The following is a 56,911-nucleotide window of genomic DNA, read 5'->3' as shown; positions in this document are numbered from 1 at the left end:
TGACTTGCCCCATGAAATCATCTGACCAACAACCCACAGGCGAACAATACGCCCAAAATGCCCCATCTCCCTCGCCCCTCGGAGGGGAGAGGGCCGGGGTGAGGGGTGCTCGGATTCCAGCTTGGCTGTGTTGGTCTTCAAAGGCCGCCCTCGCCGAACTCATGGGCACCTTTGCCCTCGTCTTCGCCGGTTGCGGCGCGATCATGATCAATCAAGTTTCCGGCGGCACCATCACCCACCCCGGCATCGCCCTCTCCTTCGGATTCATCGTCCTTGCCCTCATCTACACCTTGGGCGATATCTCCGGCGCACATCTCAATCCCGCTGTCACCCTAAACTTCTGGCTCGCCGGTCGTTTCGAAAAATCCGCCGTGCTGCCCTATATCACCGCCCAAGTTGCCGGCGCTTTGCTCGCGAGTCTGACTTTAAAATTCCTCTTCCCATCGCATCCGACTCTCGGCGCCACTTTGCCCACCGGCTCACCGCTCCAATCCTTCGTGCTCGAATTCATCATGACATGGCTTCTCATGCTGGTGATCCTCAGCGTCTCCACCGGCGCGAAAGAAAAAGGAGTCACCGCCGGAATCGCCATCGGCTCCGTCGTCGCCTTGGAAGCCATGTTCGGCGGCCCCGTCTCCGGCGCATCGATGAATCCAGCCCGTTCTCTCGCCCCCGCATTGATCAGCGGGAATTTACAGCACCTCTGGGTTTACCTCTTGGCACCCTCATTAGGAGCCGCATTGGCCATATTAAGCTGCCGCCTCATCCGCGAACCGGGCTGCTGCGCAGGTTGTTGCGCGACTCCCGCATCCACACTCCCTAAGAACTGAATCATTATGCACCTTTCAGAATTCAAAAAAACTTTGAGCCAGCATCCGGACAAGGCGCTCCAATTCGCCCTGCCCACCGGCACCAAGATTCCGCCTCACGCGCACATCACGGAAGTCGCTCGCATCGACAAACACTTCATCGATTGCGGCGGCACCGTGCGAAAGGAATCCACCTGCCGCATGCAGATCTGGTTCGCCGATGACACCGAGCACCGTATCAGCGCTGGAACGTTGCTTAAAGTCTTGGATAAAGCCGCATCAGTTATGGGAGCAGATGATCTGTCCGTTGATTTTGAATATGAGGCCCCCTTCATCGCGCAATTCCCCATCTCTTCCATTGCTACAGATGAAAACGCTCTCTTGGTGCAACTGGGCATTCGCCACACCGATTGTCTAGCCAAAGAATACTGCACGCCTTCTCCCAAGACTTCGAAAAACTTTGTTCTCCCTCAGCTTCCCAAGCTGGAGAAAACCAAATGCTGCTAATTGGATAAAATTATGTCCGCTACCAAACCCACCGTCCTCATCCTTTGCACCGGCAACTCCTGCCGCAGCCACATGGCCGAAGGCATCCTGCGCCATGTCGCCGGTGATATCCTCAATGTGGAAAGCGCTGGCTCCAAACCCGCAGGCTACGTCCACCCGCTCGCCATCAAAGCCCTCGCCGAAATCGGCATCGACATCTCCCACCACTGCTCCAAAAGCATGAACGAGTTTCTGCATCAACCCGTGGAAACCGTTATCACCGTCTGCGGCAAAGCCGACCAAGTCTGCCCGCATTATCCCGGACAGGTGAATCGCTACCACTGGCCCTTCGACGATCCTGCCCACGCCACCGGCACCGAAGAAGAGCAGATGCAGGTTTTCCGCCGCGTCCGCGATGAAATCAAAGCAAAGTTTGAAGCCTACGCCCAAGAACGCTCTAAACCGTAATCCCCCGGAGCGCGACTCTCTGAGTCGCAGCAAGCCGCGATAGTCAGTTGTCCCTAAAAAAGACGACAGCAATTGTAATTCGTATCTTGGCTCGGAGAGCCGCGCTCCACTAAAAGCGGACTACTTCCCCTTGTACCCCTCCCACAACCACTCCAGCGCCCCCGGTAACGTCTGCCGCGTCACCCGTCCATCCGTATGGCCGGCTGCTTCCGCGAACACATAGCGGTATTGATACCCCTTCGCCTTCAGCACCGCCGCCATGCGCTGGTTTGCCATCACCCAGTTATGCAAGGACGCCTCATCGCGATTCCACCCGTTATCCTTTTCACTGATCTCCAGCCAGATGCGGAGCGGCTTGCGCTCGCTGTTCGGGATAAGCGTGGCGTGATACTCCCAGGCACCGCGTGGTGTCACTACACTCTTCGGCGATTGCTGGTCCACATACGTGCCGGAGTACGTCAGCACACGATGATACAGATCCGGCCGATACCATGCCATGGAGAGTGCCGCTGAACCACCGGAGCTGCCACCTATCGTCGCCCTGCCTTCCGGGTCTTTCGTGAACTTCAGATTGTAATCCTTCTCGATCCGCGGCAGCACTTCTTTCTCCACAAACTCAGCATAAAGGCCGGACATCGTATCGTATTCCAGACCGCGCTGGCTGCCCTTGGAATCACCACCGCCGGAATTGATCATAATGGCAATCATCACCGGCACACGCTTTTCATGGATCAGATTATCCAACGCCTTCGGCAACGTGTTCATATACCCCAAGCCATCCTGCGCCACGATGAACGGGGCGGCTGTCCCCGGCTTGTATTGAGCGGGCACATACACCGCCACCTTGCGTTTGTAAGGGACCGGCGGCGGCTGGTTCTTCGCAATGCCCGTATAGATCTTGCTCTCGGTGGAATCCATCGTGAACTCATGGATCTTCCCCTTCGGCACGCCTTCTTTCACCGTTAACTCCGGCGCATTCGCGTAATTGGGCCCGATGATGAACTCCACATTATCCTTCGTGCGCGTCGGCGATGCCGGTACATTCGTGCTGGTATTGGCAGGAGTGGCAGCAGCGGGGCCTTTGGCATCCGCCGCGAAAACAGATTGCAGACTGAGACTTAGCAGCAATGTGCAGGACAGAGCGATGGATTTCATGGGCTGGTTCACAGCATGGCAAAACCCGGCCCCAAGGTAAAGCTGACGCTCTCAGGAAACGATCCACCATGCCTAAATCGAGCATCTGAAATCAGACGCAACCCTCACTCTCTCCTCGCCCAATAATCTATGATGGACTTCAACAAGGCCGCCATGTCCCCCCCTGAAGAGGGTTTGCGCAGCACCGAATTGGCACCCAAATTATACGCTTGGGTCGTATCTGCGGGAAAATCAGAACAAGTCAGCACCACGATGATCAATCCCGCAAGCGCCGGAGTGGAACGTATCCACCGCAAGACTTCCAGCCCGGAAATACCAGGTAACTTGAGGTCCAATAACACAAGCTGGGGAAAAGGATACTTTTCCCGATCCGTAAACTTACCCAGGCCAGACAGGTAATCCATCGCCTGCTGGCCGTCCCTGACTACATGAAGTTGCACATCCGAATAAACCTTATTTAAGGAAGATTTTATCAGAATAGCATCAGTTTCACTGTCTTCTACCAATAGAATTTTTCCCAGCATCAAGCTCCCTGTTTATTCTGGATTACTGTTCCAGACAACCCGCAATTTCAAAAAAAGCCGGAATTAACCTCTTTGTTGCACAGCCTATTTCACGCCGGCCATAAGGTTCACGCATTTTCGTAAAATGCAAACCGGAGAGAACTTTTCTCCCTGTATTCCGTTATCTGGCCGGAGAAATTTTGAGCTTGTCCGTCAAAAAGCTGAACAGATCGGGATACTTCAATCCCGTTGCACCCGTGTAGTTGAATTCGTGACTGACCCCCACTTGCTTGAGTTTCACTGCAAGACCCGCGCCGAAATTTGCTGAATGAGGCGGATCTTTGTGCGGTTGCCCCAGTGCTGGAACTGAATCGTAGAAGAGCAAGACCGGGGGATCATCCGCCGTGGCCAGTTCATAAGGGGATAACCTTTTGATCCAAGGCATCAGCTTTTCCCGTTGCTTCATAAACTCCGCCATGCTCGGCAAGGCAAACGCATGATGCCCATAATCATTGTTCGGGATCCAGTCCCTCATCTGTTGTGGATCGAGAGATGTCTGCGGCACAAAAGTCAGCACACACGTCAGTCGTGTGGATTCGCGAGCGATCAGGTCATCACTTTTCGGATCCGCCAGCTCCGGATGAAACGCGAGCCACAGAGCAGTAAAGCCGCCAGCGGAACCGCCACATCCGGCGATGCGCGTTTTGTCGATGTTCCATTCCGTCGCTTTGCTGCGGACGAATTGCAACGCGCGGGCGGCATCGTCCAAGCAGGCCTTCACAGGAGGATCGATCTTATCTGCGATGGCATCAGGGATGAAGCGATAGTTGATCGACACCACCGAGATGCCAGACTCCAGGCACTTCGCGAGAAAATCAGGGTTCGCCTTGTCACCGTTCATCCAACCGCCGCCATGGATGAAGAATAGCAATGGCTGCGGCTGCTTCCCCTCCGCCTGATAAAAATCCAATACCTGACGCGCGTGCTTGCCGTAAGAAACATTTGCACGCGTGGGTTTGGAAACAGCCATTACCTGCCCAGACACTGGCAACGAAACCAATGAAATCAGAATGGCGACCGCCCCGGCCAACCGCCCCTTAAGATGATGTAATCCAATAGTTTGCATGAGTGGCAGGAGATTGGCCTGGTCGGCAGAACGTATCATAACACGTGCGGACAAACCTGCGCGTTTTATCAGCCCATTGGAAAGTGAATTCTCCCCGTAGTAGTTGTCCGCATCAATTAACCGTATTTAAATCAGTTTTTCTAATTAACCACAAATGAACAATGCCAAGCAAAAATAGATAAGCCCCTAAATCCATTTTGTCCGATAGCTAGTTTTGTCTTCCCAGTGAAGACCAAAGAATGCCGAACGACTTAGCCAAGACGACTGCACCAGAAGCGACAGCACTGACGCTTTTGAACGACACGACATGCACTCACTGCGGCACAACTTGCGGCGCTGATCCTCTGACAAGAGAAAACCATGTTTTCTGCTGCCAAGGCTGTCAGTTGGTGTTCGAACTGCTCACCGAGAACGGTCTCGGTAACTTCTACGAGTTGAGCGAGAATGCGGGCGTACGCATCGGCGGACCGGCCAAGGTGGAGCAATACCAGTATCTGGATGAACCGGCGGTGCGCGAGCGCCTGGTGGATTTCAGCAATGAACGTATCACGCGTATCACCTTCCGCATCCCGGCCATCCATTGCATCGCCTGCGTGTGGTTGCTGGAAAATCTTTACCGGCTGAATCCGCAGATCGGCGAAGCGCGCGTCCATTTCCCGCGTAAGGAGATCGCGCTCTCGTTCGCGACGGATCAGGTGAAGCTGAGCGAAGTGGTGACATTGCTGGCGTCACTCGGCTATGAGCCGGAACTGAAACTGGCGGACCTCGAAGCGCGGCCCAAGGGCATCGTGAGCCGCAAGCTGTGGTTGCAAGTCGGCATCGCGGGTTTTGCGTTCGGCAACACGATGCTGTTCAGTCTGGCCTCCTATCTCGGTCTCGACAGCGCGAGCGAACCTTACTTTCACAGAATATTCGGATGGTTCAGCCTGGCACTCTCGCTGCCCGTGGTGATCTACAGTGCGCAAGATTACTGGCGCGCGGCATGGGTGAGCCTGCGCCAGAAGCTGCTGACCATCGAGGTGCCAATCGCGGCGGGCATCGTCGCTATCTTCCTGCAGAGCACATATGAGGTCGTGAGTGGGACGGGTGAAGGCTACTTCGATTCGCTCGCGGGCCTGCTGTTCTTCCTCTTGAGCGGTCGTGTGTTTCAACAGAAGACGTATGACCGGCTGGCGTTTGACCGGGATTACAAGTCGTTCTTTCCGCTCTCAGTGGTGCGGAAAGGCAAGATGGAAGAACGCATCGCGCTCTCGCAGATCCAGACGGGTGATCATCTCATCCTGCGCAATGGCGAACTGATCCCTGCTGATGCGCGGCTGGTCGCGGGACCGGCGGTGATCGATTACAGCTTCGTCACCGGCGAATCGGAACCGGTGGAGAAGCAGACCGGCGACTATATCTACGCCGGCGGGCGCCAGATCGGCGGGGCCATCGAAGTGGAGACAGTAAAAGCGGTCTCGCAAAGCTACCTGACCTCGCTCTGGAACCAGGAGGCCTTCCGCAAAGAAGACCGCGACAGCCTCGACAATCTCACGAACGAATACAGCCAGCGTTTCACGAAGCTGGTGCTGGCCATTGCGCTCGGGGCGGCGGCGTATTGGGCGGTCTTCAATCCGTCGCTCGCTTTGAAGTCGTTCACAGCGGTCCTTATCGTCGCTTGCCCCTGTGCTTTGGCGCTGGCCGCGCCGTTCACGCTTGGCACGGCACATCGCTGGCTGGCGAAGTGGAACGCTTTCCTGAAGAGCGCGGGCATCATCGAGCGGCTCGCTCGCGTGGACACAATCGTGTTCGACAAGACGGGCACTTTGACGGCTGTCGGTGGTGGTCTGGTGAAGTTTCACGGCACTCCCTTGAGCGAAGCCGAGGAGCGGGCGTTGTTCTCCATGACGCGGCACAGCACGCATCCGTTGGCGGTGCGCCTGGGGCATGCCATCGCGGGCAATCATTTCCCAGATACCGTGCGGTCCTTCTTGGAGACAGCCGGATGCGGCATGGAAGGCCAGGTCAACCGGCAGGAGATCTGGATGGGCTCGGCCACATGGTTGCAATCACGCGGACTAAGGGTGGCGAGTGCGGCGGCGGAAAGCGGCAGCGTCATCCATGTGGCCATCAACGGCCAGTATCGTGGCTGCTATGTGTTGCAGAACGCGTTGCGCCCGGAGACGGACCGGCTTATCCAAAATCTCTCGAGCCATTATGAATTGGCGCTGCTCAGTGGTGATAATGAACGCGAGCGGGCCCGTTTCGCGGAGATCTTCGGTGCGCAGGCGCATCTGCATTTCAACCAAAGCCCGTTGAACAAGCTCGGTTTCATCCGTGACCTGCAGCAGCGCGGCAAGACGGTGATGATGGTGGGTGATGGATTGAATGACGCCGGGGCACTGAAGCAGAGCGATGTGGGCGTGGCGGTAGTGGAAGACATGAGCGCCTTCTCACCGGCCAGCGACATGATTCTCTCCGCGCGATTGGTGCCACGCATCGATGCCATCTTGCGCTTCGCGAAGAGCGCGGTGCGGGTCATCAAAGCCAGTTTTCTCGTATCTGCTGCTTACAACGTCATCGGCCTGGCCTTGGCCGTGCAAGGTCTGCTCTCGCCCGTCGTGTGCGCGATCTTGATGCCGGTAAGTTCTATCACCGTAGTGGGCTTTGCGTGCCTGATGACCGGCTGGATGGCGAAGCGCGAAGGTATCGGCGCAACCATGGAGGAAATCCGATGAGCGTCATCTTTCTATTGATCCCGCTGAGCATCATCGCCGCCACCGGCTTTCTCCTCGCCTTCGTGTGGGCGGTGCGTAGCGGTCAGTACGAGGATACGGCCACGCCTTCCATGCGTGTGCTGCTGGATGAGCCGGGCAAACCGGTGAAGAAAAACGATTTAGCGACCAAACCTGAAAAGACTGAACATGAACCTGGAAACGTTTAAATACGATAACCGGATCGTCCGCGCCTTTGCGATCGCCACCGTGATATGGGGCATCGTGGGCATGAGCGCCGGCTTGCTGGCGGCCGTGCAACTCTTCTGGCCGGAAGCCAACCTGCAACTGCAGTTCGTGAGCTTCGGCCGCCTGCGGCCACTGCATACGAATGCCGTGGTCTTTGCCTTCGTGGGCAATGGCATGTTCATGGGCATCTACTACTCGCTCCAGCGGCTGTGCAAGGCGCGCATGTTCAATGACACGTTGAGCTGGATCAATTTCTGGGGCTGGAACGCGATCATCGTGGCCGCCGCCGTCACACTCCCGCTTGGTCTTACCACGAGCAAGGAATACGCGGAGCTGGAATGGCCGATCGACATCGCCATCGCGCTGGTGTGGGTCGTGTTCACGGTGAACTTGATGGGCACCATCTTGCGTCGGCGCGAGAAGCACATGTATGTCGCCATCTGGTTCTTTATCGCCACGGCGCTGACTGTCGCGATGCTGCATATCGTAAACTCGCTGGCTGTTCCTGCCAGCGCCTTCAAGAGCTATCCGATCTATGCGGGTGTGCAGGATGCGCTGGTGCAATGGTGGTATGGGCACAACGCCGTGGCGTTCTTCCTCACCACGCCTTACCTCGGCCTGATGTATTACTTCCTGCCGAAGGCGGCCGAGCGCCCAGTGTTCTCGTATCGTCTCTCCATCATCCATTTCTGGGCGCTCATCTTTATCTACATCTGGGCGGGACCGCATCACTTGCTGTTCACGGCGTTGCCGGACTGGGCGCAATCCCTCGGCATGGTGTTCTCCGTGATGCTCGTGGCGCCGAGCTGGGGCGGCATGTTGAATGGTCTGCTCACCCTGCGCGGTGCGTGGGACAAGGTGCGTCAGGAACCCATGTTGAAGTTCATGGTCGTGGCGCTCACGGCTTACGGCATGGCCACGCTCGAAGGCCCGCTGCTCTCCATCAAGAGCGTGAACTCCCTCTCGCATTACACAGACTGGACCGTGGCGCACGTGCATACGGGCGCGCTGGGCTGGAACGGCTTCCTTACGTTCTCCATGCTCTACTGGCTGTTCCCGCGCCTGTATAATACGCCGCTGTGGTCCAAGAAGCTGGCGAACTGGCACTTCTGGATCTCGCTCACGGGCATGATGTTCTACGTCATCCCGATGTATTGGAGCGGCATCACACAGGGTTTGATGTGGAAGCAGTTCACGCCGGAAGGCTTCCTGAAGTATGCGAACTTCCTGGAGACGGTCATCCAGCTCATCCCCATGTTCGTACTGCGTGCCGTGGGTGGTCTGCTCTACATCTTGGGCGCTTTCTTGATGGCCTACAATCTGTGGAAGACGGCCAAGTCCGGTGTGTTCGTGCCGGAAGTGGAAGCGCAAGCGGCTCCGCGCAATGCCGGTCACGAGTTGCATGCGGAGCAAGATCCGTGGAAGCATCGCTGGCTGGAAGCCAAACCCATCACACTCACCGTGCTGTCACTCGTCGCGGTGGCCATCGGTGGACTGGTGGAGATCGTGCCGATGTATCTCATCAAGGAGAACGTGCCGACGATCTCCAGTGTGAAACCTTACACCCCGCTCGAAGTGCTGGGGCGTGACATCTACATCCGCGAGGGTTGCGTAGGTTGCCATTCACAGATGATCCGGCCTTTCCGCTCGGAAACGGAGCGTTACGGCGAGTATTCGAAGGCAGGTGAATTCGTTTATGATCATCCGTTCCTGTGGGGCTCCAAGCGTACGGGTCCGGACCTGCATCGCGTCGGTGCGAAGTATCCAGATGCGTGGCACTACAATCACATGGATGATCCGCGCCTCACGTCACCCGGCTCCATCATGCCGCGTTATCCGTGGCTGCTGGAGCAGAAGATGGACAAGAAGGCGTTGCCCGCCCGCATCGCCGCCTTGCGCAAGGTGGGCGTGCCGTATCCGGAAGGCTATGAGAACGGCGAGGCTTTGAAGGACTTGGAGAAACAGGCGGATACCATCGTGACGAACCTGAAGGTCGGTTCCGTCGAGGCACAACCGGACAAGGAGATCATCGCGATGATCGCGTATCTGCAACGGCTCGGCACGGACATCAAGGTGCAAGCCGCCACCACTCCGGCACCTAACCCCTCCAACTAATAAGGCCAACTATGATCAAGAATGTTCTGACCCATATCGGTGGTGTCGAGAATTTCGGCATCATCTCGATTCTGCTGTTCTTCGCGGTCTTCGCCGGTGCGCTGATCTATGCGGCGTGCCTGAAGAAACCTTTCCTGAAACAGATGAGCCAGATTCCGCTGGAAGACGGCACCAAGAACACGGAGGCACGCCATGAGTAACGACCCAAAACAGCCCATCCTGCTGGAGCACGAAGCAGATGGCATTAAAGAACTCGACAACCTGCTGCCGCGCTGGTGGGTGTGGCTCTTCTACATCTGCGTGGCGTTCTCCATCGGCTACATGCTTTACTATCATGTGTTCAACATGGGCGACTTGCAGGCGGCCGCTTATGTGAAGGAACAAAAGGCGGGTGATGAGATCAAGACCGCATCGCTCGCCAAGTTCGAAGCTAACATCGCATCGCTCGTTCCCACCAAAGAGCCAGCCGTGATGAGCCAAGGCTCGCAGGTTTACACCACCTATTGCGCGCCCTGCCATCGTGGCGATGGCGGCGGCATCGTGGGGCCGAACTTGACGGATGATTTCTGGATCCATGGCTCCAACTATGTGGACACGGTAAAAGTCATCATCAACGGCGTGCCGGACAAGGGCATGCTGACCTGGCGCGGCGTACTAAAACCGGATGAGATCACCTCCGTGGCCAGTTACATCTATACCTTGCGTGGCACGCAACCGCCGAATCCGAAACCGCCGGAGAATCAGCCGAAGGGCCCGGAGAAGCCGAGCGAGTTCGAGTGATAAATGACGAATGCCCAAGCACGAATGACGAAGGAATGTCTAATGACTAAGCACCAAACATTCAGTGCAAGTATCTGCATTGGTCATTGGGCATTTGTTCATTTCTTCGCCATTCGGATTTCGTCATTGGGCATTGATTCAACGGGAGTATTCGTATGAGCATTCCCTCAAAAGAACCCTACGATCCTCTCAGCGCTCAGCAGCAGGCCAACCCTGCTGATTTCCGCGACCATATCGGCACAGCAGACAAGAAAGGCTATCGCCAGTGGATCTATGCGAAGAAGGTGGATGGGAAATGGTTCCGCTGGCGCACGTGGATGAGCTGGGTGCTGCTGGCGATCATGTTCGTCGGCCCGTTCGTGCGCATCAACGGCAATCCGCTGCTGATGATCAACATCGTAGAGAGGAAGTTCTCCATCCTGGGCCAGATCTTCTGGCCGCAGGACACATTCATCTTCGCGGTGGCGATGCTGGTGTTCTTCGTGGGCATCATGATCTTCACCACGGCGTTTGGACGGTTGTGGTGCGGGTGGACCTGCCCGCAGACGGTGATGATGGAGATGGTCTTCCGGAAGATCGAATACTGGATCGACGGCGATGCGCATGAGCAGAGGGCGCTCGCCGCCGCGCCGTGGAGCCCGCACAAGATCTGGAAGCGCGTGAGCAAGTATGGCGTGTTCTTTGTCCTGTCCTTCATCGTGGGCAATACGCTGTTCAGCTACATCGTGGGCAGCGACAAGCTGTTCCAGATCATCACCGATGATCCGCGGAACCACGTGACGGGGCTGACGTTCATGATCCTGTTCACGCTGCTGTTCTTCGCGATCTTCGCGCGGTTCCGCGAGCAGGCGTGCACGTTCATCTGTCCTTATGGCCGGTTCCAGTCCGCCCTGCTGGATGAGAACACGATGGTCGTCGCCTATGACTACAAACGCGGTGAGGGCCGGGCACCGTTGAAGCGCGGGCAAGCGCCTGAGCAACGCAAGGCGGGAGGCAAGGGAGATTGCGTGAACTGCCATCAATGCGTGGCAGTTTGTCCGACAGGCATCGACATCCGCAACGGCGTGCAGATGGAGTGTGTGAACTGCACGGCGTGCATCGATGCGTGCGACAACGTCATGGACAAGGTGGGCCAGCCGCGCGGGCTCATCCGCTACGCCTCGTTGAACGGCATCGAGAAAGGGGAATCGCTCAAATTCACCGCCCGCATGAAGCTGTATTCCGTCATCCTGACGGCGTTGATCACGCTGTTCCTCGTGCTGGTGTTCACCCGGTCCGATGTGGAGACGGCCTTGCTGCGGGCACCGGGCTCGCTCTTTCAAAAAGCGGGCGAAGGCCGTATCAGCAACATCTACACGCTGCGCGTGGTGAACAAGACGGGACATGACATCGCGGTAGAGCTGCGGTTGCTTAACAGTGAAGGCACCGTGAAAGTGCTGGGCGCGGGCGAATTCATCGTGCCCAAGGAGAATTCCGCGCAGACGTCCGTGCTGATCGAACTGGAAGAAGAGGATCTGGACGGAGCCAGCACGCATCTTGAGATCGGCGTGTATTCGCACGGCAAACTTTTGGAGACGGTGAAAACAGCTTTTGTAGGGCCGAGGAAATGAGATGAAAGGATTTTTATGAAAACAGAAAATGTGAAACGCAATCCTTGGCCCTACGCCATCATCGCATGGTTCGTGATCTTCATCACAGCGATGACAGCTTGGGCCGTGGTAGCCACGCGTAACAACATGGACCTGGTGCGGAAGGATTATTACGAGGAAGAGCTGCGCCATCAGCAGCAGATCGACCGCGTGAACCGCACCGCGCAGTTGCGTCAGGATATCACGGTGACCACCGATACGACGAGCCTGACTTTCAAGCTGCCGACGGAACATGCGACCGGCAAACCGACGGGTGAGGTGCAATTGTATCGCCCCTCCGATGCCAGCCTAGACAAGAAGCTGACGCTGGCGGTGAACGAGAGCGGGTTGCAACGCATCGATGCTTCCGAACTCAAAGGCGGGCTGTGGAAGCTGCGCGTGAGCTGGAGACTGGGCGAGGCGGAGTATTACTTCGATCAATCGGTGGTGCTGGTCGGCAAGCTGTAAGGGGACCGTTATGGAACTTTGGACCGCATTCATGCTCGGACTCGTCGGCAGCCTGCATTGTGCCGGCATGTGCGGTCCCTTGGCGCTGGCATTGCCAGTGGCGGGCAAGACGCGGGGTGATTTCGTGCTGGGCCGCTTGTTGTATAATCTCGGGCGCATCCTGACTTACACGTTGCTGGGCGCGGTATTTGGGCTGTTGGGCCAAAGCTTTGCCTTGGCGGGTTTTCAGAAATGGGTGTCGCTGGTGGCAGGCGTGGCCATTCTGCTGGGCTTGGTGGCTTCGCTGCGGGTGGGCTTGGGTCTGCCGATCACGAAGAGTGTGGTGTGGTTGAAGTCCAGCGTCGGGCGGCTGTTGCAACAGCGCACGTTTGGTTCGCTCTTTCTGCTGGGTTCCTTGAACGGGCTGCTACCGTGCGGCTTGGTGTACGTGGCGGCCACTGCGGCGGCGGCAACGGGCAGTCTGCAATCGGGTGTGCTCTCCATGGCGCTGTTTGGACTGGGAACATTGCCGGTGATGCTGGGCATGGGATTGGCGGGACGAAAACTGCAAGGCATGCTGAATCTCAAACTGCAGAGGCTGGTGCCTATCAGCCTTGCGGTGCTCGGCGTCTTGCTCATCCTGCGGGGAATGGAGCTGGGGATTCCCTATGTGAGCCCCGTTCTTACGGCGGGCGGCTGCCCTCATTGCCACTGAACACTCACTGAAAAGATCTTAGCTGGATCTCTTGCCCCAGCGGCGTAACGCTGCTTCAAGCTCCTTCGGGCGGATGGGCTTGGCGATGTAATCATCCATTCCCGCTTCAATACACTTCTCGCGGTCGCCGGACATCGCGTTACCCGTCACCGCGATGATACGCGGACGGATGTCATCACCATAGCGGCTGCGGATTTCTCGGGCCGCATCGTAGCCGTTCATCACTGGCATCTGGACATCCAAGATGATGATATCAAAGGGATGCTGTTCCAAGGCGTGGAGGACTTCCTGGCCATTGTTGGCCAGTTCCGGACGATACCCCATCCGCTGGAGATAAGATTGGCCCACTTTGAGGTTCACCACATTGTCATCTGCCAGGAGAATGCGCATGGGCATCAGGCTGCCCAAACTATTGTCTATCTCACCAGCTCCGGTCGCTTTCCGGAGCGTTTCATTGCTGGCCAAGGCCCGTGTTAACACGTCCAGCAAGTTCGAACGCTTCAATGGCTTGGAAACGCTGAGTTGCACCCCCAGATCGGCAAGCGATTTGTCCGCCGGGCTGAGGCGTTTCGCCGCCAGGAGAACGATCGGCAGTGGCTGACCGCCGGGCAGCGAACGGATACGGCGGATCACGCTTTCAGCGGTGGTTCCGGGCAACTCCCGGTCTATCAAGATCACATCCGGTCGAGGGGACTGGCCGAGCGCGATGAGTGCGTCATTCTCAGTCGAGGCTTCGCTGAGATGCATGCCCCAGCCGTGAACGGCTTGAAACACAGCGAGCCGTGATGATGCATGGTCCTCAATCAGCAACATGCGTTTGCCTGCCAATATCTGGCCGGGGCGGGTCAGCCCTGCTCCGTGGCTGTCGATACTTTGGGCGCGGATCAAGAAATGAAATGTGGCTCCTTTGCCTTCCACGCTTTCCACCCAGATCTCACCGCCCATGAGTTCGGTAAGCCGTTTGCAGATGGCCAGTCCCAAACCTGTTCCACCATATTGGCGCGTCGTGGAACCATCCACCTGGCTGAACGATTTAAACAGGCGGTCCTGCTTGTCCACCGGGATGCCTATGCCTGAATCCTGCACGGAAAAGTGGATGAGGGGGCCACGTTCTTGCACGCGTACGATCACTTCACCCTTGGGGGTGAACTTTACTGCGTTACTCAGCAGATTGACCAGCACTTGGCGCAAGCGCGTCACGTCTCCCGCTATCTGCAAGGGAACCGACGGCTCAATGAGGCAGGCGAGATCGATGTGCTTTTCCGCCGCTTTCTGCGCCACGAGGTCCATCGCCTCCTCGATGCACGTGCGGATCTCGAACGGATGTTGCTCGATCTCCAGCAATCCGGACTCGATCTTCGAGAAATCGAGGATGTCATTGATGATTGTGAGCAAGGATTCCGCGCTGCTGCGGATGGTATCCACGAAGTCGCGCTGATCCAGCGTCAGCTCCGTATCCCCCAGCAAGGCGGTCATGCCGATCACACCGTTCATCGGCGTGCGGATCTCATGGCTCATGTTCGCGAGGAACTCGGACTTCGCTTGTGTGGCTTGCTCCAGTTTCTGGTTCAGAGAAATAAGAGCCGTGTTGCTGTCCACGAGCTGTTGCTGGCTCTCACGCAAGGCGCGATACGCATCATCACGCTGCAACTGGCTCACATAACCACGCGTGTGATGACGGACACGCGCGATGAGTTCGACACGGTCGGGGAGCTTCACAAGATAATCGCTGGCCCCTGCGGCAAACGCTTCACTCTTCGTAGCCGGTTCTTCACGCGTGGAGAGAACGATGATGGGGATCGACTTCGTGCGTGGTTCCTGACGGAAAATCCTGACGAGGTCCAATCCGCTCATGCCAGGCATGATGAGGTCGAGCAGGATGACGGTGGGTTTGATCTGCAGGGCTACTTGGAGAGCGTCGTGCGGATTGGAGCAGTAATGGTAATTGATGTCTGGCTCGCCGGCGAGACTGCGGCGGATCGCCTCACCCACCATGGCCTGGTCATCGACCAGCAAGACCATGGTCTGAAAGTCCGTGTTGACGCTCATGACATTAAAAATTCGGATTGGCCGCCCACCGGCGCACCTGCCGTTCGATCGCCGGTGCGATCCCATCTAACGGCAAGATATCCACAGCGGCACCCAAGGCAGCAGCGGCTTTCGGCATCCCGTAAACAGCCGAAGTCGCCTGATCTTGAGCGATGGTATGCGCACCGGTTTCGCGCAAACGCTTCAGCCCTTTGGCACCATCACTACCCATCCCCGTCAAAACTACTCCGACGACGCGGCGCGACCAGTGATCGCAGACGCTGTTGAAAAACACATCGATCGAAGGCCGGTAAATAGCCGTGGCTGGATGTTCAGTATACAACAGATTTTGTCCAGAGCTAAACACCAGATGCTGTGACTTTCCAGCCAAAAGAGCCACGCCCGGAACGGGACTTTCCCCTTCCTGCGCCAGCCGAACCGGCAAACGGGACTGGGTGGAAAGCCAACTGGCCATGCTGGACGTAAATTGCTCATCCACATGTTGCACGATGACGACTCCGGCAGGCAGATCTGACGGAAGCTGCCCTAAGACTGTGGCAAGCGCAGCAGGACCACCAGCGGAAGCGCCAATAACCACAATTCCCGCCACAGGCTTAGGGGCTGGCGGCGCCATCGGAAGTGTCGAAACCGGCGGTTGATACCCGCGCGCCAGCAACTGCTTGGCAAGCATGTCCACTTTGTAGAGCAACGCTTGGGACTCCATGCTCTTCCCGGCATCGAACAACGCAGGAGTGTTCACGGCATCCAATGCTCCTACACCAAGACCTTGGAAAACTTGGGACACATGACTGTCTACCGAAGCAGTCACGAGCAGAATCGCACAGGGACTGTTCTGCATGATGAGCCGCGTGGCTTCCACACCACCCATCACCGGCATCATGAGGTCCATGAGGATGAGGTCGGGGCGGTCATTGCGACACTTTTCCACTGCTTCCGCGCCGTTCACTGCCACCCACGCCACGGTATGACGTCCTGAAGCGGTCAATACGCGGCGAAGCGCTTCGACAGCCAGCAGCATGTCATTGACGATGGCGATCCTCATGCGTTCGCCTCCCCGATCAAGTCGCTCACAGCTTGCAGTAAGGTGTCATCGTGGAAGCTGCCTTTCGTCAGATAATAATCCGCGCCTGCCTCCAAGCCCGCGCGACGGTCTTCCTCGCGGTCTTTATAGGAGACGATCATCACTGGCATATCGCGCAAGCGATTGTCGCGTTTGATGAGCGTGACGAGCTCGATGCCGTTCATGCGCGGCATGTCCACATCCGTCAGCACGAGATCGAAATGACCGGAGCGCACGGCATTCCAACCATCCATGCCATCGACAGCCACCTCAACGTGATAACCTCGACTAAGCAGGAGCTTGCGCTCGAGTTCGCGCACGGTGAGAGAATCATCCACCACGAGGATACGCCGCTTGGTGCTGCGAGCAGCGGTCGCAGTCGTCTTCGTCGCGGCGACGATGCTGCCGGTGCCGACGAGACGTTCTACGGTGCGGAGCAGATCTTCCACATCGAAGATGAGCACTGGTTCACCTTCTTCAGTCAATGCGCCCGAGGCGATGTCCTGCACCTTGCCCAAGCGCGGATCAAGCGGTTGCACGACGAGTTCGGTTTCGCAAAGCACTTTGTCCATCACGAGGCCGTAGCGGTCCGTTCCTGAACCGATGACGATCACGGAAAGGGTTTCCGGCCAACCGGCGTTATCTAATTCAAGCACTTGGCGGGCGGACAGCAGGCCGATCTGTGTGCCGTTCAGCGTGAAGCAAGTGCGGCCTTCGAGCGTTTGCAAGTCTTGCGCCGAGACGTGCAAGATGTTCTGCAAGTTCGCAAGCGGGAAGGCGTATTTCTCTCCCGCCACTTCCACCAACAGCACGCGCACAATGGAAAGTGTGAGCGGTAGCGTGAGGATGAAGCGTGTGCCCTTGCCCAGCGCGGTGACGATGCGGATGGTGCCGCGCAGATCGCGCAAGGTGTTCCGCACGACGTCCAAACCGACACCGCGACCGGAAATCTCCGTCACGTGTTCCTTCATCGAGAAGCCGGGGAGGAAAAGGAACTCGAGCAACTCGGCTTCGGACAATGTTTTTACGGTATCGCCAGCGGAAAGGCCGCGAGCGGCAACGGTCGCCCGCAGGCGATCGTGATCGATGCCACGACCATCATCGGAAACGGTCACTTCCAAGCGGCCCGCGTGATGACGGGCTTCGAGAGTGATGATGCCGGATGGAGACTTGCCATTGGATTGTCGTTCGGAAGGTGTCTCCATGCCGTGATCGAGGGCGTTGCGGAGAAGCTGAGTGAGCGGTGCTTCCAGCTTTTCCAGCACTTCGCGATCCACAGTGGTATCGCCACCACGCAGTTCGAACTGCACTTCCTTGCCCAACTGACGCGAGATGTCGCGCACGAGACGCGGGTAGCCTTGCGTGCCATCGGCAAACGGGCGCATGCGGATGGAAAGTGTTTCGTGATAGAGACGTTCCGCATGATTGCCCAGACGCAGTGCTAAGGCATCCAGCTCAGTCAGTTGTTCGATGACTTGCTCGCGATAGCGCGAGATCTGCGTGAGCACATTGCCAAGCTGATTGGAGGAATCGATCTCCATCTGCTGGCTGGAAGACAGACGCATGTTCTCCAACAGTCGGTAGATGTCATCGTGCGAGCGACGCAGGCGCTGGCAGGCCTCGATCTGCGAGGGTAATTGACGGGAATCGATACGTGTTTGCGCAGCGAGACCGAGCAGGCGGTTCAGGTTTGCCGCCGTGACCCGCAAGGCGCGATCGGCATCCACGCTGGGCGAAGAAGGTTCTTTATCTGCAACGGTCTTCGCCACTGCCGGACTGGCGGCAGGTTGTAGTGTCGGCGTTACAGGAGAAGGCGGAACAGAGGCAACTGGAGCGGCGACAGGCTTAACCGTCTCGACAGGAGCTGCGATCGGAGCTTCCGCTTTGGGCGTTTCTTTCTTGCCGCTCGTGATCTGCCTCATGCGATCCACGAACGTCGTCACTTCGGGAGAATCTTTCGTCCATCGCGATTGCTCACTTTCCTTCGTATTGGCAATCTGGTTGAGCAGATCCACACCGCCGAGCAAGTCATCGATCTGCGCCGGTTCGAGCACTATCTTGCCATTCTGCGCCGCGACGAGGCAGTCTTCCATGTTGTGTGCGACGGCGACCACGGCATCCAGACCGATGATGCGCCCTGCCCCTTTCAAAGAATGCGCGGCGCGCATGGCGGATTCCAAGGCGGCTGGCGAACGCGCGTCCTGCTCCAGCGCGAGCAACTGGTTCGTCAGCGTCAATGTCTGGCTCTCCGCTTCCATGCGGAAGAGGTCGAACATCGACATGTCATTGAAGTCAGTGCTCATTATTTGATGACATCATCTAAAGCGGCAAACAAACGGCCCGCAGACAGGCAACCAATCCAAACACCATCGCGGTTCAACATGGATTCCGTATGATGCGCCTGGGCACGGCTCAAGGTGGCGGGCAAAGGCTGCAATTCATTCGCGGCCACAGCGAGCGTGCCGGTCACTTCATCAGCGACCATGCAATAGCGGCCGTGACGGCCTTGGAGCACGAGCACACGACGACGCAACTTGGCTTCTTCTTTCGCAGGCTCAACACCGAGCAACGCACCGAGAGAAACACAGACGATCAATTCACCGCGCACATTGATCAGGCCGCGCAACACGGGATTGCGACGATGTGGCAGATGATGAATGGGGCGTTCTTCCGTGACTTCGACCACGTTAGCCAGCGGTAAAGCCAATCGTTCAGCACCGACGCGGAAGGCGAGCCATGAAACCGTGGCTTGTTTTTTATCTACGGCGGGTTGGGCGAGATGCTTCGTCCATTCTTCCAGATAATCCGGAGGCACGGGACGGTCCTGCAACTGTCGGGCGGCCTGCGTGAACACGCCGCAGTTGTAGCAATGACCAACCTTCTGCAATTCCGGGCAACTGCGATCGCCCCAGACGCCGATATTCTTCCAGCAACTGTTGAGTTTCTCACCGGCAACCGGTGTTGTGTCAGAAATATTTCGGCTCACGCGTTAACCCTGGTTGCGGAGCGGGCTCCGGTTTTCTTCTGGATACGCGCGGCACGACCATGCAGTCGTTCAGCTTCCGCATGATCACCCCGGGATTCGAGGAGGAGCGCAAGATGCGTCATGGCCTCATGATGATCCGGCGCGAGATAGAGCACTTTGCGATAGCTCGTGATGGCACCAACGGCATCACCACGGACATCCTGCAGCAGGCCCATCAGATAAAACGCATCAGGGTCATTGCTTCCGCCAGCGAGCATGGCGCGAAGTTTTTCTTCCGCACCCGTAGCATCTCCGGTATCCGCCATTTTTCGGACTTGCTCCAAAATGGGTTCGACCGTCGCGGGAGCTGCTTTCTCTGGTGACGGATGCGGAGAGGCCGTCGGACGTGCTGGGGGATTTTTGACTTCCTGTCGCAATCTCGTCGTCTGCGCTGCGCGGGCTTTCACCAATGAGGGAGCAGGCTTTTGGGGAGATGCAGGGACTGGAGCGCCATCGGCTAATGCTCTATTACGAGCTTCCGCAGCGGACATGCGGCGGAAGGCGAAGGCATGCGACATGCGCAAGGGATGAAAGCCGGAACTCATCATCACCCCGCCTTCACCCGGTCCGGCGAAGAACACGCCTTCCGGTTGCAGCAGCGAGGTGAGGTTTTTCAGGGCACGCGCCTGATCTTCGCGCGAAAAATAGATCAACAGATTGCGGCAGAAAATGAAATCATAGGGCGCAGTGCCTATGAAATTTTCCATGGTCAGCAAGTTGCCCTGACGGAAACGCACGGCCTGACGCCATTCAGCGGTGAGGCGCCAACAGTCCCCTTCCCGCTTGAAATATTTTTCGTGAAACACTTCCGGCACATTGCGGAAGGAATAGGCGCGATAGAGAGCGGCTTGCGCGGCGAGCAGCGAGTTGCGGCTGATGTCCACGGCATCGACAACGAACTGTTCCGCTGTGAGTCCCGCTTCTGTCAATGCGGCGACAATCGTGTAAGCCTCTTCACCAGTGGAGCACGGGATGCTCAACACACGAACTGGCAGATTAGGTTTCTGCGCAATGCGTTCGACAGCCATTTTGGAGAGTGCTTCAAAGGCTTTAGGATCGCGCCAGAACCATGTCTCGGGAATGACGGCGACTTCCACCAACCGCTGGCGCTCTTCGCCATCCTGCTCCAGCATCTGCAAATAGTCTTCCGGCTTCTCCAAACCCAGACGGCGGCAGCGTTCCTCGATCGCGTTCTGCACGCCTTGGCGGCCCACCGTATCGAGCTGAAGCCCGCTGCTGCGTTGGAGAATGGCGGAGAAAGCTTCGAGGTTCATGCGCTTTCAACGGTTGCCGCTTGCGTTAAAGCGGCGACAATCTCGGGGGTGAGCAAGGCATCGGGCTCGACGCGTTGCAGCAACCGGCCATCGACCTGGGCGACGGGTCCGAGATACGGACTGTCCGCCACATGGACGGGTGCGGGATCAAACTTGGAATCTTCTACAGACAAGGTGTGCGTGGCGCGCTCAACGATGAGGCCGAGCAAACCATTGCTGCCGACAGCCGCAGCACATTCCACGATGAGCACGCGGGTGCTGAGGCGGAAGACGCTGGGTTGACCGGCGAGCATCTGGCGCACATCTAGGACCGGGATGACTTGCGTGCGATAATTTAGCAGACCGGCCACTGCAGCAGGCGCGCCGGGCAGGCGCTTGAGGCGGACCAAGGGCAGCACTTGCTTGATGGCCCGTGCAGGCAGGCCATAAGCATCACCTTCGACTTCAAAACAAAGCAGTAGCATGGGAGGCCGATCGGCCGTCATCACTCACTAGCTTAACACCTTGAACCGCGTCACGCTCGTGCGCAGGCCGGAGGCGGCATCGTTCAACTGTTCGATAGCGGCATTCGATTGACGCAGGGACTCGGCAGTTTGTTGCACGGCATCGCTGAGTTGCGTGAGCGCTTCGCTGATCTGTTGTGCGCCGGTGGATTGAGTCTGCATGCCGTCATTCACAGAGTCGAACCGCGGCGCGAGTGCCTGTACCTGCTCGATGATCTGAGCGAGTTGCTTGCCAACCTTGCCGACTTCATCCACGCCACGCCGGACTTCCTCAGAGAATTTATCCATGCTCATCACGCCCGCGCTCACCGCGGTCTGCATCTCCTTTACCATCTGCTCGATGTCATAGGTAGCAACGGCGGTTTGATCGGCGAGACGGCGGATCTCGGTCGCGACCACGGCGAAGCCGCGGCCGTATTCACCAGCCTTTTCAGCTTCGATGGCAGCGTTTAGAGAGAGCAGGTTCGTTTGATCGGCGACCTTGTTGATCGTAGTAACGACCTGATTGATGTTGCCCGCTTTTTCGTTCAACACAGCGAGGCGGCTGTTGATGGTTCCAGCGGCTTCGACGAGCTGCCCCATGGTGACTTCCATGCGGTTCAGGCTCTGACGACCGGCACCAGCGAGTTGAGTGGTCTCAACGGCGACACCCGCGACTTCGTTCATCGTCTTCACCAATTCCTGGCTGGTGGCGGAGATCTGGCGGGATGTAGCACCGATCTCAGCGGTTGTACCGGCGATCTCGGTGGCGGTGGCCTGTTGTTGCTTGGCCGTGGCAGCGATCTCGGCGACGGAAGTGTTCACCTGGATGCCAGAGCGTTGAACCTGGCCGATAAGGCCGCCGAGGTTTTTAGTCATATCGGCCAAGGCATTGCCGACGACATCCTTCTCCGACAGGGCACGGACACTCACGGTGAGGTTGCCGGCGGCAATCTCGCGGGTGGTTTCAGCAGCTTGGCGCAGATTCACAGACATCCGCGCAAAGGCATTGGTAAGCTCACCGATCTCGTCCTCGCGTGCCGTAGTGTTGATGGCGACGCTGATGTCGCCAGTGGCGATCTGGTTGGCCACGGCGGTGACTTGGCCAAGCGGCCTGGAGATGCTGTTAGTTATCCCGACGCCGATGACCACAAGCAACAGAGTGGCAATGGCCGTGCCCCAAAGAATCGTCAACTCGGAGTTGTCAGCAGAAGTTTTCGCCTTTTTCTGGCGGTCATCCAGTTCTCTGTTTCCTTCATCCATTATGTCCCTGACGGATTTCCTTATGCCATCCAGCTCTGTTTTGCTCGCCAGGATCGTGGTGGAAAAGGTGGTGACATCATTCGTTTCCGAATCTTTGCGAGTCTGGACCAGAACACTCATCTTGCCGAGCTTTGCAATGACCTGCCTGTCAAGTTCCTCGACTTTTTCTTTGAGCCCAGGATGGCTGGCCGCCATATCTCTGATGTGTTTTATGTGCAAATTATAGGCATTGGTGGCTTCTTCAAAACGCTGCAAAAAAAGCTCGTTCTTGGCCACAACATAACCGCGCAAACCCAGTTCTGCATCTTTGACATCAGCCAGAACATCTTCTGCCTCGAGCAGCAAATGATAGGTCTCTTTGGTGAATTCATTGCTTTGAACCAGCTCTTGGGTGCTTTGGTGAACTGTGAATCCCAGGATGATCAAAGCAACTATTGCGAGGACATAACCGATAGCTATGCGCTTACCTATGGTGAATTTCATAGTGCAGATTCAGAAGAAGCTACGCGGCCTGTTACGTCCTGTCAGGAATAAATTGGGTGAAAAGATATGGAATCGCCTGCCCTGTAAGATACGAAGAAAAACGACCATCCAAATCCCGACTTGGGCAAGGGTGGTGGTTGCCGGAGGAGGATAACCCGCTGCTAGGACGTTTCCTTGACGGCCTCGGCATTGATCTCCAACTCCACTTCATCCGCCACCGCAAGCACTCCAGACTCCAGCGCTTGATGGTAATTGATGCCGTAGTCTTTGCGATTGAGCTTGGTCTTGGCTTCCAGACCGATGCGCGTTTTACCCCAAGGGTCTTTGGCAGGGCCGGAAAGTTTGACGGGCAGTTTCAATTCCTTCGTCACGCCGCGCATGGTGAAATCTGCGATCAAGGTGGCGGCACCGTCTTTACCTGTTTCGATCTTCTTGGTCTTGAAGGTGATGGCGGGATGCTTGGTGGCATCGAAGAAATCGGCTGTGCGGAGGTGGTCGTCACGCTGCTTCACGCCGGTATCGATGCTTTGCACCTGGATCGTTCCGGCCGCTTCAGTGATCTTGCTGCCATCCAAGGTGATGGTACCGGTGAATTCCTTGAACTGGCCTTTCACATTGGCTAGGCCCAAATGGCGTACACTAAAAGTGATGCTACTATGGGCAGGATCAATCTTATAGTGGTCCGCCGCCTGAACCGATGAAGTCGCAAAAAATGTCGCAGCCAAGACAGCCAAAGCAGATATGCAGCGCATAGATGTTCCTCAAATAATTTTAACCACGATACATCATGTCAGGAAAAGGGCCATGCCCTTCCAAAATGATGGTTAACCCGGAGTGACGGATAACTGAGCATGTCCTAAGATGACGAAATGATGGGGAGCATCATATCTGCGGGAAATTGCATGCTTGAAGTGGCGATGAACGCCCGTGTAGGATGCCATTGGGATGCGGGGGCCGGTGTAACTAGTTATCCATGAGTGATTTGAAAATCTGTTCTTGAGGAAAGCAAGAAGGGTTTCGCCGGTTAAAAATGACCAAACTTCGTACCATTCGTATCGCGATTTGCCTGCTCTGGCTGGTGATGGTGGGGGTAGGTTTTGCCCTCGTTCTGAGGTATGAAAACACGCCGGGCGGGGAGGGAGAAATTACTTCGCGATGGCCCGCTGAGACTGCCCTCAAATTAGACTCCGGACACGCCAACCTCATACTTTTCGCCCATCCGCAGTGTCCATGCACGCGAGCGACGATCGAGGAATTAAATCGTCTTCTGGCGCGGACGAAGACGAAGGTTCATACCCAAGTGTGGTTCTTCCAGCCGACGAATTTTCCTGCCAGCTGGAGCCGATCGGACCTATGGCGCAGTGCAGAAAGAATTCCCGGTCTGACTGTGCAGGCGGACGTGGACGGGCGGGAGGCCAAACTGTTCGGCGCTGAAACATCTGGTTCTGTTTTGTTATACGATGCGAAGGGGCAATTGCTTTTCAAAGGGGGTATCACGAGCGGACGCGGTCATATGGGGGACAATGCCGGGGAGAGCAGTATCGCTGCGTTACTGGACGGAAAATCACCCGCTTTGAATGAAACGCCGGTTTACGGCTGCTCCATGCTCAGTTGCGAAAGGGGCCAGAACCCATGAACGTCTCCACCTCCTCTCGAACGAACGACTTGGCGCAGGCCGTTTCGCAACGTGCCGGACAACTGTTTTTCGAGCATCAACAAAGCATCATCAAGCATACGGATCTGCTCTTCGCCAAGCTGATGGTCTGCCAATGGTTCTTTGCCCTGTTGCTGGTGTTCTGGATATCGCCATCGAACTGGTCGGGTGAAAACAGCAGCATCCATCCTCATGTATGGGCGGCACTGATTTTGGGCGGCATCGTCACGGTGTTGCCGGTGGCATTGGCAAAATTTCAACCCGGACAACCGTTGACACGTCATGTGGTAGCGGTGGGGCAGATGCTGATGTCGGCGCTGCTGATCCATCTGACGGGCGGACGCATCGAGACGCACTTCCACATCTTCGGTTCCCTGGCTATCTTGGCTTTTTATCGTGATTGGAAGGTGTTGGCATCAGCCACGGTGATCGTCTATGTGGACCATCTCGCTCGCGGCATCTTCTGGCCGCAGTCCGTTTACGGTGTGTTGAACGCGCCGATCTGGCGGTCGCTCGAACATGCAGGCTGGGTGATCTTTGAAGTGACCTTCCTCGTCATCGCCATCCAGAAAAGTCTGACGGAAATGAGACTGGTGGCTGAACGGCAGGCCAAGATTGAATTTTCCAAGGACGAGATCGAGCAAACGGTCGCGACCCGTACGGCTGATCTGACGCGTGAGATTGCGGAGCGTCGTCAAGCGGAAGAGCAATTACGCAAGAGCGAGGCGCAATTGGCCAATGCACAACAGATCGCACGTATGGGAAGCTGGGAATGGGACATCGCCAAAGGGCACGTCTCCATGTCGGATGAGACAAAGCGTCTTTACGGACATGCTCCTGAAATCGCCGGTCTATCCATGGAGATATGCATGGAGCGGGTGCATCCGGAAGATCTTGAGCGTGTGAATGTGACGATGGCGGAATCGTTGCGCACGGGAAAACCTTTTGTGTGCGATCACCGCGTACTTTTGCCGGATGGTGTGGAACGGGTGATCCAAGGTCGCGCCCAAACTGTGATGGAGGGCGGCAAAGCGATCAAAATGTTCGGCACGGTGCAGGACATCACAGAATCCAAGCGTGCGGCCGAGGCGCTACAACGCAGTGAGGAGCAATTGCGTCAGGCGCAGAAGATGGAGGCGATCGGACGTCTGGCAGGCGGTGTGGCGCATGACTTCAACAATCTGCTCACGGTGATGGGCGGCTATTGCGCGCTCACTCTGTCGAAGCTGGAAGGCAGTCCGCTTCAAAAAAATATTTCAGAAATGCAGAAGGCGTGCGACCGCGCTGGTGCGCTGACGAATCAGCTGCTCACCTTCAGCCGCAAACAAGTTTTGCAGCCGCGTGTCCTCAATCTCAATGAGGTGGTGGTGGGCATGGAGAAGATGCTTCAGCGGTTGATCGGCGAGGATATCAACCTCTTCATCACTTCTGACCGTTCCTTGGGTAATGTGAGAGGGGATCGTGGACAGATCGAGCAGGTGGTCATGAATCTGGCGGTGAACGCGCGCGATGCCATGCCGCGCGGCGGCAAGTTGACCATCAGTACGGAGAACGTGACGATGGATCAAAAGACCAGCTCCCGCAATCGCACCTTGGAAGCCGGTCACTACATCATGCTCTCTGTCTGTGATAACGGCATGGGCATGACGAATGAGGTGAAGGCGCATCTGTTCGAGCCGTTCTTCACCACGAAGGGCGTGGGCAAGGGAACGGGTCTGGGGTTGGCCACATGTTACGGCATCGTTACTCAAAGCGGTGGCGATATCCGTGTGTATAGCGAACCGGGCTTTGGCACCGCCTTCAAAATCTATCTGCCGCGCACGGATGCGGTCGCGGATTCCACAGCCAATGGCGAGCAGATACCGATGGCGACGGGCATGGAATCCATCTTGGTGGTGGAGGATGATGAATCCGTGCGCACATTGGCGCTGCTGATCTTGCGCGAGTCGGGTTACAATGTTCAGGAGTCAGACAATGCATTGGCGGCGTTGGAATTGATCGCCGATAGTCCGCCGTTCGATCTCGTGCTGACGGACGTCATCATGCCGCAGATGAGCGGCAAGCAATTGCACGATCAGATCAAGAAGCGGATGCCGAGCACGAAGGTGTTGCTCATGTCCGGTTACACGGATGATGCGCTGGCTCATCACGGAGTGCTGGAAGAGGGGCTCAGCTTCATTGAGAAGCCGTTTTCACCGATGCAATTGACGCGGAAAGTGCGGGAAGTGCTGGATGCTCCGAAAATGGTGAGTTGAGTTTCAAGTTTTCAGTGTTCAGTTTTCAGTGGGAAATAAATCACGAAGGCACGGAGAGTGTGGAGGAAAAGATTTTCAACCGAATGGGGTCAATCGAATGAAGGGTTTTGCGAAGTGAATCCGGGCTTTTTCCTGCTGTCATCCCGGTTAGTAAATAGCACGCCTTAATGCTACGACTCACCCCAGCCCTCTCCCCGTTAAGGGGCGAGGGAGAACATATGAACGCGTCTCTTGCTTATTCACGTGCCAAAGTTCATGACAAGCTCTAGCGAGAGCCTAGGATTTCCAGGACGCGGGGGATGATTTGGGAGGCGAACATGGCGTGGCCGCGGTCGTTGGGGTGGAGGCCGCCCATGACGCTGTTTTTCTCCGCCAATCCTTTGGCAGCTCCGGGGCCGAGGTCGATGATGTAGACGGATTTGTCGCGCGGATGTTTTTTGCGATGGAGGGCGACGGCGTCTTTGAGTTCGGCGGCGTAGTATTGGCCAAAGGGGATGATGATGACGATCTTGGCCGAGGGAGCGCTTTTACGCAGGACGGCGAGGCTCTGGACCATGCTGGCTTTGGTGTCGCTAGGATTGGATTTGTGGATCGCTTCGTTCGTTCCGTAATTGATGGTGATGAGCGCGGGTTCTTGATTCTTTTCTCCGTAGCCGCTGATGCGGCCTTTCGCATCGAGCAAGGAGTGATTGTTGCCATCAATCTTGTTCCAGCGGCTGGAGGCATCGTCGTGCACGCCGCCAGTGCCGTTCACGGAATTGGTGATGTTGTAGAAGGCGGGGACATCGCCGGGCGGTGTATCGCCACGATGGATCCAACCGCTCCAACCGCAGGCGCTGACGCAATACTCGAAGTCGCGCGTTTGCAAGGCGAGACCGAGCAGATGGGAATAGACGGAGAGTTCGGTGGCACCGATGCCTTCGGTGATACTATCGCCGATGATCCACGCCCATTTCTTGGCAGGTGCCGCGGCGATGGGTTTGCTCCCGGGATCGAGTTGAAGGCCGGTCACGCGCAGGACATTGAGCGGGCTTTTGCCTTCGCTGCCCCAGCGTTCCAGTTGTTGCGATTGCTGGAGATATACGGTGAGTTCATGGCGGCCTTTGCCGGTGAGGCCTTCAATCATGATTTCGTTCGTGCAGGTGATCTTGGATTTCCAGACACCGTCAATGTTGTAGGCGATCTGCGGGAGCTTGAAGTTGGGTGGATACGTGGAGGTATCTAGCAAGAGTTTGGCGGTGGGTTTGTCTGCGGAGGTTTCCCAGGTCACGCGGAAATAAGCGCCGGCATTCCAAGTCTGACGATACACGTTACCGCCACGTCCGGTATCGCCAGTCCAGTTTCCGGGGGAGAAGACCATGGCGGGGGATTGCACGGAAATGGTGACGGGCTCGGCGGCGGAAAGCGAGTGAGTCAGAGCCAGCGCAATTAGTGCAAAGAAAGTTTGGGCGAATTTCATAACGGCGATCAGGGAACACAGGAAGGTTCCAAGTTTTCAGAGGGGAATCAACCACGGAGGGAAGAAAGAGTTTCAAGTTTTCAGTGTTCAGTTTTCATTGCGGTTTCGAGTTTCTGGTTTTGAGTTTCGAGTAATGTCTTCGGAGCGGTTTGGGGCGCGCAGGATCAACTGGCAGTGATAATCTTCCAAACTGCGATAAACCCAAAAATTGAATAGGTTGAAAACGCAAGTCCGATGAACCCGACAGCCACGACGTAAATCCGAAACCGGAGGGGATGATCAGCTCGTCGGTATGACTCGTAACCATCTCCTCCCGGTCCGCCGTTCCGTGCAACCGCAATACAATGTCCGCAAAACCAATAGGCCAGGAGACTACAAACAAGGGTCGTAAGGATGAGGATGTAATCACTCATGATCCGCTGCCTTATTGGAGCAATCCCTGATTGCTGTGCAATCAATCTCTCGATAACCGCGACTCGTGCTCAGACGAATGCAGTGCGAGCACTCCAAAAAATCCAGCCACAAACGCCAGTAGATAATACATGTAAAGTTCAAATGCTTAAAAGCTCAGCGCTACGGCGCAATGATGGCAACCCAAAATGCTTTCTGGGACTTGCGGCAGCAAAACGTTAGGCCGCGTGGTTCTGTAACATCCTCTCAATCTCATGCTCTTCGTGAATTTGCGCTAACCGTAGCGGCGTGCAACCATCTTCACACGTCGCGGTGAGTGATGCGCCGCGCTCCAACAAAAGTCTGACCGCGGGGAGATGCCCCTGTGCGACGGCTTCATGCAAGGGACTGTTGCCAAGTTCACCCCGGCTCTGAATGTCTGCTCCGGCATCAAGCAAAGCGGCAATGGCGGCAACATCACCCCTCACTGCCGCAACGTGCAGCGGCGTGTTTTGCCAAAGCCCACGGGTATGGACGCCAACCGTGGGAATGCCGGTGAATTCGGGCAGGTCCGGCATCTCTACCAGAAAATTATGGAGCACGGAATCACTCATGGTGTGCGATGGAGGCTAACGACCAAGATCAGCCAAGCAGAACCAGTGATGTGGCCCGCATAGGCGGACTGCCAGCGCCAACACGGTGTGGCAGCCAACGGTCATCAATAGTAATTCGGTAGCGGGTTTCATTCGTCCGTTATGATGTGTTGGGTTACACCATCAACAAGGAGATTCCATTCTTTATTCAAACGATCAATCACTTCTGCTTTGGTCAATGTGCCTTCAATATATTGCTGCATCACAAGGTTGCCCTTATCGGTCAAATTCACATCAAGGAGAGGATGGGACAAAATCACGGAAAGATGATCGCCCAAAGACTCAAAAAGCTTACTAAGCTCTACCCACTTTTCCTCGGGCACCCGAGAACAGAGAGGCGAATACTCGGCGTGTAGCCAATCCCCAAGCCTGCCGTGTATGCTTGTCAGGAGAGCGATGTCGGGGCGAAGCTGTGAACTGATGCTGTCATCGAAATAAGCGCACATGTCGGCAAATTCCAATTTGACAAGGAATAGTGGATCAGCGGCTAGAATAGCCTGCCGCAAATCCTGCGGCCGATAGAGCTTCTGTTTGCTTTTGCTGAGATCACCTTCGCTAAGTGCGTGAAGATAGTAAAAGAGAAGGGCTTCGATTGTGTAACGTAACTCCAAAGCTGCATACAATAAGTAGCTCTTGTCCTGCCCTTGATTGTGCAAATTAACGTTGCGGATGAAGCGCTTGTAGTAGGCAATGGGTGTTACCGGATATGGGCTGGAATTTTTTTGGGACATAGTTCTGTCAGGTATCACGTGTGGTTTTAAAATTTAGGCGCTTTTTTCTCGGTCCAAATGGTCCCTGAAAATTTATTGCGCATCGCATTGAGGTTCAGCCTGAGACCCAATTTGCGACCAAGCTTTTGAGCGAAATGCCACAGCCCGTGTTTATGATACGGTGCGTTATCCATATATTCGACAAATGAGCATGCTTTAATCGCACTCATTGACGGGTCATCTGCAATTCCGGAAGAAACGCCATAAGTCCAAGTCGGCTGAGCAAGTGTGGAAATATCACAACTTGCAAATATTGGGTGACCATCGAATTTTTCGATTAAAGGCAGAGCTACGGCGATATCATATATTTTCCCATCAATTTCCACCCATGAATGATCGAAGTAATTTTCGCCTTTTCCTAATTCACCGCAAACCAGAGTGTTTTCTATGCCTTTTTCCCGCAAGAGAACGTGCAGCAAGGCGGCCGTTACATGGCAGGCACCTCGGAATTGTTCAGCGCACACAAACTCGAGAACAGAAAAATACGTGACGGATATTTCGGGCGCTAAAAAATTTGATGCAGCGATCGAATTGATGTTGGTTTTATAATCTGCGCTCATTTTGTCCATTCTGCCTTTTTTGGGAGGGGGCAATTTATCTGGAGCTTCGCCCACTTGGGAGGGACTCCACGTAGCTCAAGCCGGTGGCCTTTAAGAAGGTTGATTTGAAAATACGGTGTTTTGGCCTGATTCCTTAACTGATGGATGACTACCGTAAAATTTAATATCGGGCATTTTACCGAAACGTGCACCTGATACCTCAGGCAGAAGATCACGATGTCTTCCCCAATTGAAAATGTGTAGATTCGGGAACTCTGGTGCACAGGTTACCGAATCTTTCTGACGGTTGTATGTTGGATAGTGTGCGTGAATCAATAAGCGTTCGGCTAACACAATTTGTCTCTCCCATATCATGTTTTCGGGAGTTTCAATGCCTGATAAGCGTCCAATATAGATTGAAGCCTGACTTGAATCTCGGGTGTAGCTGATCCAATCAGTATGCTTGGGGATTCTCACAGAAAATGTCACTTTGTGTGCAAGGCCGATGTATAACAACTCAACTCTGCCGTGCGTCGGGTTCGGACCATAAACCTGATAAACTCCATAATCGTGCGGCTTGTTTAGTGATGTGACGTCTTTCAAGGTGAACGGCCCATCCCAGTTAATGTGGATAGTATTCATAGTTTCCAAGCGGCTCGATTCGGCGTGACGGTGGCATCTCTTTGTTGAATTTGATTAAGATGGTAGCGGGAAGGTTTGGCAAGTGCGGTTTGCGGGGAAGAGGTAACCGCTAAATACGCGAACTACGCGAAAGAGGATTTTGAACAGGAGAGAACGGAGGGAACAGAGGAGTTGGTTTAACAGAAGGGCGCGAAGGGAGCGAAGGGCATCGGTCCGAAGAAGCAGAAGAAAAGAGAGTAAGGCGAAGGCCGAAGGGCCGATGGTCGGCTGCCGATCAGTGCCTCCTCTCCCCTGCCCTCTCCTCCATCTATCGATGGAGGAGAGGGAGATGGAGCTTTGTGTTACTTTCATAAGTTAACTCCATTTTGGGGGCAGTATCAGAATACGCCCTGGCGGATGTCTCGGCTGGTTTCACTCGATCACATTCTGTCAGCAATCGACGCGTTCAATCTGGTCGCCGTCGAACTTTAAATAAAACCCGTGTTCCTCGTCCCATGATGGAGACATGTAAACTCGGGGATGGTAGCGATCGTCTGCGTTATCCACTTCATCAGAAACCGTGAGTGCTCTGTCATCAGAAACCGTGAGGGCCCTCGCCTCAAGATATGGGGCAAGACCGTCCACGAGCAAATTCGGGGGCACTTCACAACCTGCCAGCCAATCAGGTTCAGATCTGGCGATGGTGAGGTACTCCTTGAACACCATCTGGGCGATCGCGCTTTTGTTTTTCTCGAATTTGCCGATCAATATTTCCATGGCGTCGACCATGGCCTGATCTGGCTGCTTTCCCATGGCAACGGTCAGCTCTACCGCGAAGGTGCCCAGCGGAGAGTCGATGGTATCGCGATGGAGGAACCAGTCGAACTGGTATGGACCTCGTGGCTGTTTCTTGAAGTCTGCTAGTTTCATGGTTTTCTAAAAGACGAGTGCCTAATCAAACATACAGAGTGCGGGTGCCAGGCGCAGCGTTACGGACTTTTTCTGAGAAACCCGCGTAGAAAAACGGGATGTTGTCCGCCTCATCTCCGTCCAGGCGGCTGCGCACTTTGTCCCATGTCATGATCGCGATATGACAGGCGGGTTCTCCCACTACCAAGACTGGCTGGTCTCTCTGTTCGTGCCATTGATAGTCGCCACCAAATTTTTTGCGTGCCACTTCAAGGATGTAGCAGCCGAATTCCTGAACGAGTTGTTTTTTCATCCTCTCCGGGATGTCGCATTCGGCACATTCTGAGAGTGCATCTTCAACTGATTGAAGGCTTGCTTCGGAATAGTCCAACTGGCCGCCGGGGCGCTCCTTTAACATGGTGACTGCTTTAGCAGCGAGTCTGGCGGCCTCGTTTTTGAAATCGCTCATAACTTTGCAGCAGATGTCAGATTAATAGGGGAAGAATTTTTGATAGGATTTACAAGAGGCACAGGATAGCAAGGGATTACTTTTAAAGCCATAGATGGAACACGGAGGACGCGGAGAGGGAGAAGACGCGAATTTCACTAATTAGCACGAATTTGAAGAAGGCTAGAGATGCGATAAATAGGGTTTATTTTTAACTTAGTAAATTTTAAAGGAAGCTTGAGGAGATGATTTTGGGTGAAAAAGGGAAAATCTTCGATTGGATTTTCCTCTTTCACAACGGGTTGGGAGAAATGTCGCTGTGGGATAATAGATTTCGGTGGTTTGAGTGGTTGTGAAGGTGGATAGTGGGATTGCTGACAACTCGTTGTCGGTAAAGGACGGGTTTGAGGTAATTTTAAGTTCTCAGTTTTAAGTTTTAAATTGTGGACAGGAAGAACCGGAATCCCCGCTGAATGATTCAATGGAATCGTATTTGGCAATCCTTATGGAAACATCAAGGACGAGATGAGAAGGGGGAAAAGCTCTCTTGCATCGAGTCTGCTGTTTTAAACTTGGTGGTGCAGTTGCGAAAAGAGTTACGGCGGAGCGGCAGCTCCGCCCTACCGGGTTTGGAATAGGATCTGTGGGTGTGTCGGGCGTGTGGATTGGGGCTCGTAAGCTGGAGGGGGAAAGGGACGTCGGGCGGCGTAGGATTTTATGACGGTTCGGGGAATCCCAGAGTAACCACTGCGGAACCGGCCGGGAACTAAACACACGCTTAATTTGAACTCTCAATCGTAGAGGGGGAGAACACGGTAGCTCGCAGGGGTCGGATGGTTTCATTGCTCTTTGACATAGTTCCTTAAAGGGAATGCAGAGGCCGAAGGTCGGCTGCCCATGGTGGTGGGAGGGAGAGTGGCTGGACGTTTTGTTTACGTTTGGCGTGCGTGCCCCCTCACCCCTGCCCTCTCCCCCCAAGGGGGGCGAGGGCGGTGAGAGCGGTTAGGCTTCGGCGGGTGGCGGGTCTTGCTTATCGTGTGACTTTGACGAAAAAGGTCAGGGCGGCGGAGCACCACCGCCCTACCAATGATTTGGGTTCTGCGTTTCTTTGTGGGGTGGCTGGCGAGGGTTGGGTTTGGGAGGTTGAGGCCGGAGGCTAGAGTGCCGTAGCACAGGATGCCTTGAGCGGGTTGCCGGGCGGAGCAAACCAAACAGTAGGTCATTTCGAGGGGACAATTAATTTACGATTTACGAAGGACGATTTACGGTCGCTTAGGTTTCCATGTTTCTGCTCAAGGTTTGTGAAAGCTTTAAGGAGAAGTTAGGGACGAGGTGGAACTCATCCTTACCAGATTAGTTAGAGCCTCCTGACGTCGGCTGCTACGGATTGGAAACGAGGACGACGAAAGGTTAGTTCCGCTACGGAGTTTGGGAAAATGGAGCGGGTGAAGGGAATCGAACCCTCGTAGCCAGTTTGGAAGACTGGAGCTCTACCATTGAGCTACACCCGCTGCCTAAATAAGTGCAACGGCATGTTAGCCGTAGCGCTTGCGTTGTCAATTCACGTCCGCATAGGTTGGAGGGCGTGGACGCCAAGCGCCGAATCCGATGATCTTCAATACATTCGCTTACTTTTTCTGTTTTCTGGTTCCAGCGGCGATTTTATATCGCTACTGTGGCAAGGAACACCGGGCGTCTGTCTGCATCGGGTTTGGAGCTGCTTTCTTTGTCTATTATTCCATCCATGAAGTAGGTGGATATGCGGGAGCGGCCTGTCTGGGGATATTCCTCTGGGAAGCAATCTTCAGCCGCCTTTACCGGCCTGGTTCGAAATGGTGTCTGGTGGGGGTGATCCAGGCGATCCTGATCTTGATCATCTTCAAGTATTGGAATTTTTTTACGGGTCTGCTGTTCCCGGGTGCCAATCCGCTTCATTGGAAAGGTGCATTCCTGCCTTTGGGCATCTCTTTTTTCACGTTTGAGTTCATCCATTATGCAGTGGACCGGTATCGAGGCACGGCGGTGGCGGGGCGTTTGCGTGATTACATGGCTTTCATCCTTTATTTCCCCACGATGGTGGCGGGGCCGATCAAGCGTTATCAATCTTTCGCAGCCGGGTTGAAAAATCCGGCCACGGATTGGGGGCTGGATTGGAATCGCGGGGTCACCCGTATTCTCGCGGGGTTGGTCAAAAAATTTGCCATCGCCGATCTGCTCACGGCGTTCACGGATCATTTGAACGTCCATGACATCGCGCTGGCGGAGAGGTGGATTCTGCCGGTATGGCTGCTGGCTTTTGGGTTTAAAATCTATTTCGATTTTTCGGCGTATTCGGACATCGCCATCGGTTCGGCAAGATTGTTTGGCATCACCATACCGGAGAATTTTGACTGGCCTTATCTGCGCACGAACATCACAGATTTCTGGCGGAGCTGGCACATGTCTCTCTATCGCTGGCTGGTGGATTATGTTTTCATTCCATTGGGCGGTTCACAGGTGCCATTGCCCGCAGTTTATCGGAATGTGATCCTGACGATGTTGATCAGCGGCTTATGGCATGGGGCAGCGGCAAATTTTCTGATCTGGGGCTTATGGCATGGGCTCTTGCTGGCGATCCATCGTTTCTGGACGAGTTTTCGACCGCCAACTGATAAGGAGCCCTCTGCTTTCGGCCGTGCGTGCGGATGGGTGTTGACGTTCGGTTCCGTGAATTTGGGCTGGGCTTTTTTCTGCATGGACACGGAAACGGCCTGGTTTTTCTTGAACCGCCTGTTCATCGGATAATTTAGGGAACGACTTATGAGAAAAATTAAAGAAGCCTTGGAGTATCTGGGAGGGGCGAGAGATTTGCCGCCTGAGGGCCAAGGCCCGGCGTTAGATTCACTGTTCTGGGGTGTTTGGTGGTTCCTGATGCTTGTTGTGATCCTGCATTATTCCGGGCAGTCATCGAAGTTCATCTATATCGATTTCTGAGATATGCGCCGCAGTCCTTTCATCCGAAATGTCGTTTGCTGCCTGTTTTTGCTGGGATGCTTCAATGTGGCCAGTCATTTCTGGTTTCAAACGGATCGCCGCGACTTCGTGAACCGATGGGAAGATTCGGCCCGCAAGCTGCCTTTAAACCAGCCGGTAGATATTCTGCTACTGGGAGATTCGACCACGCTTTACAGCTATCATCAGCCAGATTTTAAAGCCCGTTGGGAAGAGCTATCCGGCCAGCCAGTCAGCCTTGTCAATGCGGGCGTGCCTGCTTCCATGGTGCTGGAACATTGTCTTACGTTACGCAGGGCCTTGACAGTGAATCCAAATATCAAATGCGTGGTGTATGGCGTTTTTGGATTGCGGCTTACCGATCCTGCGGCGGGAAGGCGATTCGGCAATCCGGCCGGAGAGCATCTGGAATATTTCATTGAAGATCAGGATTACGTTCAGGGCAGAAAAGGAGGAGGTTTCCGACTTGGGAAGATTTTGCTCTGGTTCCCGATGTATACTGAGCCCAGCAGTTACTGGGTCTCAGTGGAGGGCATTCGCCGGGTATTGGGCAGGATGGGAATGCCGCAGCAGAAGACGACGCACCCTTTGGCTGGGGCAGCGGAGATCGGATTCCCCAAGGAATTGGAATTTATCCATCACACCGGGCAGGTCACGTCGGGTAAGATCGGTTTCATCCGGCCCATCGTAGATATCGTCCAAGTTTGCCGGGAGAGGGGGGTGGACCTGGTGGTGGTGTTCATGCCGACCCCTCAAATCCGGCGGGAACGGTTTATGGAACGGCCTGAGTGGACGGCATATTATCAGCGCGTGCAGACGGAATTTTCGGCTCTGGACGTGCCGTTGATCGATGCTTCCGCATGGCTGAAAGCACCTGATGAAGACGTCTTCAGCGATCCCTTGCATGTCAATAAAAGAGGGGCGCAGATCCTCTCGGCACGCATCGCCGAAGAGCTTTATGCCCTGCCCTCTTTCCGCCGCAAGATAGTGGATGAAGCGCGGGGACGGTAAACGCCGGCCGCTACCGCGCTTGCGTTGTCAATTCGCGTCCGTGTAGTCTGGCGGGAACATAAAAAGATGAACGCGTTGCTTTTGACCCGCGGCCGGGTGATCGATCCGGCCAACAAGATTGACCAGACGGCTGATGTGTTGCTGGTGGATGGTAAAGTGGCTGCCGTAGGTGGCGATGCCGCATCCAAGGCACCTCAAAACGTGGAGCGCATCGACGTTTCCGGCAAGGTAGTCTGCCCCGGACTGATCGACATGCATGTGCATTTGCGCGAACCAGGGCAATCAGCAAAGGAAACGATTGAGACGGGTTCCAAGGCGGCGGCTTCCGGCGGCTTCACTTCGGTGTTGTGCATGCCGAACACGAATCCTTCCATCGATACGGCAGGCACTGTCGCCCTCATCCAGGATAAGGCTGAGAAGGCCGGGCTGGTAAATGTTTTTGTAAGTGGTGCGATCACGAAGGGCATCGCAGGGGAAGAGCTGGCACCGATCGGAGCTTTGAAAGCTGCCGGTGTGGTGGCGATCACGGATGACGGGCATTGCATCCAGAACAACGAGGTGATGCGCCGTGCGCTCGAGTATTGCAAGATGTTCGACCTGCCCATGCTGGATCATTGCCAGGATTACTCCATCGTGACGGACGGCGTGATGAACGAGGGCTACTGGAGCACGGCTCTCGGTTTGCGCGGATGGCCAGCGGCTGGTGAGGAATTGATTGTGGCGCGGAATATCGTGCTGGCGGAACTGACGGGGACGCCGATCCATTGCCAGCACATGAGCTCAGGGGAGAGCATCCGCCTGATCCGTGAGGCGAAGAAGCGGGGTGTGCCGATCATCGGCGAGGCTTGCCCGCATCATTTCATTTTGACGGATGCATCCATCGCAGGGAGCGAGGCTTTCTGGAAAGAAGACGGCAAGAGTCTCTTCACGGCGAAGCAAGGTGTGATGCCGTCATGGCCCGCCTACGACACGCACTTCAAGATGAATCCCCCGCTCCGCACAGCGAAGGATCGTGAAGCGATCCTCGAAGGCATCTCGGATGGAACGATCGAGATCCTCGGCAGCGATCACGCGCCGCACACGGATTACGAGAAGGAAACGGAGTTCGATTACGCGCCGTTCGGCATCACGGGCTTGGAGAATGAACTGGGCCTGTGCCTCACGGAATTGTATCACGCGAAGCGGCTGTCCATTAACGATCTGATCGCGAAATACACGATCGCTCCGGCGAAGTTGTTGCGCATCAAGAAAGGCACGCTCTCGGTGGGTGCGGATGCGGATGTGACAGTCATCGATCTGGACAAGGAATGGATGTTCACGAAGGAGATGACGCAGAGCAAATCCGTGAACAACCCGTTCTACGGCTGGGCGATGAAGGGCAAGCAGGCGATGACGATCGTGGGCGGCAAGATCGTTTGGCGGGAATAAAACGGCAGCGGCAGGCGTCTAAGCATTGAAACCTTTGCTGGTCATGGATTCGCAAAGGCACGGAACATAGGTCATACTAGGCTATTATGAAGAAATTCTCTTTTGCGTTGGCGCTGGCAGTCGTAGGGCTGGCAGTGAGTCATCATGCATCCACAGCAGCGGACGCCAAGGAAGCCTGGCTGACGGATTATCCGAAGGCGCAAGCGCAGGCTAAAGAGCAGAAGAAGGCCATCCTCATGGACTTCACCGGTTCCGACTGGTGCCCGCCGTGCATGCAGTTGAAGAAGACGGTGTTGAGCAGCGCAGAGTTCACTAAATTTGCCGCAGAAAAATTGGTGCTGGTGGAAGTGGATTTCCCTGAAAATAAAAAGCAATCTGAGGCTTTAAAAAAAGCCAATGGTGAGCTGGAGAAGAAGTTCAAGGTAGATGGATATCCCACCATCATCGTGGTGGATGCCGAGGGCAAAGAACTGTTCCGCTCGGAAGGTTATGACGGCAGTTCCGCGAAAGATTACGTGGCCAAACTGAGCAAGGCTCTGAATAAAAAGTGACGGCCGAATAGCGGGCTTTTTCGTAGTCATTCATTTCTCATACACATGGATCATTCACCTGGATTTTTGAAGCTGGTGCAGGAAGCGCAACCGCGTGTGCAGGAGATCACTGTAGACGAAGCCAAGCGCATGCTCGCCGCGAACCCGCGTGCCGTACTCATGGACGTGCGCGAAGATCACGAGTGGCAAAAAGGTCACGCCCAGGAAGCGGTGCATCTGGGCAAGGGCATCCTCGAGCGCGATATCGAGAAGAATTATCCGGATGTGAATGCGGAGATCATCATGTATTGCGGTGGCGGTTATCGCTCCGTGCTGACAGCAGATGCCGCGCAGAAGATCGGTTATCGCAAAGTGTATTCGCTCATCGGCGGTTATAAAGGGCTGGTCAATTCTGGATGGTCGATCCAGTCGTGATGTCCTCTTGATTTTCCGCAGGAGACGTGAGAGTTATTCTCTCATGTTTCCAAGGCTGGTGTCAGGGCTCAAGCGATTGGCCAAATCGTGCTTCTCCCGTGGAGGCGTCATCTGCCTTTTGCTCGTCCTCGTTTTCGCCGCCGCAGCTTTCCTCTTTAAAGGTCGGCGTAAATTCGAGCCTTCCTATCAAAGCATCCCCGCCAGCGTATGGCTGGAGATGGCCACTACCAACAGCCAGAAGATCACAGACGCGTCCAAAGCGTTCTATGATATGGGCCCATCCGGAGCGATCTATCTCGGTGAGGAACTGCTCAGCAAACCTACAAAGCTGGATGAATGGATGCTCGCGCACCACAACAGCATCCCTGGCTCTTTAAAGAAAACACTGCTCAAACCGCACCAACACGCAAAGGAAGACGTCATCCTCAGACTCTTGCAAGGTACACGCCATCACAGTTCTTTTGCGATACCGATGCTCCTCGACTGGCTGGAAGCACAAAAAGGCGCGCTCAACTTCCAACTGGTCGTGCCGATCTCGTCATTCGCCATCCACAGCAACAGAGTTTTCGGCTTGGGAGGAGGGATGTTTCAAGCCCCCCTTCCGAATGCACTCGTGGTGCAAACCGCTTCAAACCGTTTCCAGTCCATAGGCATTCCGACGGGAGGATCATTGATCATCCAGACGCAGATGACGGTGATATCACCCGGCGTGGTGACGACGAACATCATCGTCTCGACGCATTACCGGGCCAACTCCATCCCCTACCAGGCCCACGAGATATTGAAGACTGCGGAGCATGCGGAGCCGCGCATCATCACGCAATTACTCCGGCCTGTGGCGAACCGCAGCGGGTATTCATCTGCTCCGCGGTTCGGAACCAATCTCACCATGGCAGCTTTGCGGGCCATGCCCCTGTTGACACAAAAGGCGGTTGCTCCGGACGTGGACGAAAGACTGACCGCAATGGCCCTACTGAAGCTGACACTACCGCAATCAACCACCGCCAAAGAGATCTTCATCCAAGCCCTGCGAGACAAGGATGCGACAGTGTTCGAGTATGCCATGGTGACTGTCAGGCCATTCACCAATGACCTGGAGAGAATCATCCCACCAGCCTTGGAAGGCTTGCAGCGCACGCGCTACATGGCATCCAGCACCATGCGCAGTACGGAAGCCTTTGCCACGCTGAAAGAGTTCGTGCCGCACAGTCCACGCGTCATCAATGGTTGCATGGAAATATTGAGGCAAAATCCCAACCCGCCCGATGTCGCAATCGTCCAATTCGTTGGCGAGAATGGCAACACGAACAACGTTGATCTCGCTTTGATCGGCTCTTTCACCAACAGCACGATAACCCTAGTGCGGGCGAGGGCTTGGAACGCATTGGGCAATCTCACGGGGGACATGAACGCCTTCGTCATGGAACAGATGGCCTGGCTGGAAAACGGCTCAGTCTGGCAGAGCTACATCAAACTCGGCGCTTTAGGCGAGCATGCCGGGCGGGCTGTGCCAAAGGTGAGAGAAGGATTGCGGGACAAGGAACCGCGCATCGTAGCCAAAGCCGCTGAGACCCTTGGAAGGATAGGTCCTGCAGCGAAGGATGCATTGCCAGAACTGGAAGCCCTGCGAACACACCCGCAACTGCTGGTCCGTGAGCAGATCGAGGAGGCCATCCGAAAAATCTCGGCTGAATCGAAAGGCAAAGCGTCTCCCTGATCATTTGAGTCATCGTGTCGCTTGACCTTCTTGTGTCTGCATGACACACATCTCTGATGTCCCAAAGGTTGCCGGCATTCTTCTCACGCTTCTCTCTTCTCCTGCGGAGCCGGACGGGTGCGACCTTGATTCTCTTGTTCCTCTGCGCCATCACTGGCCTGTCCATCCTCCTGAACCGTGGCGAGCCCGAACCATCCTACCAAGGCATCCCCGCCAGTGAATGGCTCGCACAGTGCACGACTAACTGGAGTAAAATGGACGAAGTCGCCAAGGCCTTCACCCAGATGGGACCGGCGGGCGCAGAATACTTGGGCCGTGAACTTATCCATCAACCGTCCAAATGGGATGAATGGCTGCTGTCCCACCACCAGAACATCCCGGCGCCTTTTAGAAAAAGCCTCTTCAAGCCTAGGCAGCAATTGATCACTCAGGCCATCCAGACGCTTTTACTCAAGCTGGAGACCAATGCTGCTCCGGCCATGCCCATGCTGCTTACGTGGCTGGAGACCAACAACACGGTTGCCTACCACCAGGCAGCAGTCCCCATCTCTGTGTTCTCCTCTACTAACAGAACCGTCCAAGGAATTCAGCTCATCGGCACAAATGCGATCTTACCGGGCTACATGTTCAAACGCACGGGACCGTCAAACCAGTATCAAATCGTTAGCAGCGGTTTCGGCGGTTCCCTGCTGGTGCAAACTCAAGTGCTGGCGACTGCACGAGGCATCGTCAGCACAAATCTGATCCTCTCTTCCAGGTATGCTTCCAACACCCTACCGATGGATGTATATTTCACCTTGCGAAAAGTTGGCAGTACAGATCCGCGCATCATTCCTCTGCTGTTCAGGCCCGCTTTAGGACAGGCGATGATCGGGATGCCCCATGATTATGGGACCAATCTTAAAGTTGCTGCCAGCCAGCGCATTCCCCTGCTTGTCACAAAAGCTGCCTCTCCAGACCGCGTGGAAAGAAGCATCGCACTGGGCCTGCTTAAGCTGACCTTGCCCGAATCCACAGCAGCCAGAGAAGTGTTCATCCAAACATTGAACGCCGATGATTACCCGATCTTTGATTTCGCTCTGCACGCTCTCACGCCCTTCACGAATGAAGTGGACCGTATCGTGCCGCTCGCACTGGATGGCATCAGGCGGCGGCCAAAGATGTTCGATGCAACCCGGATCTTGCACAGCCGCACACCCTATCCAGATTTTTGGGACGAGCCTTATACGCCACTGAAAGAATTCGCCCGCTACAGCCCCAAGGTCATTCCCGGCCTGCAAGACATCCTCCGGGATACCCGTGATTCACGACCAGATTACTACATCATCCGATTCCTGGCGGAGATGGACAGCACGAATGACATTGATCTCAACTTGATCCGTTCTTTCACGAACAGCATATCCGTTGAAACTCGTTCGAGTGCTTGGAACCTCATCGGCAAGCTCACGGGTGACACCAATGCTTTCGTCATGGCACAGGTAGCTTACATGCATCCCGGCAACGTGTTGACTTGCTACGAAAGACTCGGTGCGATGGGTCCCACAGCCCGGATTGCCGTCCCTAAAATTCGTGAAGGTCTGCACCACCCCGAAGAACGGGTCGTCACCAAAGCCGCTGAAACACTCGGCAAGATCGGTCCCGTGGCCAAGGACTCACTGCCTGACCTGGAAGCTCTGCGTGATCACGCACAGCTCTCAGTCCGTGAAGCGGTCACCGAAGCCATCCGCAAGATATCAGGCGATCCAAAACTGAAAGATACGCCGTGATTCCAGTCACCGTGCGGCTTGACCTTCCTCGTCACGCATGAGAGGTATTTCTTGTGTCCCCAAGGTTGGTCTCATGGTTCACCCGATTAGCCGGTTTCTTGAGAAGCCGTCAGGCCGCTTTATTCTTTTTATCACTGGTCTGCGTGGTCTTGATGACTGCCACTGTCATGACCACCCGGAAGAAGGAACCTTTCTATCAGGACAAGACAGCGGGTGAATGGTTAGAATTCGCGAGCACGAATTTTCAACGGATGCCGGAAGCGGGAGAAGCCTTTCGGGCGATGGGCAAGCAAGGGGCTGAGTTTCTCGGCGATGAATTGCTTCGCAAACCTTCTGCTACGCATGAATGGCTGATAGCGCATCACCAAAAGATCCCTTCCCGTCTCAGAACGCTGGTGCTTAAACCGCAGCCGCAATCCAAGAGCGACACCATCATAGCCCTGCTCAATCGTCTGGGCACCAATGCCGCACCAGCGATTCCTCATCTGATCACATGGTTGGAGAAGCACGAAGGCGCGGCGATAAGCAGTACGAGTATCCCTCTGAATCAATTCCCGATGGTCAGCAATCAACTCTATCGGACACCGCGATCGTTCCGATCCCAATATACATCCATCATCGTCTCACAAGGTGTTCAAGGCATCCACGCCATCAATCTGCCGATGCCATCTGGTGGTGTGCTGACATTTCAGACGCAAGTCTCCGTCAGTGTGCCTGGCACAGTGGCCACGAATGTGATCATCACCACGCGCTATCGTTCGAACGCCATACCGTATACCGCCTACAACATCCTGACCAATATCGGCAGTGAAGATCCGCGCGTGATCCCAATCCTGCTCAGGCCATTGGATCGCAACCAGCAGGCATTTCCTACGTTCGGCACCAATCTGAAAACAGCCGCCCGCATGTCAGCCGCCATGCTGTTGAACGAAGCGGAGAATGGCACTGATAAAATAAGAGCTTACGCATTGCTAAAGCTCACTTTGCCAGAATCCATCTCCGCCCGGGAACTCTTCACCCGGCGGCTGGAATTGAACGACCCTTTCTCGCGCGAAATAATCATCGAAAGTTTTCTGGAAGTCACCAATGACCTTGATCGCCTTGTCCCGTTGACCTTGAATCTTTTGAAGAAAGACCGGACGATAACCCAGCCGACTTCATCATTGGCCCGCAAATCACCCGCCGTCTTTGCGGTACTGAAAAACTTTTCACACCATCGGCCGGAAGTGATTTCAGGGCTGCAGGAATTGCTGCCGCAGGCGACGACGACTGACAAAGCCAGCATCCTCCAACTACTCGGCGAGATCGGGAACAGCAACAACGTGTCACCTGAATTGCTCCGGGCTTTCACCAATCATTATGAAGCGAATGTGCGCATGAAAGCGTGGTTCGCACTCGGCCAGATCACCAGAGATGTTCAAGCCAAGGTGAACGAACAGATCACACTGATGGAGTATGGCCGTGATGACATCGTGTGGGAGGCATGCGGAAAGCTGGGCGATCTGGAAGCTGACGCGGTCAATGCCGTGCCCATTTTGCAAAAACATCTGCAACATCAGAACGAACGGATCATCAGCAAGGCGGCGGAAGCACTTGGGAAAATCGGGCCACAGGCGAAAGTGACATTACCTCTCCTGGAGATGTTACTGAATCATCCGCGTCCTCAGATCAAGGAAACGGCGAAAGAAGCCATCCGCAAGATTTCCGGCGAACCAAAAGCAAAAGGCGCGGAATGATCCGCGCCTTTGCCGGTTAAATTATTTGGAAACAGCTTAGCCCAACGAAGCCACGCGGCGATTTCCTTCCATCATGAAATCAAGGTAGTAGCCGAGCTGCTGCTTCATCTGGAGACGAGGCACGATGGCGTCGATGAGGCCATGATCCAGCAGGAACTCAGCCGTCTGGAAGCCCGGAGGCAACTCAGCCTGCGTCGTATCCTTGATCACGCGCGGTCCGGCGAAGCCGATCATGGCACCCGGTTCAGCGATGATGAGGTCCCCCACGCTCGCGTAGCTGGCCATTACACCAGCCGTCGTCGGATGCGTCAGCACGCTGATGTAAGGTAACTTGGCCTTCGCATGCACCGCCAGAGCGCCGCAGGTCTTCGCCATCTGCATGAGGCTGAACATGCCCTCATACATACGAGCGCCACCGCTTTGGGAAATGATGACAACGGGCAGACCGCGGTCTGTGCCCGTCTCGATCAGGCGCGTGAGCTTCTCACCCACCACCGAACCCATAGAGCCACCGAGGAAACTGAAATCCATCACGCCTAAGGCGACCTTCTGAGCACCGATCTTACCGACACCGGTGATGACGGCATCCTTCGAGCCGGTGGATTTCTTATACGCTTCCAGCTTGGAAGTGTAGGAAGCCACGCCGGTGAACTTCAGCACATCCACTGCCGTCATATCCGCATCCATCTCCTCGAAGGAGCAGACTTCGACGAGCGAGTGGATGCGTTCACGGGCACCGATGGGGAAGTGATGTTTGCACTTCGGGCAGACCTTCAGGTTTTCATCCAGCTCCTTGTCATAGATCATCACCGCGCACTTGGGGCATTTGGTCCAAAGTCCTTCGGGAATGTCCTTCTTCTTGCTGGAAGTAGCGCCGATCTTGCTCTTCTTGATGAAGGTGGTTTCGCCAGTGTTGGCCGGGGGAGTGACTGCGGGTTCCACCACAGTTTCCACACCGATAGATTTTTTGGTAATTGACGTCGTTGCCATAAGGTCTGATCCAGCTGTTTTTAAGCAGCCATCACGACACAACTACTCGACGCCAGATTCTTTACCGTTAGCGCATCGAATAGGACCTTTAATATCTACAATCCCCGGGCTACTGTCCAGACACAAACCTCCCCTGCCCCCGCCTTCAAAAGTGTCTTGGCGCAGGCACTGGTGGTGGCTCCCGTGGTCAAAACATCATCCACCACCAAGATACGCTCACCATTGAGCTTCAAGCCCTTACGCATGGCGAAGGCACCCTTGACATTCGCCGCGCGTTCTTTGCGGTCCAACCGGGTCTGGGTGCGGGTGTCCACCACGCGCTCGATGAGCTTATCGCCCACCCGCAGATTCGTCTGCTTGGCGATGGCGCGCACGAGTCGCTCCGCCTGATTGAACTCCCTTTCACGCTCCTTATGCGGATGCAAAGGGACGGGCACGATCAGGTCAAATTTCTCGGTCGCCAACGTCGCTTTTGCGCCCTCTAGCCAAAGCTCCACAAGGAACGGTTCGAACCATAATCCACCGTTGTATTTGAAGCGATGAATCACCTCGAGAACGGTCCCCTCGCTCTTTGACACGACGGAGGCGCGGGACCATTTGAAAGACAGGTCGAGCTCCTTGCAGTTCGTGCACTCGAAACGCTGGGTGATGTCTCCCTCGAAGGGTAATCCGCAGCGATCGCACATGGGAGCTTGGATGAACTTCACATCCGCGCGACAGGCTTCACCCACGTAACCCATCGCCTTGGTGGCGGGTTCCTTTTCGCAAAGCTGACAGATGTTCGGATAGAAAAGTCCCAGCAACATTTCTGCCCGCTTCGCGGCAGGCTCAGCCAGTTGTGGGGGGAGGAACCTCATGCTTCGCCGGAGATTCTGGCAGTATCTTCAGGAGCAAGGCGAGCAATAATGCCAACACGATACCCGCGACCCAGCCATCAATCAGCTTGCCGCTTCCCCAAATCCACACCTGCGAATCAGCTACGTTATCGGTAGCGAAGCCATAAGTTTTTAGCCAAAAGATCCATCCAGCGTGTAAACCGAAGGAAAACCACAAAGTCCCGGTCCGTTGGTAAGCCAGCCCTAACATGATACCGGCCAGCAGGAGGTTGAAGAAGGCGGGAACTAATTGTTGCACGTCACCAAATCCACGCAACTTGTGTGGCAATAACGCAAGCCCACTCCACCAATGCACTTCCGGCGGCGCTTGGACACGGGCGAGGAAATGTAAAATTGCGTACACCGCACTGCTCACCAGCAGGGCGTTCTTCCAGGAAAATTGCTTCCGCAACGCACCGAAAACGACGCCGCGGAAGAACAATTCTTCCAGTGCGGCGACCACTACTGCGGCAAAAGCGGCGTTGAAGAGATGACCGGCAAGTGACGCGGCGGTCTGACCACCTCGCAACCCTCTACCCCCAAACCCGACAACCACTACCACCGCGATCGCCAGGGAGAAAAAGCCGAAGAGAAACCCTTTACCGGCATCGCGTTTTCCCTCGGAAAATGGGCTTAATCCTGCCTCTTTCCAGCTTTTGATCCCTAAGGCCTTCAGTGCCGGAACCAGCCCCAAGATGCCGATGATCATGAAGCTCCGGTCCACATAACGGTGGAAAGGATGACCGGCCAGGCCCTTCAAAGCGGGCCAAGAATCTGCCAGAGTCTGGACCAAATGATAGACCGCCGGGGCGATCAAAGCCCCTCCGAGGAAGATGGCTGCAAAGTAACTGGCTATGACAGTGGCCGGTCGCATCAAGTGCGCTGCATTACACGGGCTTGCATTCCATCCGCCAAGCAGATATTCCATCTGCCGCCGGGGTGGCACGGGATTAGCTAACTATAAATTGCCAATCGTAACGCGGTTGCATTGGTCTTGTGAGCGAAGTCGCTACTAATTCTACATTTGGGTCGTATCGCCTGCACGAACGCATCAATGGCGGCGGCATGGCGGATATTTGGCATGCCAGCGATGCCCAAGGGCAATCCTATGCCCTGCGCCTGATGCACAAGTCCCTGCGCTTCAACTTCTTCGCCAAGAAACGCTTCTTCCGTGGGTGTGAAGTCCTCAGCCAAATCCATAATCACGAATACGTGGTGACCTATGTGGATCACGGCAAGATTGGTGGCCAGCCCTACTGTGTGATGGAGTACATCGAGGGGGATAACCTCAAGCTGCTCTTTTCCCGGGGCGATGATGTCGTCACGGAGTTCGTCGGTAATATTTTGATCGATATGGCCATCGCTCTCCAGCACGTGCACGACAGCGGGTTCATGCATCTGGATTTCAAGCCGGAGAACGTGATGGTCTCGCGGAATGGTAACGTGCGATTGGTAGATTTCGATTTGTCCATGCCCCGCCCGCCCAAGCCGACGAAGATGGGCCGCACCCCCGGCACGCCCGCTTACATGGCCCCAGAGCAGCTCCAGCGCAAACCCGTAGATCACCGCGCGGATATCTGGGCGTATGGCGTGACCGCTTACGAGCTGCTCACCGATCGCAAACCTTTCACCGGTGAGAGCGGCAAGGAAATCCTCCAAGCCCAACTCAATCGCGATGCCCTCTTCCTGATGCCGCGTTCGGTGAACCCGGAATTGCCGGCGAACTTGGAGAAGATCGTTTTGAAGTGCCTCGAGCAAGACCCGGACAATCGCTACCAAGATATGACGTATCTGGTGCGCGATCTGGAAGGTGCGCTTTACGTGGCTTGAGTCTTGGCGGAGCGCGGGTCTCCGACCCGCAGCAACTTCCCCAAGCAAATCCGGCTGCCAATACGCACATCACGGTTGCACGGAACCGTCCCAGTTTACTCCATCGCTCCCAACTTCTCCGCCAACTTGGCAATGCATTCCGGCACATTGATTTTCGCAAACCCTGACGTTTGCGGATCACCCGTTTCAATGATCGTCCAAGAACCGTTTTCCTGCTGGGCGATGTCTACGGCGAGGTAAGGAACGCGGAGTTGCTGAGACGCTTTGATCGCCAGTTCGCAGATGGTGGCGTGCTCTTCCTCAGTCAATACAGCTAATGGATCTTCTTCCGGCCAATAGTGACCGACACCTAACGGGACATCCTGATAGAGAATCACGCGGAACTCGCGCGCGATGGGGAAACCATCCTGCCGTTTCGCCACATGACGCAACGGCACGAGCTTCCGAAGAATCACAGCCCCTTCGGAATAGGTGTAGGCATTCAGCAAACCAGTCACGTGCGATTGCGCCTCATGAACCGCATTCGCCACACACGCGTTCCAGCCTTTGTCCTTGCGGGATTGCACTGCCCCTTTGATGAACAAAGGAAAGCCTAATCGCCAGGCAGCAGCAGCCACTTCACTCACATCCCGCACGATGATGGATTCCGGCGTAAGCCCGCGCAGATGCGGATAGGCCGCTGCAAACGACAGACAGCGCACGTACTCGATCGGCGAATTGACGAGGATAAGATTCTTCGCGGCCAAGGCGGCGTAGAGTTCTGAGTAATCATCTGAGGTGTGAACGTAACCACACAGAACTGCAGTCACCGGCACCGGACGATGCGCGAGCTTGCGCAAGGTTTTCTCCGCATCGGATTCACGCGTCCATGAAGAAGGGATCTCAATGCTCTCGAAGCCTGCTTGCTTCAGCGCCGTCGCCACCTCAGCGATGGCGCGGGAAAAAGGAGTGGCCGCACCGGCGGGAACAGTTTCGTGAATGACAACAGGCTTCGGCACAACAGGTAAATCTCGCGCCGGAAGTTAATGAAAGGAGGGAAAGATGAACAGTGCGGAGTTTCCCGTGGACCGCGGATCGCCTCAACTCGCAACAATGTAACTAAGCAGCACTAACATCCACAGCGTTCAATTTAAACAAGAACTCGTTCCTCGAAGAGGGCAAATTCCGCATTAGCCTGAAAAAGTATTTCTTCCCGATACTTCGCAGGCAGTTTGCCTTTCACCGCATCATACCAGTTGGCAAACGCTACTTTGCATTGTTCCAGTTCTTTCCTGCGGAAACTAACTCGAACACATTTAGGGAATTCCTCCGCCAACAATCGTATACACCGAAGCGACGCTATAATACTCTGTTCCGGGTAAGACTTTTGCAAAACGTTCTCCATATCTTCAAACATTCTTTCCTTTATCAGAAGAACATAAACTCCCACAGCATCAAAAGCGTAGTCGTTATCCGCAGGCTTACCTCCCCAGTATGACATATCAAATTTAGTGAAAGTTAAACGAAAATAGCCGTTCGCCGCTTCTCATCTAACTCGTTTCGCCTCCTGATTCAACCCATTCTGATGCAAGATCAGTGATTTCACCCCCTTGTCATCCTTCACAAACGTAAGCTGTGCATCCACCACCTTGTAAAAGAACTTCGTTTCGGATTCCGGGAACACCTCGAAGAATGGTTGGCCGCTCAGTTGCACCATCAGGCGGTCGCCTTGCCGTTGCACTGTGAAGGTCATGCTTGGGTTGAGTTGGTATTTGCCTGCGTAAGCATCGTAGATCTTCACATCCACCCTGGCTGCAGCTTTGTCTTTGGGCTCTTCATCAGAAATCTTCTTTGCCACCTGATTCGCTCCGTTTTGATGCAGAGTCAGGCTGGTAACTTTCCCTCCTGCATCCGTTTGGAATGAGATCTGCGCATCCACCACATCGCAGAAGAACTTCGTTTCGCTCTCGGGGAAAATGTTTAGGTATCCCTGCCCCGTAAGCTGCACTTGCAGATGATCTGCATGACGGCGGATGTTGAAGAAGAACGAAGGATTCAACTGATACCGGCCCACATACTTCGCCAGTGTTTCGGCCTTCACAGGAACTGTTTGGCGGACTTTGATCGCATCCACCTTGGCCAGCGCATACTTCGGCTCCAGCAGATGCAGGCCGATGTCATCGATGTCATTCTCCGTGTTCGAGAGCACCACCACGCCCCGTTGCCGTTGCTTGTCAAAACCAGCGAACGAGCGATACCCACCCGTGCCGCCATTATGCCATGTGATCTCAGCGCCATAGCGCGTATAGATATGCCAGCCGAGGCCGATCTTGGTTCCGCCACCTACCTCGCGCTGTGCTTTGTGCGACATCTCGAAGGCAGCTTTGAGACTGGCGTTATCCAGCTTCATGTTCGCACTCACAAACTTCAGCATGTCGTTCACAGAAGAGCGCAACGCACCCGCTCCCGCCATCGTCGGCAAATCCCAATTTGATACCGCCCCCCCCATCTTGCTATGCCCCGTTGCGAGCTTTCGCTGCGCTTCTTTGGAAAGCGTGATGGATGTATTGGCCATGGCCAGCGGCTTGCACAGCCGCTCGATCACCAACGCCTCGTAACTCGTCCCCGCCTTCAACGCCAGCACATGACCGAGCAAGCCCATGCCGAGATTCGAATACTCATACTTGCTGCCAATATCTCGCGTGAGCGTGTGACCATTAAGGAAAGCATACAATTGCTCCACAGTGTAGTCCGCATAGGGGTTACTTTCATCCGCTGGCGCCATGTTGTCGGGCAGGCGCGGCAGACCAGAATGCTGCGTGGCCAGGTCCAGCAACGTTATCTGGCGACCTTTGCGCTCCGGCACCTTCACACTCGCGGGCAAAAACTTCGCCACGGGATCGTCCAGTTTCACCTCACCTCGGCTGACCATTTCCGCGAGCAGTTCACCTGTAAACGCTTTCGTGATAGAACCGATCTCGAAGATAGTCTCGCCATCCACGGGCGTGTTATTCGAGCGGGAGAACGTGCCGTGGCTGATGACACGCATGCCTTTCTCATCAATGATGCCCACGACGATACCCACACCTGCGTGCGCCGTATCGATGCGTTCGCGCAAAATATTCTTCAACGCCACATCATCCGGCCGCTCCTGAGCCCCTGCGAGATGCGGCATAACGAACGAAATAACAATCACTGCGATGAGCAAGGTCACTATCCATTGCATAGGTTTATTCATGTGATGACTCGTTAGATTCCGGGATTTCTTGCAAGGTTCGATCCAATTCTGCTTTCAACGGCAGTAAATTCTTTCTCACCGCATATTGGTTCAGCCACCAGATGCCCCCGCAAATGAGCGCGTAGAAAATGGCGAAGCCCACCTTGTGCACCATGCCACCACCAATGCCAAAGACGACCATGACCGCACCGATGTATAGCGGCAGGATATACCACCACAGCACTGTCCGCAGCAGATGAATCTGACGCTCGATCTTAAGCCGCTCCACCAACAGATAACCGCGCAAAGTGTCTCCTGCTGATTTCCGGTCGCCGATCCTTTGAGCGGCCAACAGACGCGCTCCGATGTATACCGCGCTAACTACTACGACAAGGCAGCCACCTTTTGCCAGCCAGCTTGTGAACCGGAAAAAATCCGGCAGGAACAGGAAGATGAGGATGAGACAGGCCGCTACCTCACGCACATCCCGCCAGAAGATATCCCGCCCGAACTTGCGCATCTTCTGTTTCATGGCGGCGATCAGTTGCGCATCCGGCACCTTCACCGGCGGCGTCAGCACCTGTCCCTGCCAGAGCTGTTTGAGTTCCAGATCGTTCATGACGACACCTCCTCTTGCTGCATGAGCTGGGAAAGTTTCTTCTTCGCGCGATGCAGCATCACACCCACGTGGCTCGTGTTCAACCCAAGCACATCCGCTATCTCGGCATAGCTTAGGTCTTCCAAGAACAAGGTGATCAAAGCGCGTTCTACTTTGTCCAGTTTACCAATGGCATCATAGAGTCGCTCAATCTGGAGATTTTGTTCAGACACCGCAGACTGGCGTTTCTCGATCGTTTCGCGGATCTCGTCTTGAGCCATCGGCACGGAGTCGCGTTTGTTCGCGGTGGTTTTACGCACGTGACTGATGACGGTGTTCAAGGCCACGCGATAAACCCAAGTGTTGGCATGAGCTTGCGTCTCCAATCCCGGTAACGCACGCCAGATCTGGAACAGAACTTCCTGATAGAGATCTTCACGGTCAGCAGATGTCCAGGCATAGACCTGGCAGATGCGCAGTATCTTCTGCCGGTTCGCTTCAACGAGCTGCAGGAACCGGGTTTCTATGGCTGGATCAGACTTCAATCGTTCTGTTCTTTAATAGATTAGTCGCGGTGCGGTGCGGGAATATTACAGGGAGAAGAAGATTTTTGCGTGAAATATCGGTACACGGGTTGGCCCAAAGGGCCAATAGATTTTAGCCTAGGGCAGCGATATCCAAATATCGCTGCCCTAGGAAAATTACGGCAATGCACAGGTGCCCTGTATGGGCACCAGAAACGGTCTCTACTACCTCAAGTTTCAGGCCGCAATCATTCATTCTTCCGATACCCCAGGCAGCCAGCTGCCTGGGGCTGGAATCTGTTGGCCCTTTAGGCCAGTCCATTGCAGGGCCTCTCTTACAAAACTCCCCCTCCTCTATAGTCGCCCTTTTCCCTGAAGCTGGATACAATGGTAGCCGTCAAAGAAAGAGAGCAACTTTAACCGCTTAAGATTATGGAAACTCTGCTTAGCATCTGCCTTGGCATCGGCCTGAGTGCCGCGTGCGGCTTCCGTGTTTTCATTCCCATGCTGGTCGTCAGCATTGCGGCGAATGCGGGGCATCTGACTTTAGCCAAGGGCTTTGAATGGCTGGCGAGTGATGCGGCGGTGATGGCGTTTGGTCTCGCGACGGTCTTGGAGATCGCGGCTTACTACATTCCTTGGCTGGATAACTTGCTGGATTCCATCGCGAGTCCGGCAGCGGTCATCGCGGGCACGGTGATCACGGCTTCCGTGATGACGGATATGAGCCCGTTCATGCGCTGGACGCTGGCGGCGATCGCCGGTGGCGGTGTGGCGGCAACGGTGCAAGGCACCACTGTGCTGGCCCGTGCGGCATCTACGACACTGACGGGTGGATTGGCGAATCCGATTCTGGCTACAGCGGAGCTAGGTGGCTCCAGTGTGGTCGCACTTATGGCATTCTTCGTGCCTGTGATCACGCTATTGGTGATCCTGACCGTGCTGATCGTCGTGGGGCGGAAGTTGCTGAAGCGGAAGGCGGAGAAGGCGTTGCCGCCGCCGATGCCAGTGTAAAAAGTAGCAGCCGAGGTGAGGAGACGGAACTGCCAGCACAACAGTGATACTGTATGAAAAGAATCCTAACCCTCTACACAGTTATCGTCGGGTTGATTGCCTTTTCCTACGATATCCATGCTGAGGAACCCACAGAACTCACCGTAAAAAGAACGGAATCATTCGACCGTACTACCGGCTTGAAACGGGGAGTAATGGAAGAGTTCTCCCGTAACGGCACCAACGTAGTTCGGATACTCTCCCTTTATAAGGAAGGCAAGCTGACCTCAGTTTCCCGTTTTATTTACGTAAATGGCGGCTCAAAGATCCAAGAAATTGATCAAGATGCCGATGGTTTCTTCGAACTGAGAGTCATCAGCCCCTCCGAAGATCCAAATACGGTGGAAGTGCTCGAAGCCGGAAAAGATGGCTCATTGAAACCCGCCTCCAGTGCCAAACTCAAAGAACACCGGCAATACGCCAAACAACTGCAAGAACTGGGCGTTTTTATGCGGGGAGAAATCGAGAAAGCGGCGCAAGAACCGGACAACAAAAAGTGATTTCGTTAAATAGTTAAAACGTGAAAGCGTTGAATCGTATCCCGATTCAACGCTTATAACTTTCAAACGAATCTCGTTTCTCAGAACTGCTTCAAAAACCGCAGATCATTCTGATAGAACAGGCGAATGTCGTCGATGCCGTAGCGGATCATCGCAATGCGCTCGATACCGAAGCCGAAGGCCCAGCCGCTCCATTGCTCCGGATCATAGCCCACCGTCTCAAACACCTTCGGATGCACCATGCCGCAACCGGCAATCTCCAGCCAGTCCTTGCCCATCTTCTTCGTCAGTGAGCTGGCGAAATCGATCTCGAAGCTCGGTTCTGTGTAGCTGAAGTAATGCGGGCGGAAGCGCAATTTCACTTCGTCACCCAGCAATTCCTTGAAGACATATTCCACGGTGCCCTTGAGATCACCCACGGTCACACCTTTGTCCACATACAGACCTTCGATCTGATGGAACGTGGGGTTATGCGTGGCGTCCGCATTGTCACGGCGGTACACACGACCAGGCACAATGATACGGATAGGCGGCGCTTGCTTTTCCATCACGCGAATCTGCACGGAAGAAGTGTGCGTGCGGAGAAGCGGCTTGGGACCATTGCCTGTGCCAACGTAGAAAGTGTCTTGAGCATCACGCGCCGGGTGATCGGCAGGCGTGTTCAAGGCGTCGAAGCAATGATACTCGTCCTCGATCTCCGGTCCATCCGCGACCACGAAACCGATCTTGCGGAAGCAGCGAACGATGTCCTCAGTGACTTGCGTGAGCGGGTGCAGTTTGCCCAATGCATGACGGCGGCCGGGAGCGGTAAAATCAGTGGCTTCCTTCGGCAACGCGGCTTTCAATTCCAATTCACCACGACGATCGGCGATGATGCGTTCCAGTTCCTGCTTCGCATCATTGATGGCTTTACCGGCGGCGGGCTTCTCCTCTTTGGAGAGCGTGCCGAGCTGTTTCATCAGCGCGGTGATCTTGCCGTTCGATCCGAGATACGCAGTGCGGGCCTGGTCCAAGGCCGCGAGGTCGGCAGCGGCCTGGAGTTCCGCCACGGCGGACTGCTTCAAAGGTTCAATCTGTGCCACGAAAGACATAAATGGTGCGGGCGAAGATAGGTGATGGAACGGATGTGACCAACAAAAAAGGGCGGCTGTTTAGGCCGCCCTCTTTTATGAAAAAGCTAAGACTTAGGCTTTGGCCGCAGTGGCGAGATTCGCCATCTTGGTCTTCAGCGCCTCGCCGGATACGCGGACGAGTTCGTTGAAGGCAGCTTCATCCGTAGCGGCAATGTCAGCGAGAACCTTGCGGTCCAGCGTGACTTGGGCGGCCTTCAGACCTTCGATGAAACGGCTGTAGGTCGTGCCGGCAGCGCGGGCGGCGGCATTGATACGGTTCGACCAGAGGGCGCGGTAGTTGCGCTTCTTGGTCTTACGATCGCGGAAAGAGTACTGCATGCCGTGATCGAGAGCGTCGGCGGCATAGCGGTAGAGCTTGGAACGGCGCATCCGGAAGCCTTTGGCGGCTTGCAGCGTACGGATACGGCGCTTGCGGGAAGCGGGGGCGTTTGTAACACGCATAGGTCAGTAAACAGTTAGGGGTCTAAAATCTTGGGATTAGCGGTGGAAGGGCATGCTCGCCTTGATGCGATACTCATCCGTGGGGTCCACCACCACAGACTTGCCGAGGGAACGGCGGCGCTTCGGGCTCTTGCCAGCCAAGAGGTGACGACGGCCCGCGCGGGAGCGCTTCACCTTGCCGCTCGCAGTGATCTTGAACCGCTTCGACGCGGACTTATTCGTTTTGATACCTTTCGGACGACGCATAACTAATCGACTTTCGTTCTATTAAAAGAGCGCGAACTATAGGGACCTGGTAACAGGTGTGCAAGAGGTATTTTAACAACTGCTTGAAAAAGAAAAATGACTCGGGCAGCAGACGCCAAGGAGGTGGGGGTGGGGAACCCCTCTGAAGAAACGTACCGCTACCCGAATCATTCACGATACTTAGTATGTCACAAAAAAAAGTCAATGCCGAACTAAGCAAAAATACGGATAATCCACGCACACGTAGCATCTTTAATCGTTCCAATTCATTAACTTACAAAAATTAATGTCGTGCCAGTGCGATTCCAAACAAGAAAAATCACATTTCGACCAACTTTCCGCGTGACAGATGAATTTCTTTCCCTATATTCACGCCCCTGCTGCGGCCGACCCTATCGTCCAGCGGTTAGGACACCGCCCTTTCACGGCAGTAACCGGGGTTCGAATCCCCGTAGGGTCGCCATTCTCTAAGTTGTTGATAGAGAAACGAATAGCCCGCGATTTTTAGTCGCGGGCTTTTGTCTGCCAAGATTCAGTTGAGTGTCTGAATTGTGTGTGTGCCGCCTTTTTCGCGTTTTTATTGGTTTTTAAGGTTTTACTGTCTGTGGGGGCTCCCAGAGGCCATATCGAAATCAGTTGCACGAGTTAGGATGCGGAGGAAATCCCTTTTCTGTCTTAGTGGAGGCGCTTAGATAGTTGTGGATAAAAAAAATAACTTTCCGTGGTCCCCTCGAAAGCCCCAAGGAAGGACCTAAAGATTAACGGCGGCCCAATATCGTATCTCTCAAAACAGGGGCTGAAGATCACCAAGAAGATGGAACCTAGCGGCGAACTGCAGTACTGTCTGCAGATAAATCAGAAATAGCCCTTTCACGACAGGAAACGGGGTTCGAATCCCCGTAGGGTCGCCAATCTTGACTTCTCGCCATCTGGCTTTTCTGGAAAGTTTGAAAAGCGGACAGCTTGCATCGGATTCAAATTCTCCACCCGAACATGTCACGCCTTCCAAGAAAAGCACCTGCTGCTTTTGCTCGCTTGAAACTTCAGTCCACAGCCGTGCCGCGTTGAGGCCTGAATGGTGACGCTGCCAGTCACACCATTCAGCGTCATGTGCCATCTACTGTTCGACAAAAGTTAGAACGAAGCAAACTTGAGACTGGCCGTGGAGGTCTGGAAGGCGAACGCGACGGCAAAGCTGCCGCTGGCAGACTAATGCCAAGCTACCCGGAGAGACAGCAACAGAACACATTCTGAGGATTCAACGGGCGCATCTTGACACTGCCCCCGATTAGGTAGTGAACCAGAGTTGATCCCAGTGGTGATTATGGCGTGCCTCGGAGAGTGCGGCCAGATGGCGCATGCCTTTGGGCGTCCAGAACTGGCCGGGCCGTTTGAAGCGGCAC

General features: G+C 55.1%; 57 protein-coding genes and 2 tRNA genes (1 of these 59 cut by a window edge). 28 read left to right on the top strand and 31 right to left on the bottom strand.

Features of this window, described 5'->3' with window-relative positions; all coding sequences use genetic code 11:
- From VGH19_04285 to VGH19_04270, 4 genes are all read left to right on the top strand, one after another.
- Positions 1-3, top strand: the final stretch of a protein-coding gene (locus tag VGH19_04285; protein ID HEY1170567.1) for a metalloregulator ArsR/SmtB family transcription factor. It extends 351 nt beyond the left edge of the window; the window shows 3 of its 354 coding nt (coding positions 352-354); its start codon lies beyond the left edge, outside the window; the stop codon is at positions 1-3.
- Positions 4-125: 122 nt separating this feature from the next.
- Positions 126-830, top strand: coding sequence for an aquaporin (locus tag VGH19_04280; protein HEY1170566.1), 705 nt, complete (start codon positions 126-128; stop codon positions 828-830).
- Positions 831-836: 6 nt separating this feature from the next.
- A complete protein-coding gene (locus VGH19_04275; protein ID HEY1170565.1) occupies positions 837-1,316 on the top strand; it encodes a DUF6428 family protein in 480 nt (159 codons plus the stop codon).
- Between the two features lie 12 nt (positions 1,317-1,328).
- Positions 1,329-1,763: an arsenate reductase ArsC gene (locus VGH19_04270; GenBank protein ID HEY1170564.1), complete on the top strand. Its 435-nt coding sequence runs from the start codon at positions 1,329-1,331 to the stop codon at positions 1,761-1,763.
- Between the two features lie 120 nt (positions 1,764-1,883).
- Here VGH19_04270 and VGH19_04265 read toward each other — a convergent pair whose 3' ends face one another.
- From VGH19_04265 to VGH19_04255, 3 genes are all read right to left on the bottom strand, one after another.
- Positions 1,884-2,918 (bottom strand): alpha/beta hydrolase-fold protein, encoded by a 1,035-nt coding sequence (locus tag VGH19_04265; GenBank protein ID HEY1170563.1) that lies wholly within the window; start codon positions 2,916-2,918, stop codon positions 1,884-1,886.
- 104 nt (positions 2,919-3,022) lie between these two features.
- Positions 3,023-3,442, bottom strand: a complete 420-nt coding sequence (locus tag VGH19_04260) for a response regulator (protein HEY1170562.1) — start codon at positions 3,440-3,442, stop codon at positions 3,023-3,025.
- Between the two features lie 160 nt (positions 3,443-3,602).
- Positions 3,603-4,586, bottom strand: coding sequence for an alpha/beta hydrolase (locus VGH19_04255; GenBank protein HEY1170561.1), 984 nt, complete (start codon positions 4,584-4,586; stop codon positions 3,603-3,605).
- A gap of 200 nt (positions 4,587-4,786) precedes the next feature.
- On the opposite strand from VGH19_04255, the gene VGH19_04250 reads away from it, so the two are divergent.
- The 8 genes from VGH19_04250 (at position 4,787) to VGH19_04215 (ending at position 13,174) form a co-directional block, all read left to right on the top strand.
- The gene (locus VGH19_04250) at positions 4,787-7,264 is read left to right on the top strand and encodes a heavy metal translocating P-type ATPase metal-binding domain-containing protein (protein HEY1170560.1); all 2,478 of its coding nucleotides are present in this window, start codon (positions 4,787-4,789) and stop codon (positions 7,262-7,264) included.
- Entirely contained in the window at positions 7,261-7,470 is a 210-nt protein-coding gene (gene ccoS, locus VGH19_04245) for a cbb3-type cytochrome oxidase assembly protein CcoS (protein ID HEY1170559.1), read from the top strand. Before VGH19_04250 ends, ccoS begins: the two co-directional genes overlap by 4 nt.
- The gene (gene ccoN, locus VGH19_04240; protein HEY1170558.1) at positions 7,451-9,604 is read left to right on the top strand and encodes a cytochrome-c oxidase, cbb3-type subunit I; all 2,154 of its coding nucleotides are present in this window, start codon (positions 7,451-7,453) and stop codon (positions 9,602-9,604) included. Before ccoS ends, ccoN begins: the two co-directional genes overlap by 20 nt.
- A gap of 11 nt (positions 9,605-9,615) precedes the next feature.
- Positions 9,616-9,804, top strand: coding sequence for a CcoQ/FixQ family Cbb3-type cytochrome c oxidase assembly chaperone (locus VGH19_04235; protein ID HEY1170557.1), 189 nt, complete (start codon positions 9,616-9,618; stop codon positions 9,802-9,804).
- Complete coding sequence (locus tag VGH19_04230; protein HEY1170556.1) at positions 9,797-10,384, top strand: cbb3-type cytochrome c oxidase N-terminal domain-containing protein; 588 nt, start codon at positions 9,797-9,799, stop codon at positions 10,382-10,384. The genes VGH19_04235 and VGH19_04230 overlap by 8 nt, the downstream gene beginning before the upstream one ends.
- A 155-nt stretch (positions 10,385-10,539) precedes the next feature.
- Positions 10,540-11,994: a cytochrome c oxidase accessory protein CcoG gene (ccoG, locus tag VGH19_04225; GenBank protein ID HEY1170555.1), complete on the top strand. Its 1,455-nt coding sequence runs from the start codon at positions 10,540-10,542 to the stop codon at positions 11,992-11,994.
- A 15-nt stretch (positions 11,995-12,009) separates the two neighbouring features.
- On the top strand, positions 12,010-12,480 hold the full coding sequence (locus VGH19_04220) for a FixH family protein (protein ID HEY1170554.1): 471 nt from the start codon (positions 12,010-12,012) through the stop codon (positions 12,478-12,480).
- Between the two features lie 10 nt (positions 12,481-12,490).
- Positions 12,491-13,174 carry a sulfite exporter TauE/SafE family protein gene (locus VGH19_04215; GenBank protein HEY1170553.1) on the top strand — a complete coding sequence of 228 codons (684 nt, stop codon included), beginning with the start codon at positions 12,491-12,493 and terminating at the stop codon, positions 13,172-13,174.
- A gap of 18 nt (positions 13,175-13,192) precedes the next feature.
- On the opposite strand, the gene VGH19_04210 is transcribed toward VGH19_04215, so the two are convergent.
- From VGH19_04210 to VGH19_04180, 7 genes are read right to left on the bottom strand one after another with little or no spacing between them, the layout of a single operon-like run.
- On the bottom strand, positions 13,193-15,223 hold the full coding sequence (locus VGH19_04210; GenBank protein HEY1170552.1) for a response regulator: 2,031 nt from the start codon (positions 15,221-15,223) through the stop codon (positions 13,193-13,195).
- 4 nt (positions 15,224-15,227) lie between these two features.
- Complete coding sequence (locus VGH19_04205; protein HEY1170551.1) at positions 15,228-16,265, bottom strand: chemotaxis response regulator protein-glutamate methylesterase; 1,038 nt, start codon at positions 16,263-16,265, stop codon at positions 15,228-15,230.
- Positions 16,262-18,586 carry a hybrid sensor histidine kinase/response regulator gene (locus VGH19_04200; protein ID HEY1170550.1) on the bottom strand — a complete coding sequence of 775 codons (2,325 nt, stop codon included), beginning with the start codon at positions 18,584-18,586 and terminating at the stop codon, positions 16,262-16,264. The genes VGH19_04205 and VGH19_04200 overlap by 4 nt, the downstream gene beginning before the upstream one ends.
- Positions 18,586-19,269, bottom strand: coding sequence for a chemotaxis protein CheW (locus VGH19_04195; GenBank protein HEY1170549.1), 684 nt, complete (start codon positions 19,267-19,269; stop codon positions 18,586-18,588). The genes VGH19_04200 and VGH19_04195 overlap by 1 nt, the downstream gene beginning before the upstream one ends.
- Positions 19,266-20,582, bottom strand: a complete 1,317-nt coding sequence (locus VGH19_04190) for a CheR family methyltransferase (GenBank protein ID HEY1170548.1) — start codon at positions 20,580-20,582, stop codon at positions 19,266-19,268. Before VGH19_04190 ends, VGH19_04195 begins: the two co-directional genes overlap by 4 nt.
- Positions 20,579-21,046, bottom strand: a complete 468-nt coding sequence (locus VGH19_04185; GenBank protein ID HEY1170547.1) for a chemotaxis protein CheW — start codon at positions 21,044-21,046, stop codon at positions 20,579-20,581. Before VGH19_04185 ends, VGH19_04190 begins: the two co-directional genes overlap by 4 nt.
- Before the next feature lie 27 nt (positions 21,047-21,073).
- Positions 21,074-22,156, bottom strand: a complete 1,083-nt coding sequence (locus VGH19_04180) for a methyl-accepting chemotaxis protein (protein HEY1170546.1) — start codon at positions 22,154-22,156, stop codon at positions 21,074-21,076.
- A gap of 9 nt (positions 22,157-22,165) precedes the next feature.
- Here VGH19_04180 and VGH19_04175 point away from each other — a divergent pair, with 9 nt between their 5' ends.
- The gene (locus VGH19_04175) at positions 22,166-22,861 is read left to right on the top strand and encodes a hypothetical protein (protein HEY1170545.1); all 696 of its coding nucleotides are present in this window, start codon (positions 22,166-22,168) and stop codon (positions 22,859-22,861) included.
- A gap of 110 nt (positions 22,862-22,971) precedes the next feature.
- Here the strand turns inward: VGH19_04175 and VGH19_04170 are convergent, their stop codons facing one another.
- A complete protein-coding gene (locus VGH19_04170) occupies positions 22,972-23,562 on the bottom strand; it encodes a YceI family protein (protein ID HEY1170544.1) in 591 nt (196 codons plus the stop codon).
- A 278-nt stretch (positions 23,563-23,840) separates the two neighbouring features.
- Between VGH19_04170 and VGH19_04165 the strand changes: the two genes are divergently transcribed.
- Positions 23,841-24,446, top strand: coding sequence for a hypothetical protein (locus VGH19_04165; protein HEY1170543.1), 606 nt, complete (start codon positions 23,841-23,843; stop codon positions 24,444-24,446).
- Positions 24,443-26,719 (top strand): response regulator, encoded by a 2,277-nt coding sequence (locus VGH19_04160; GenBank protein ID HEY1170542.1) that lies wholly within the window; start codon positions 24,443-24,445, stop codon positions 26,717-26,719. The genes VGH19_04165 and VGH19_04160 overlap by 4 nt, the downstream gene beginning before the upstream one ends.
- 265 nt (positions 26,720-26,984) lie before the next feature.
- Here the strand turns inward: VGH19_04160 and VGH19_04155 are convergent, their stop codons facing one another.
- From VGH19_04155 to VGH19_04120, 8 genes are all read right to left on the bottom strand, one after another.
- The gene (locus VGH19_04155; GenBank protein ID HEY1170541.1) at positions 26,985-28,178 is read right to left on the bottom strand and encodes an SGNH/GDSL hydrolase family protein; all 1,194 of its coding nucleotides are present in this window, start codon (positions 28,176-28,178) and stop codon (positions 26,985-26,987) included.
- 629 nt (positions 28,179-28,807) lie between these two features.
- Positions 28,808-29,182: an ankyrin repeat domain-containing protein gene (locus tag VGH19_04150; protein HEY1170540.1), complete on the bottom strand. Its 375-nt coding sequence runs from the start codon at positions 29,180-29,182 to the stop codon at positions 28,808-28,810.
- Positions 29,183-29,310: 128 nt separating this feature from the next.
- On the bottom strand, positions 29,311-29,952 hold the full coding sequence (locus VGH19_04145) for a hypothetical protein (protein HEY1170539.1): 642 nt from the start codon (positions 29,950-29,952) through the stop codon (positions 29,311-29,313).
- Positions 29,953-29,978: 26 nt separating this feature from the next.
- Entirely contained in the window at positions 29,979-30,605 is a 627-nt protein-coding gene (locus VGH19_04140; GenBank protein HEY1170538.1) for a lasso peptide biosynthesis protein, read from the bottom strand.
- 36 nt (positions 30,606-30,641) lie between these two features.
- The gene (locus VGH19_04135) at positions 30,642-31,172 is read right to left on the bottom strand and encodes a hypothetical protein (protein ID HEY1170537.1); all 531 of its coding nucleotides are present in this window, start codon (positions 31,170-31,172) and stop codon (positions 30,642-30,644) included.
- Positions 31,173-31,601: 429 nt separating this feature from the next.
- The gene (locus VGH19_04130) at positions 31,602-32,081 is read right to left on the bottom strand and encodes a hypothetical protein (protein ID HEY1170536.1); all 480 of its coding nucleotides are present in this window, start codon (positions 32,079-32,081) and stop codon (positions 31,602-31,604) included.
- 25 nt (positions 32,082-32,106) lie between these two features.
- A complete protein-coding gene (locus tag VGH19_04125; GenBank protein ID HEY1170535.1) occupies positions 32,107-32,529 on the bottom strand; it encodes a hypothetical protein in 423 nt (140 codons plus the stop codon).
- A 1,416-nt stretch (positions 32,530-33,945) separates the two neighbouring features.
- Positions 33,946-34,019: transfer RNA gene (locus tag VGH19_04120), tRNA-Gly, on the bottom strand.
- Positions 34,020-34,116: 97 nt separating this feature from the next.
- Here VGH19_04120 and VGH19_04115 point away from each other — a divergent pair.
- From VGH19_04115 to VGH19_04075, 9 genes are all read left to right on the top strand, one after another.
- The gene (locus tag VGH19_04115; GenBank protein ID HEY1170534.1) at positions 34,117-35,292 is read left to right on the top strand and encodes an MBOAT family O-acyltransferase; all 1,176 of its coding nucleotides are present in this window, start codon (positions 34,117-34,119) and stop codon (positions 35,290-35,292) included.
- Between the two features lie 15 nt (positions 35,293-35,307).
- Positions 35,308-35,481 (top strand): hypothetical protein, encoded by a 174-nt coding sequence (locus tag VGH19_04110; protein HEY1170533.1) that lies wholly within the window; start codon positions 35,308-35,310, stop codon positions 35,479-35,481.
- Positions 35,482-35,484: 3 nt separating this feature from the next.
- Positions 35,485-36,510: a hypothetical protein gene (locus VGH19_04105; protein HEY1170532.1), complete on the top strand. Its 1,026-nt coding sequence runs from the start codon at positions 35,485-35,487 to the stop codon at positions 36,508-36,510.
- Between the two features lie 66 nt (positions 36,511-36,576).
- Positions 36,577-37,938 carry a dihydroorotase gene (locus VGH19_04100; protein ID HEY1170531.1) on the top strand — a complete coding sequence of 454 codons (1,362 nt, stop codon included), beginning with the start codon at positions 36,577-36,579 and terminating at the stop codon, positions 37,936-37,938.
- A gap of 86 nt (positions 37,939-38,024) precedes the next feature.
- Positions 38,025-38,489 (top strand): thioredoxin family protein, encoded by a 465-nt coding sequence (locus VGH19_04095; GenBank protein HEY1170530.1) that lies wholly within the window; start codon positions 38,025-38,027, stop codon positions 38,487-38,489.
- Between the two features lie 45 nt (positions 38,490-38,534).
- Positions 38,535-38,903, top strand: a complete 369-nt coding sequence (locus tag VGH19_04090) for a rhodanese-like domain-containing protein (protein HEY1170529.1) — start codon at positions 38,535-38,537, stop codon at positions 38,901-38,903.
- A 43-nt stretch (positions 38,904-38,946) separates the two neighbouring features.
- On the top strand, positions 38,947-40,620 hold the full coding sequence (locus VGH19_04085) for a HEAT repeat domain-containing protein (protein ID HEY1170528.1): 1,674 nt from the start codon (positions 38,947-38,949) through the stop codon (positions 40,618-40,620).
- 56 nt (positions 40,621-40,676) lie between these two features.
- Positions 40,677-42,386, top strand: coding sequence for a HEAT repeat domain-containing protein (locus VGH19_04080; protein ID HEY1170527.1), 1,710 nt, complete (start codon positions 40,677-40,679; stop codon positions 42,384-42,386).
- 167 nt (positions 42,387-42,553) lie between these two features.
- A complete protein-coding gene (locus VGH19_04075; GenBank protein ID HEY1170526.1) occupies positions 42,554-44,122 on the top strand; it encodes a HEAT repeat domain-containing protein in 1,569 nt (522 codons plus the stop codon).
- A gap of 36 nt (positions 44,123-44,158) precedes the next feature.
- Here the strand turns inward: VGH19_04075 and accD are convergent, their stop codons facing one another.
- From accD to VGH19_04060, 3 genes are all read right to left on the bottom strand, one after another.
- Entirely contained in the window at positions 44,159-45,112 is a 954-nt protein-coding gene (gene accD / locus VGH19_04070) for an acetyl-CoA carboxylase, carboxyltransferase subunit beta (GenBank protein ID HEY1170525.1), read from the bottom strand.
- A gap of 95 nt (positions 45,113-45,207) precedes the next feature.
- Entirely contained in the window at positions 45,208-45,969 is a 762-nt protein-coding gene (locus tag VGH19_04065; protein HEY1170524.1) for a ComF family protein, read from the bottom strand.
- Positions 45,941-46,747: a CPBP family intramembrane glutamic endopeptidase gene (locus VGH19_04060; protein ID HEY1170523.1), complete on the bottom strand. Its 807-nt coding sequence runs from the start codon at positions 46,745-46,747 to the stop codon at positions 45,941-45,943. The genes VGH19_04065 and VGH19_04060 overlap by 29 nt, the downstream gene beginning before the upstream one ends.
- Before the next feature lie 236 nt (positions 46,748-46,983).
- Here VGH19_04060 and VGH19_04055 point away from each other — a divergent pair, with 236 nt between their 5' ends.
- Positions 46,984-47,817 (top strand): serine/threonine-protein kinase, encoded by an 834-nt coding sequence (locus VGH19_04055; GenBank protein ID HEY1170522.1) that lies wholly within the window; start codon positions 46,984-46,986, stop codon positions 47,815-47,817.
- A gap of 95 nt (positions 47,818-47,912) precedes the next feature.
- Here VGH19_04055 and VGH19_04050 read toward each other — a convergent pair whose 3' ends face one another.
- The 5 genes from VGH19_04050 to VGH19_04030 all read right to left on the bottom strand — a co-directional run bounded on the left by VGH19_04050 (position 47,913) and on the right by VGH19_04030 (position 52,156).
- Positions 47,913-48,815: an ATP-grasp domain-containing protein gene (locus VGH19_04050; GenBank protein ID HEY1170521.1), complete on the bottom strand. Its 903-nt coding sequence runs from the start codon at positions 48,813-48,815 to the stop codon at positions 47,913-47,915.
- Between the two features lie 131 nt (positions 48,816-48,946).
- On the bottom strand, positions 48,947-49,297 hold the full coding sequence (locus VGH19_04045) for a hypothetical protein (protein HEY1170520.1): 351 nt from the start codon (positions 49,295-49,297) through the stop codon (positions 48,947-48,949).
- Positions 49,298-49,342: 45 nt separating this feature from the next.
- Positions 49,343-51,034 carry a serine hydrolase gene (locus tag VGH19_04040; protein ID HEY1170519.1) on the bottom strand — a complete coding sequence of 564 codons (1,692 nt, stop codon included), beginning with the start codon at positions 51,032-51,034 and terminating at the stop codon, positions 49,343-49,345.
- Positions 51,027-51,632 carry a hypothetical protein gene (locus VGH19_04035; protein ID HEY1170518.1) on the bottom strand — a complete coding sequence of 202 codons (606 nt, stop codon included), beginning with the start codon at positions 51,630-51,632 and terminating at the stop codon, positions 51,027-51,029. Before VGH19_04035 ends, VGH19_04040 begins: the two co-directional genes overlap by 8 nt.
- Positions 51,629-52,156, bottom strand: coding sequence for a sigma-70 family RNA polymerase sigma factor (locus VGH19_04030; GenBank protein HEY1170517.1), 528 nt, complete (start codon positions 52,154-52,156; stop codon positions 51,629-51,631). The genes VGH19_04035 and VGH19_04030 overlap by 4 nt, the downstream gene beginning before the upstream one ends.
- Before the next feature lie 411 nt (positions 52,157-52,567).
- On the opposite strand from VGH19_04030, the gene VGH19_04025 reads away from it, so the two are divergent.
- Positions 52,568-53,149, top strand: a complete 582-nt coding sequence (locus VGH19_04025) for a DUF4126 domain-containing protein (GenBank protein ID HEY1170516.1) — start codon at positions 52,568-52,570, stop codon at positions 53,147-53,149.
- Between the two features lie 53 nt (positions 53,150-53,202).
- Positions 53,203-53,688, top strand: coding sequence for a hypothetical protein (locus VGH19_04020; GenBank protein HEY1170515.1), 486 nt, complete (start codon positions 53,203-53,205; stop codon positions 53,686-53,688).
- 80 nt (positions 53,689-53,768) lie between these two features.
- On the opposite strand, the gene pheS is transcribed toward VGH19_04020, so the two are convergent.
- The 3 genes from pheS to rpmI all read right to left on the bottom strand — a co-directional run bounded on the left by pheS (position 53,769) and on the right by rpmI (position 55,508).
- The gene (pheS, locus tag VGH19_04015; protein ID HEY1170514.1) at positions 53,769-54,779 is read right to left on the bottom strand and encodes a phenylalanine--tRNA ligase subunit alpha; all 1,011 of its coding nucleotides are present in this window, start codon (positions 54,777-54,779) and stop codon (positions 53,769-53,771) included.
- A gap of 93 nt (positions 54,780-54,872) precedes the next feature.
- The gene (gene rplT, locus VGH19_04010; protein ID HEY1170513.1) at positions 54,873-55,262 is read right to left on the bottom strand and encodes a 50S ribosomal protein L20; all 390 of its coding nucleotides are present in this window, start codon (positions 55,260-55,262) and stop codon (positions 54,873-54,875) included.
- 36 nt (positions 55,263-55,298) lie between these two features.
- Positions 55,299-55,508: a 50S ribosomal protein L35 gene (gene rpmI / locus VGH19_04005; GenBank protein HEY1170512.1), complete on the bottom strand. Its 210-nt coding sequence runs from the start codon at positions 55,506-55,508 to the stop codon at positions 55,299-55,301.
- A gap of 388 nt (positions 55,509-55,896) precedes the next feature.
- Here rpmI and VGH19_04000 point away from each other — a divergent pair.
- Positions 55,897-55,971: transfer RNA gene (locus VGH19_04000), tRNA-Glu, on the top strand.
- Between the two features lie 321 nt (positions 55,972-56,292).
- Here the strand turns inward: VGH19_04000 and VGH19_03995 are convergent.
- The gene (locus tag VGH19_03995) at positions 56,293-56,625 is read right to left on the bottom strand and encodes a hypothetical protein (protein HEY1170511.1); all 333 of its coding nucleotides are present in this window, start codon (positions 56,623-56,625) and stop codon (positions 56,293-56,295) included.
- Positions 56,626-56,911: the final 286 nt, after the last annotated feature.

The organism is Verrucomicrobiia bacterium (genome assembly GCA_036405135.1).
Classification (GTDB): domain Bacteria; phylum Verrucomicrobiota; class Verrucomicrobiia; order Limisphaerales; family JAEYXS01; genus JAEYXS01.
Note: the sequence above shows the minus strand (reverse complement) of the source record. Positions and strands in the feature narration are given on the sequence as shown.

Bases quoted from the DNA above. Each gene is read 5' to 3' on its own strand.
- VGH19_04275 (HEY1170565.1), top strand. From the start codon at position 837: ATGCACCTTTCAGAATTCAAAAAAACTTTGAGCCAGCATCCGGACAAG.
- VGH19_04270 (HEY1170564.1), top strand. From the start codon at position 1,329: ATGTCCGCTACCAAACCCACCGTCCTCATCCTTTGCACCGGCAACTCC.
- VGH19_04265 (HEY1170563.1), bottom strand. From the start codon at position 2,918: ATGAAATCCATCGCTCTGTCCTGCACATTGCTGCTAAGTCTCAGTCTG.
- VGH19_04260 (HEY1170562.1), bottom strand. From the start codon at position 3,442: ATGCTGGGAAAAATTCTATTGGTAGAAGACAGTGAAACTGATGCTATT.
- VGH19_04255 (HEY1170561.1), bottom strand. From the start codon at position 4,586: ATGATACGTTCTGCCGACCAGGCCAATCTCCTGCCACTCATGCAAACT.
- VGH19_04250 (HEY1170560.1), top strand. From the start codon at position 4,787: ATGCCGAACGACTTAGCCAAGACGACTGCACCAGAAGCGACAGCACTG.
- ccoS (HEY1170559.1), top strand. From the start codon at position 7,261: ATGAGCGTCATCTTTCTATTGATCCCGCTGAGCATCATCGCCGCCACC.
- ccoN (HEY1170558.1), top strand. From the start codon at position 7,451: ATGAACCTGGAAACGTTTAAATACGATAACCGGATCGTCCGCGCCTTT.
- VGH19_04235 (HEY1170557.1), top strand. From the start codon at position 9,616: ATGATCAAGAATGTTCTGACCCATATCGGTGGTGTCGAGAATTTCGGC.
- VGH19_04230 (HEY1170556.1), top strand. From the start codon at position 9,797: ATGAGTAACGACCCAAAACAGCCCATCCTGCTGGAGCACGAAGCAGAT.
- ccoG (HEY1170555.1), top strand. From the start codon at position 10,540: ATGAGCATTCCCTCAAAAGAACCCTACGATCCTCTCAGCGCTCAGCAG.
- VGH19_04220 (HEY1170554.1), top strand. From the start codon at position 12,010: ATGAAAACAGAAAATGTGAAACGCAATCCTTGGCCCTACGCCATCATC.
- VGH19_04215 (HEY1170553.1), top strand. From the start codon at position 12,491: ATGGAACTTTGGACCGCATTCATGCTCGGACTCGTCGGCAGCCTGCAT.
- VGH19_04210 (HEY1170552.1), bottom strand. From the start codon at position 15,223: ATGAGCGTCAACACGGACTTTCAGACCATGGTCTTGCTGGTCGATGAC.
- VGH19_04205 (HEY1170551.1), bottom strand. From the start codon at position 16,265: ATGAGGATCGCCATCGTCAATGACATGCTGCTGGCTGTCGAAGCGCTT.
- VGH19_04200 (HEY1170550.1), bottom strand. From the start codon at position 18,586: ATGAGCACTGACTTCAATGACATGTCGATGTTCGACCTCTTCCGCATG.
- VGH19_04190 (HEY1170548.1), bottom strand. From the start codon at position 20,582: ATGAACCTCGAAGCTTTCTCCGCCATTCTCCAACGCAGCAGCGGGCTT.
- VGH19_04185 (HEY1170547.1), bottom strand. From the start codon at position 21,046: ATGCTACTGCTTTGTTTTGAAGTCGAAGGTGATGCTTATGGCCTGCCT.
- VGH19_04170 (HEY1170544.1), bottom strand. From the start codon at position 23,562: ATGCGCTGCATATCTGCTTTGGCTGTCTTGGCTGCGACATTTTTTGCG.
- VGH19_04165 (HEY1170543.1), top strand. From the start codon at position 23,841: ATGACCAAACTTCGTACCATTCGTATCGCGATTTGCCTGCTCTGGCTG.
- VGH19_04160 (HEY1170542.1), top strand. From the start codon at position 24,443: ATGAACGTCTCCACCTCCTCTCGAACGAACGACTTGGCGCAGGCCGTT.
- VGH19_04155 (HEY1170541.1), bottom strand. From the start codon at position 28,178: ATGAAATTCGCCCAAACTTTCTTTGCACTAATTGCGCTGGCTCTGACT.
- VGH19_04150 (HEY1170540.1), bottom strand. From the start codon at position 29,182: ATGAGTGATTCCGTGCTCCATAATTTTCTGGTAGAGATGCCGGACCTG.
- VGH19_04145 (HEY1170539.1), bottom strand. From the start codon at position 29,952: ATGTCCCAAAAAAATTCCAGCCCATATCCGGTAACACCCATTGCCTAC.
- VGH19_04135 (HEY1170537.1), bottom strand. From the start codon at position 31,172: ATGAATACTATCCACATTAACTGGGATGGGCCGTTCACCTTGAAAGAC.
- VGH19_04130 (HEY1170536.1), bottom strand. From the start codon at position 32,081: ATGAAACTAGCAGACTTCAAGAAACAGCCACGAGGTCCATACCAGTTC.
- VGH19_04125 (HEY1170535.1), bottom strand. From the start codon at position 32,529: ATGAGCGATTTCAAAAACGAGGCCGCCAGACTCGCTGCTAAAGCAGTC.
- VGH19_04115 (HEY1170534.1), top strand. From the start codon at position 34,117: ATGATCTTCAATACATTCGCTTACTTTTTCTGTTTTCTGGTTCCAGCG.
- VGH19_04110 (HEY1170533.1), top strand. From the start codon at position 35,308: ATGAGAAAAATTAAAGAAGCCTTGGAGTATCTGGGAGGGGCGAGAGAT.
- VGH19_04105 (HEY1170532.1), top strand. From the start codon at position 35,485: ATGCGCCGCAGTCCTTTCATCCGAAATGTCGTTTGCTGCCTGTTTTTG.
- VGH19_04100 (HEY1170531.1), top strand. From the start codon at position 36,577: ATGAACGCGTTGCTTTTGACCCGCGGCCGGGTGATCGATCCGGCCAAC.
- VGH19_04095 (HEY1170530.1), top strand. From the start codon at position 38,025: ATGAAGAAATTCTCTTTTGCGTTGGCGCTGGCAGTCGTAGGGCTGGCA.
- VGH19_04090 (HEY1170529.1), top strand. From the start codon at position 38,535: ATGGATCATTCACCTGGATTTTTGAAGCTGGTGCAGGAAGCGCAACCG.
- VGH19_04085 (HEY1170528.1), top strand. From the start codon at position 38,947: ATGTTTCCAAGGCTGGTGTCAGGGCTCAAGCGATTGGCCAAATCGTGC.
- VGH19_04080 (HEY1170527.1), top strand. From the start codon at position 40,677: ATGTCCCAAAGGTTGCCGGCATTCTTCTCACGCTTCTCTCTTCTCCTG.
- VGH19_04075 (HEY1170526.1), top strand. From the start codon at position 42,554: ATGACCACCCGGAAGAAGGAACCTTTCTATCAGGACAAGACAGCGGGT.
- accD (HEY1170525.1), bottom strand. From the start codon at position 45,112: ATGGCAACGACGTCAATTACCAAAAAATCTATCGGTGTGGAAACTGTG.
- VGH19_04065 (HEY1170524.1), bottom strand. From the start codon at position 45,969: ATGAGGTTCCTCCCCCCACAACTGGCTGAGCCTGCCGCGAAGCGGGCA.
- VGH19_04045 (HEY1170520.1), bottom strand. From the start codon at position 49,297: ATGTCATACTGGGGAGGTAAGCCTGCGGATAACGACTACGCTTTTGAT.
- VGH19_04040 (HEY1170519.1), bottom strand. From the start codon at position 51,034: ATGAATAAACCTATGCAATGGATAGTGACCTTGCTCATCGCAGTGATT.
- VGH19_04035 (HEY1170518.1), bottom strand. From the start codon at position 51,632: ATGAACGATCTGGAACTCAAACAGCTCTGGCAGGGACAGGTGCTGACG.
- VGH19_04025 (HEY1170516.1), top strand. From the start codon at position 52,568: ATGGAAACTCTGCTTAGCATCTGCCTTGGCATCGGCCTGAGTGCCGCG.
- VGH19_04020 (HEY1170515.1), top strand. From the start codon at position 53,203: ATGAAAAGAATCCTAACCCTCTACACAGTTATCGTCGGGTTGATTGCC.
- pheS (HEY1170514.1), bottom strand. From the start codon at position 54,779: ATGTCTTTCGTGGCACAGATTGAACCTTTGAAGCAGTCCGCCGTGGCG.
- rplT (HEY1170513.1), bottom strand. From the start codon at position 55,262: ATGCGTGTTACAAACGCCCCCGCTTCCCGCAAGCGCCGTATCCGTACG.
- rpmI (HEY1170512.1), bottom strand. From the start codon at position 55,508: ATGCGTCGTCCGAAAGGTATCAAAACGAATAAGTCCGCGTCGAAGCGG.
- VGH19_03995 (HEY1170511.1), bottom strand. From the start codon at position 56,625: ATGGCACATGACGCTGAATGGTGTGACTGGCAGCGTCACCATTCAGGC.